This window comes from Necropsobacter massiliensis (genome assembly GCF_000827595.2).
GTDB classification, from domain to species: domain Bacteria; phylum Pseudomonadota; class Gammaproteobacteria; order Enterobacterales; family Pasteurellaceae; genus Necropsobacter; species Necropsobacter massiliensis.
Genome location: NZ_LN776192.1, coordinates 1 through 57204 on the forward strand (window position 1 = coordinate 1; position 57204 = coordinate 57204).

Annotated in this window: 46 protein-coding genes; 30 read left to right on the forward strand and 16 right to left on the reverse strand. The window is 47.1% G+C overall.

Annotated features, from left to right (window positions below):
* Positions 1-40: 40 nt before the first annotated feature.
* The 8 genes from BN3349_RS12075 to BN3349_RS10500 all read left to right on the forward strand — a co-directional run bounded on the left by BN3349_RS12075 (position 41) and on the right by BN3349_RS10500 (position 13926).
* The gene (locus BN3349_RS12075; protein WP_245853813.1) at positions 41-6628 is read left to right on the forward strand and encodes a YadA-like family protein; all 6588 of its coding nucleotides are present in this window, start codon (positions 41-43) and stop codon (positions 6626-6628) included.
* A gap of 163 nt (positions 6629-6791) precedes the next feature.
* Positions 6792-7583, forward strand: a complete 792-nt coding sequence (nudC, locus tag BN3349_RS10470) for an NAD(+) diphosphatase (RefSeq protein ID WP_040977327.1) — start codon at positions 6792-6794, stop codon at positions 7581-7583.
* 62 nt (positions 7584-7645) lie between these two features.
* Complete coding sequence (gene hemE / locus BN3349_RS10475) at positions 7646-8722, forward strand: uroporphyrinogen decarboxylase (protein ID WP_040977328.1); 1077 nt, start codon at positions 7646-7648, stop codon at positions 8720-8722.
* Positions 8723-8728: 6 nt separating this feature from the next.
* Positions 8729-9319: a YjaG family protein gene (locus tag BN3349_RS10480; RefSeq protein ID WP_040977329.1), complete on the forward strand. Its 591-nt coding sequence runs from the start codon at positions 8729-8731 to the stop codon at positions 9317-9319.
* A 157-nt stretch (positions 9320-9476) separates the two neighbouring features.
* Complete coding sequence (gene hbs, locus BN3349_RS10485) at positions 9477-9749, forward strand: non-specific DNA-binding protein Hbs (RefSeq protein WP_032108154.1); 273 nt, start codon at positions 9477-9479, stop codon at positions 9747-9749.
* A gap of 144 nt (positions 9750-9893) precedes the next feature.
* Complete coding sequence (locus BN3349_RS10490) at positions 9894-10676, forward strand: DeoR/GlpR family DNA-binding transcription regulator (protein ID WP_040977330.1); 783 nt, start codon at positions 9894-9896, stop codon at positions 10674-10676.
* Between the two features lie 34 nt (positions 10677-10710).
* On the forward strand, positions 10711-12543 hold the full coding sequence (gene glmS, locus BN3349_RS10495; RefSeq protein ID WP_040977331.1) for a glutamine--fructose-6-phosphate transaminase (isomerizing): 1833 nt from the start codon (positions 10711-10713) through the stop codon (positions 12541-12543).
* A 159-nt stretch (positions 12544-12702) separates the two neighbouring features.
* A complete protein-coding gene (locus BN3349_RS10500) occupies positions 12703-13926 on the forward strand; it encodes an MFS transporter (RefSeq protein WP_040977332.1) in 1224 nt (407 codons plus the stop codon).
* 98 nt (positions 13927-14024) lie between these two features.
* Here the strand turns inward: BN3349_RS10500 and BN3349_RS10505 are convergent, their stop codons facing one another.
* The 4 genes from BN3349_RS10505 to BN3349_RS10520 are packed head-to-tail and all read right to left on the reverse strand — an operon-like array spanning position 14025 to position 16952.
* On the reverse strand, positions 14025-14876 hold the full coding sequence (locus tag BN3349_RS10505) for a cysteine ABC transporter substrate-binding protein (protein WP_040977333.1): 852 nt from the start codon (positions 14874-14876) through the stop codon (positions 14025-14027).
* Positions 14860-15624, reverse strand: coding sequence for an amino acid ABC transporter ATP-binding protein (locus BN3349_RS10510; protein WP_040977335.1), 765 nt, complete (start codon positions 15622-15624; stop codon positions 14860-14862). Before BN3349_RS10510 ends, BN3349_RS10505 begins: the two co-directional genes overlap by 17 nt.
* Before the next feature lie 10 nt (positions 15625-15634).
* Positions 15635-16303, reverse strand: coding sequence for an amino acid ABC transporter permease (locus BN3349_RS10515; protein ID WP_040977336.1), 669 nt, complete (start codon positions 16301-16303; stop codon positions 15635-15637).
* Positions 16293-16952: an amino acid ABC transporter permease gene (locus BN3349_RS10520; protein ID WP_040977338.1), complete on the reverse strand. Its 660-nt coding sequence runs from the start codon at positions 16950-16952 to the stop codon at positions 16293-16295. Before BN3349_RS10520 ends, BN3349_RS10515 begins: the two co-directional genes overlap by 11 nt.
* 253 nt (positions 16953-17205) lie before the next feature.
* On the opposite strand from BN3349_RS10520, the gene rpsL reads away from it, so the two are divergent.
* The 5 genes from rpsL (at position 17206) to ltrA (ending at position 24373) form a co-directional block, all read left to right on the forward strand.
* Positions 17206-17580: a 30S ribosomal protein S12 gene (gene rpsL, locus BN3349_RS10525; RefSeq protein WP_013745731.1), complete on the forward strand. Its 375-nt coding sequence runs from the start codon at positions 17206-17208 to the stop codon at positions 17578-17580.
* 106 nt (positions 17581-17686) lie between these two features.
* Positions 17687-18157, forward strand: a complete 471-nt coding sequence (gene rpsG / locus BN3349_RS10530) for a 30S ribosomal protein S7 (protein ID WP_032093897.1) — start codon at positions 17687-17689, stop codon at positions 18155-18157.
* 106 nt (positions 18158-18263) lie between these two features.
* Positions 18264-20366: an elongation factor G gene (gene fusA / locus BN3349_RS10535; RefSeq protein WP_040977344.1), complete on the forward strand. Its 2103-nt coding sequence runs from the start codon at positions 18264-18266 to the stop codon at positions 20364-20366.
* A gap of 63 nt (positions 20367-20429) precedes the next feature.
* On the forward strand, positions 20430-21614 hold the full coding sequence (tuf, locus tag BN3349_RS10540) for an elongation factor Tu (protein ID WP_040976866.1): 1185 nt from the start codon (positions 20430-20432) through the stop codon (positions 21612-21614).
* A 1100-nt stretch (positions 21615-22714) separates the two neighbouring features.
* Positions 22715-24373: a group II intron reverse transcriptase/maturase gene (ltrA, locus tag BN3349_RS10545; protein WP_245853819.1), complete on the forward strand. Its 1659-nt coding sequence runs from the start codon at positions 22715-22717 to the stop codon at positions 24371-24373.
* 304 nt (positions 24374-24677) lie between these two features.
* Here ltrA and BN3349_RS10550 read toward each other — a convergent pair whose 3' ends face one another.
* Entirely contained in the window at positions 24678-25172 is a 495-nt protein-coding gene (locus BN3349_RS10550) for a YfbU family protein (RefSeq protein ID WP_040977345.1), read from the reverse strand.
* Positions 25173-25184: 12 nt separating this feature from the next.
* Complete coding sequence (locus BN3349_RS10555; protein WP_040977346.1) at positions 25185-25934, reverse strand: MlaA family lipoprotein; 750 nt, start codon at positions 25932-25934, stop codon at positions 25185-25187.
* Positions 25935-26269: 335 nt separating this feature from the next.
* Here BN3349_RS10555 and carA point away from each other — a divergent pair, with 335 nt between their 5' ends.
* Together carA and carB are read left to right on the forward strand one after the other, a co-directional pair.
* Positions 26270-27397: a glutamine-hydrolyzing carbamoyl-phosphate synthase small subunit gene (gene carA, locus BN3349_RS10560; protein WP_040977347.1), complete on the forward strand. Its 1128-nt coding sequence runs from the start codon at positions 26270-26272 to the stop codon at positions 27395-27397.
* A gap of 40 nt (positions 27398-27437) precedes the next feature.
* Positions 27438-30665, forward strand: a complete 3228-nt coding sequence (gene carB / locus BN3349_RS10565; RefSeq protein ID WP_040977348.1) for a carbamoyl-phosphate synthase large subunit — start codon at positions 27438-27440, stop codon at positions 30663-30665.
* Positions 30666-30876: 211 nt separating this feature from the next.
* Here the strand turns inward: carB and tkt are convergent, their stop codons facing one another.
* The 5 genes from tkt to ulaG form a co-directional block, all read right to left on the reverse strand.
* Positions 30877-32883 (reverse strand): transketolase, encoded by a 2007-nt coding sequence (gene tkt / locus BN3349_RS10570; RefSeq protein ID WP_040977350.1) that lies wholly within the window; start codon positions 32881-32883, stop codon positions 30877-30879.
* Between the two features lie 411 nt (positions 32884-33294).
* Positions 33295-33987, reverse strand: a complete 693-nt coding sequence (gene araD / locus BN3349_RS10575) for an L-ribulose-5-phosphate 4-epimerase (protein ID WP_040977352.1) — start codon at positions 33985-33987, stop codon at positions 33295-33297.
* Positions 33981-34841, reverse strand: a complete 861-nt coding sequence (locus BN3349_RS10580; RefSeq protein WP_040977353.1) for an L-ribulose-5-phosphate 3-epimerase — start codon at positions 34839-34841, stop codon at positions 33981-33983. Before BN3349_RS10580 ends, araD (BN3349_RS10575) begins: the two co-directional genes overlap by 7 nt.
* 17 nt (positions 34842-34858) lie before the next feature.
* On the reverse strand, positions 34859-35602 hold the full coding sequence (gene ulaR / locus BN3349_RS10585) for an HTH-type transcriptional regulator UlaR (protein WP_040977355.1): 744 nt from the start codon (positions 35600-35602) through the stop codon (positions 34859-34861).
* Positions 35603-35717: 115 nt separating this feature from the next.
* On the reverse strand, positions 35718-36809 hold the full coding sequence (gene ulaG, locus BN3349_RS10590; protein ID WP_040977357.1) for an L-ascorbate 6-phosphate lactonase: 1092 nt from the start codon (positions 36807-36809) through the stop codon (positions 35718-35720).
* A 331-nt stretch (positions 36810-37140) separates the two neighbouring features.
* Between ulaG and BN3349_RS10595 the strand changes: the two genes are divergently transcribed.
* From BN3349_RS10595 to BN3349_RS10605, 3 genes are read left to right on the forward strand one after another with little or no spacing between them, the layout of a single operon-like run.
* Positions 37141-38937: a PTS ascorbate-specific subunit IIBC gene (locus tag BN3349_RS10595; protein ID WP_040977359.1), complete on the forward strand. Its 1797-nt coding sequence runs from the start codon at positions 37141-37143 to the stop codon at positions 38935-38937.
* A 46-nt stretch (positions 38938-38983) separates the two neighbouring features.
* Complete coding sequence (locus BN3349_RS10600; RefSeq protein ID WP_040977360.1) at positions 38984-39451, forward strand: PTS sugar transporter subunit IIA; 468 nt, start codon at positions 38984-38986, stop codon at positions 39449-39451.
* Between the two features lie 44 nt (positions 39452-39495).
* Positions 39496-40170 carry a 3-keto-L-gulonate-6-phosphate decarboxylase UlaD gene (locus BN3349_RS10605; RefSeq protein ID WP_040977361.1) on the forward strand — a complete coding sequence of 225 codons (675 nt, stop codon included), beginning with the start codon at positions 39496-39498 and terminating at the stop codon, positions 40168-40170.
* Between the two features lie 64 nt (positions 40171-40234).
* On the opposite strand, the gene BN3349_RS10610 is transcribed toward BN3349_RS10605, so the two are convergent.
* Positions 40235-41035: an IclR family transcriptional regulator gene (locus BN3349_RS10610; RefSeq protein WP_040977362.1), complete on the reverse strand. Its 801-nt coding sequence runs from the start codon at positions 41033-41035 to the stop codon at positions 40235-40237.
* A 242-nt stretch (positions 41036-41277) separates the two neighbouring features.
* Here BN3349_RS10610 and yiaK point away from each other — a divergent pair, with 242 nt between their 5' ends.
* The 8 genes from yiaK to araD (BN3349_RS10650) all read left to right on the forward strand — a co-directional run bounded on the left by yiaK (position 41278) and on the right by araD (BN3349_RS10650) (position 48640).
* Positions 41278-42276 (forward strand): 3-dehydro-L-gulonate 2-dehydrogenase, encoded by a 999-nt coding sequence (gene yiaK / locus BN3349_RS10615; RefSeq protein ID WP_032108228.1) that lies wholly within the window; start codon positions 41278-41280, stop codon positions 42274-42276.
* A 12-nt stretch (positions 42277-42288) separates the two neighbouring features.
* On the forward strand, positions 42289-42765 hold the full coding sequence (locus BN3349_RS10620; protein WP_040977364.1) for a NanQ anomerase/TabA/YiaL family protein: 477 nt from the start codon (positions 42289-42291) through the stop codon (positions 42763-42765).
* Positions 42762-43244 (forward strand): TRAP transporter small permease, encoded by a 483-nt coding sequence (locus tag BN3349_RS10625; RefSeq protein WP_040977365.1) that lies wholly within the window; start codon positions 42762-42764, stop codon positions 43242-43244. The genes BN3349_RS10620 and BN3349_RS10625 overlap by 4 nt, the downstream gene beginning before the upstream one ends.
* The gene (locus BN3349_RS10630; RefSeq protein ID WP_040977366.1) at positions 43241-44521 is read left to right on the forward strand and encodes a TRAP transporter large permease subunit; all 1281 of its coding nucleotides are present in this window, start codon (positions 43241-43243) and stop codon (positions 44519-44521) included. Before BN3349_RS10625 ends, BN3349_RS10630 begins: the two co-directional genes overlap by 4 nt.
* A gap of 51 nt (positions 44522-44572) precedes the next feature.
* Positions 44573-45559, forward strand: a complete 987-nt coding sequence (locus tag BN3349_RS10635) for a TRAP transporter substrate-binding protein (RefSeq protein WP_040977367.1) — start codon at positions 44573-44575, stop codon at positions 45557-45559.
* Positions 45560-45623: 64 nt separating this feature from the next.
* The gene (locus BN3349_RS10640) at positions 45624-47072 is read left to right on the forward strand and encodes an FGGY-family carbohydrate kinase (RefSeq protein ID WP_040977368.1); all 1449 of its coding nucleotides are present in this window, start codon (positions 45624-45626) and stop codon (positions 47070-47072) included.
* A 21-nt stretch (positions 47073-47093) separates the two neighbouring features.
* Entirely contained in the window at positions 47094-47954 is an 861-nt protein-coding gene (locus tag BN3349_RS10645; RefSeq protein WP_040977369.1) for an L-ribulose-5-phosphate 3-epimerase, read from the forward strand.
* Positions 47948-48640 (forward strand): L-ribulose-5-phosphate 4-epimerase, encoded by a 693-nt coding sequence (gene araD / locus BN3349_RS10650; RefSeq protein WP_040977352.1) that lies wholly within the window; start codon positions 47948-47950, stop codon positions 48638-48640. The genes BN3349_RS10645 and araD (BN3349_RS10650) overlap by 7 nt, the downstream gene beginning before the upstream one ends.
* Positions 48641-48691: 51 nt before the next feature.
* On the opposite strand, the gene rpoH is transcribed toward araD (BN3349_RS10650), so the two are convergent.
* From rpoH to narQ, 4 genes are all read right to left on the reverse strand, one after another.
* On the reverse strand, positions 48692-49540 hold the full coding sequence (gene rpoH, locus BN3349_RS10655) for an RNA polymerase sigma factor RpoH (RefSeq protein ID WP_040977370.1): 849 nt from the start codon (positions 49538-49540) through the stop codon (positions 48692-48694).
* 143 nt (positions 49541-49683) lie between these two features.
* Positions 49684-49998, reverse strand: coding sequence for a DUF2322 family protein (locus tag BN3349_RS10660; RefSeq protein ID WP_040977371.1), 315 nt, complete (start codon positions 49996-49998; stop codon positions 49684-49686).
* A gap of 13 nt (positions 49999-50011) precedes the next feature.
* Entirely contained in the window at positions 50012-51037 is a 1026-nt protein-coding gene (murB, locus tag BN3349_RS10665; protein ID WP_040977372.1) for a UDP-N-acetylmuramate dehydrogenase, read from the reverse strand.
* Positions 51038-51040: 3 nt separating this feature from the next.
* Positions 51041-52753 carry a nitrate/nitrite two-component system sensor histidine kinase NarQ gene (gene narQ, locus BN3349_RS10670; RefSeq protein WP_040977373.1) on the reverse strand — a complete coding sequence of 571 codons (1713 nt, stop codon included), beginning with the start codon at positions 52751-52753 and terminating at the stop codon, positions 51041-51043.
* Positions 52754-52996: 243 nt separating this feature from the next.
* Between narQ and BN3349_RS10675 the strand changes: the two genes are divergently transcribed.
* From BN3349_RS10675 to napH, 4 genes are all read left to right on the forward strand, one after another.
* The gene (locus tag BN3349_RS10675; protein WP_032108239.1) at positions 52997-53281 is read left to right on the forward strand and encodes a chaperone NapD; all 285 of its coding nucleotides are present in this window, start codon (positions 52997-52999) and stop codon (positions 53279-53281) included.
* Positions 53282-53359: 78 nt separating this feature from the next.
* A complete protein-coding gene (napA, locus tag BN3349_RS10680; protein ID WP_040977374.1) occupies positions 53360-55837 on the forward strand; it encodes a nitrate reductase catalytic subunit NapA in 2478 nt (825 codons plus the stop codon).
* Positions 55838-55875: 38 nt separating this feature from the next.
* Positions 55876-56628 (forward strand): ferredoxin-type protein NapG, encoded by a 753-nt coding sequence (napG, locus tag BN3349_RS10685; protein WP_040977377.1) that lies wholly within the window; start codon positions 55876-55878, stop codon positions 56626-56628.
* Positions 56628-57204: quinol dehydrogenase ferredoxin subunit NapH (napH, locus tag BN3349_RS10690; RefSeq protein ID WP_040977375.1), on the forward strand; the 577-nt coding region annotated here is incomplete at its 3' end. The genes napG and napH, both read left to right, overlap by 1 nt.

Below are 57204 nucleotides of genomic sequence, written 5' to 3' on the forward strand. Positions count from 1 at the left end.
TGCGGTGAATCTCAGCCAGTTAAATGCCACTAATGCAAATGTGGCAAATAATGCACAGAATATCACCAATAATGCCAATGCGATTAATACTGTAAAAGATGGTTTAAACGCGACAAATGCAACCGTAGCAAACAATACGCAAAATATCACTAATAATACCAATGCGATTAATACCGTGAAAAACGATTTAAATGCGACTAATACAAATGTGAGCAATAATGCCCAGGATATTAGTAAAAATGCAGAAAATATCGCAAAAGGCATTCAGTTTGGTAACGGTACGAAAGCTAAACAGTATCAATTAGGCGATACATTAAATGTCACAGCAGGCAACAATAACCTTGTCAGTGAAACTGTTGATGGCGGGGTGAAACTGAGCTTGGCGGATAATATTACGGTTAGCAGCGTGACAGCGGGCGGTAATGTCTTGAATACAAGCGGTTTGACCGTTGGTGATGTGAAAGTTGCAGCAACAGGTATTGATGCGGGTCATCAAAAAATCACTAATGTAGCTAATGGCACAGAGTTGTATGATGCGGTAACCATGGCACAACTGACCGCTGCAACAGTTCTATTAAACGCAGGGAATAATACCAATATTACTTCTCAGCAGGCAGAAAATGGCGTGACAACTTACACCATTAATGCCAATGCGGCAACAGTGCTCAATGCCTCGGAGGCAATAACTGTTAAGTCGACGGAAAAAGCCAATAATGTGACCGAATATGCGGTTGATTTGTCTGATACGACAAAAGCCAATATTACTCAAGGTGTTGATGCGAAAAGTGCGGTCGATAAAGGGCTGAAATTTGGCAACGGCACCACTAATAATACTTATGCTTTAGGGGATGAATTAGCCGTTGCCGGTGATAGCAATATCATTAGTACCACAACAAAAAATGGTGTGGGCTTATCATTGGCGAAAAATATTACGGTAGAGAGCGTAACTGCGGGCGGTAATGTCTTTAATACAAGCGGTTTAACAATTGGTAACGTTCAAGTAAACACAGACGGTATTAGCGCGGGCAGCCAGAAGATCACCAATGTAGCTAACGGCACCTCAGATAATGATGCGGTGAATTTCAGCCAGCTGAATGCGACCAATCAAAATATCACAAATCTGAATACGAAAGTGAATGGTGGTTTTGGTTTGCAAGCTGAAGACGGACAAAATGTAACCAAACAATTAGGTGACAAAATTGAGATTGTGGGCGGTAACACGAATCTTAATACGATCGTGACTGACGGCAAGATTGCCGTGAACCTGAATAACACCTTGAATTTAGGCAATGCCGGTTCGGTTATTATCGGTGATGTAGTGATGAATAATCAGGGATTAACGATTTCAGGCGGTCCGCGTATAGTTAAATCCGGTATTGATGCTGGCGATAAGAAGATCACCAATGTTACTGCCGGTGAAGTATCGGCAAGTTCAACTGAGGCGGTGAACGGTAGCCAGTTATATCAAACTAACCAGAATGTGACCAATTTAAATACGGAAGTGGCTAAAGGCTGGACGCTCACCACATCGGGAAATACCACTGGTAAGTCCGAATCAAAAGTGGGTATGGGCGCTGTTGTGACGCTTGACGGCGGTAACAATATCAATCTTACCCAAACAGGTAATACGATCAGTATCGCTACTACGACAGCTCCGACCTTTACCACCGTTACAACCGGAGATACGACATTAAGCGATAAGGGATTAACCATTCAGAATGGACCGAATATCACTAAGTCAGGCATTGATGCTGGTGATCAAATTATTACGCGTGTTAAAGCGGGCGAGAACGGCACTGATGCGGTAAATAAAGATCAGCTGGATGCGATCAATGCAACTGCAACCGCTGGTTGGAACCTGACGGTGAACAGTACTGACAGTTCTAATGTTGCGCCGAATGCTACCGTGGATTTAGCGAATAAAGACGGCAATATTGTGATCACGAAAGCAAACAATAACGTGACTTTCGCTTTAAATGAAAATCTGACCATCGGCGGTAAAAACGGCAAGGACGGTAAGATCGGTCTGGATGGTACAAACGGAACTATCGGTTTAACCGGTCCGAAAGGGGCGGACGGTGCTGACGGCGCTTCGGCGAATATTACGGTACAAAACGGTCAATCGGGCATTAACGGTCAAGACGGTGACAGCCTGACCCGTATCGTTTATACCGATAAAGACGGTAAGCCGCATCAAGTTGCAACCTTAGAAGACGGTTTGAAGTTTGCCGGCAATCAGGGTGATACGATTGCGAAACAATTGGGCGAGACCTTAGACGTTGTCGGTGCTTTAGCTAACAACGCAACGGCTTCGGCTAACAATATCCGTATTGATAGTGAAAACGGTAAGTTGGTGGTTAAAATTGCTGAGAACCCAAGCTTTACAACCGTAACGACCGGTGATTCACGCTTAAGTGATAATGGGTTGACGATTACTGGCGGTCCAAGTATTACAAAAAGCGGTATTAACGGTGCGGCAAAACAAATTAACAATATTGGTAGCGGGTTACAAACAGCTGACGGCGATATTGTAAAATTGACTGAAGCGAGCGGTGATGTGTTGAAAAATGCAGTGAATGTCGGCGATCTGAAAAACTCGGTCAGCAATCTCACTTCGGCACAAAACGGCGGCGGCTTCGGTCTCACTGATGATAACGGCACCGCAGTCAAACAGGATCTGGGCAAAACTATTCAGATCAAGGGTAAAGACGGTGTAACGGTCACTGCCGATACCGTGAACAAAGCCCTAGAAGTGGCGTTAGCCGGTGAGGTGTCGGTAAACAGTAAAGACGGCAAAGATGGTGCTATCGGGGTGAAAGATGCCGACGGTAAAGACAGTGTGAGCCTGTCCGGTAACGGTACCGTGATTGCCGGTCGCAATGGTGCCGACGGCGTTGATGGGGTGATCGGCGCGCAAGGCAAAGACGGTGCAAGCGTGGTGTTGAACGGTAAGGACGGTTCAATCGGCTTAATCGGTCCGAAAGGTGAGGACGGCACTGACGGCGCTTCGGCAAGTATTCGCGTGGTAAATGGTGCAGCTGGTTTAGACGGCAATGACGGTGCGAACGGTGAAAGCAAAACCCGCATCCTGTATGAAAAACCGAACGGCGCTCAAGAAACCGTGGCGACTTTAAACGACGGTCTGAACTTTACAGGTAATAACGAGGTGGTTAATGCCCACAAACTGAACAGTAAAATAAATATTATCGGGGAAGGTGTGGATAAAACCGCATCAGAAAACTTTGCTAGTGCGGCGGGCAATATCAATGTAAAAGCCGACGGCTCAAGCACCTTAACGGTTCAGCTGGCGAAAGATCTTAACCTGACCGCAACAGGTTCAGTGACTCTCGGTGATTCTGTTATGACAAATAATGGGTTAACCATTACAAACGGTCCGAGTATCACAAAGAGCGGTGTCAATGCGGGAAATAAAGTGATTACTCACGTTGCACCAGGGGTAAACGGCACTGATGCGGTAAATAAAGATCAGCTGGATGCGATCAATGCAACCGCAACCGCTGGTTGGAACCTGACGGTGAACAGTACTGACAGTTCTAATGTTGCGCCGAATGCTACCGTGGATTTAGCGAATAAAGACGGCAATATTGTGATCACGAAAGCGAACAATAACGTGACTTTCGCTTTAAATGAAAATCTGACCATCGGCGGTAAAAACGGCAAGGACGGTAAGATCGGTCTGGATGGTACAAACGGAACTATCGGTTTAACCGGTCCGAAAGGGACGGACGGCACTGACGGCGCTTCGGCGAATATTACGGTACAAAACGGTCAATCGGGCATTAACGGTCAAGACGGTGACAGCCTGACCCGTATCGTTTATACCGATAAAGACGGTAACCCGTATCAGGTTGCGACCTTAGAAGACGGTTTGAAGTTTGCTGGCAATCAGGGTGAGGTCATCAAGAAACAGCTGGGACAAACGCTAAAAGTTGCCGGCTCGCTAGCAAATGAAGTTGTTGCTTCTTCAGCCAATGTACGCGTAGATAGCGAAAATGGTGAGCTTGTTGTTAAAATTGCCGAGAATCCGACATTTACCAGCGTGACTACCGGCGATGCGGTTTTAAGTGATAGCGGTTTAATCATTAATCATGGTCCGAGTATTACGAAAGACGGTATTAACGTTAATCATAAACAAATTACCAATTTAGATAGCGGTCTGAAAGATGGTAATAACAACAAAGTAGCATTAGCCAATGCCACTGGTGATATGCTGAATAACGGCGTGAACGTCGCGGATCTAAAAGAAGCAGTAAATAATATTACTTCTGCGGATAGCAACGGCGGTTTCGGTCTCACTGATGATAACGGCATCGCAGTCAAGCAGGATCTGGGCAAAACTATTCAGATCAAGGGCAAAGACGGCGTTACCGTGACTGCCAATAAGACCGATAGCGCATTGGAAGTCGGTTTGGCCGGTGAGGTCTCCGTCAACGGTAAAGACGGCAAAGACGGTGCTATCGGAGTGAAAGGTGCCGACGGTAAAGACGGTGTGAGCCTGTCCGGTAACGGTACCGTGATTGCCGGTCGCGACGGTGCCGACGGCGTCGATGGGGCGATCGGCGCGCAAGGTAAAGACGGTGCAAGCGTGGTGTTGAACGGTAAGGACGGTTCAATCGGCTTAACTGGTCCGAAAGGTGAGGACGGCACTGACGGCGCTTCGGCAAGTATTCGCGTGGTAAACGGTGCAGCTGGTTTAGACGGCAATGACGGTGCGAACGGTGAAAGCAAAACCCGCATCCTGTATGAAAAACCGAACGGCGCTCAAGAAACCGTGGCGACTTTAAACGACGGCTTGAATTTCACCGGTAATAATGAGGTGGTTAATGTCCACAAACTGAATAGTAAAGTAAATATTATCGGGGAAGGTGTGGATAAAACCGCATCAGAAAACTTTGCTAGTGCGGCGGGCAATATCAATGTAAAAGCCGATGGTTCAAGCACCTTAACGGTTCAGTTGGCGAAAGATCTTAATCTGACTCAAGACGGTTCGGTGACAGTAGGCGATACCACCTTGAATAACAACGGATTGACTATCGCAGGTGGGCCGAGTGTAACGAAGAGCGGTATTAATGTCGGCAATAAACAGATTACCAACCTCGATAGCGGTCTGAAAGACAGCAACGGTAATCAGATAAAATTACGCGATGCCACAGGCAGCATGCTCGGTAACGGCGTTAACGTGAGTGATCTGAAAGAGGTAGTGAATACACTTTCTTCCGCAGACGGTAACGGTGGTTTTGGGCTGAAGGATGACAACGGTACCGAAGTGAAACAGGATCTGGGCAAAACTATTCAGATCAAGGGTAAAGACGGCGTTACCGTAACTGCCAATAAGACCGATAGTGCACTGGAAGTTGGCTTGGCCGGTGAAGTGTCGGTAAACGGTAAAGACGGTCAGGCAGGTACAATCGGGGTGAAAGGCACCGATGGCAAAGACGGCGTGCATGTTTCCGGTAATGGCACTGTGATTGCAGGTCGTAACGGTGCTGACGGCGTTGATGGGGTGATCGGCGCGCAAGGCAAAGACGGCGCAAGCGTGGTATTGAACGGTAAGGACGGTTCAATCGGTTTAACCGGTGCGAAAGGTGCTGATGGCAGACAGGGTGCGGCAGCGACGATTCAGGTCAAAGACGGTCAGCCTGTTGCGGACGGTTCGGCGGCAACGCGTATCGTTTATACCGACGGCAGTAGTGTTACTCGTGAAATCGCAACGATGGATGACGGCTTGAAGTTTGCCGGCAATAACGGCGTGACGAATACGCATAAATTGAATACGCAGGTGAATATTGTCGGCGAAGGTGTGGATAAAGCCGCGGCCGATAAATTTACCAGCGCATCCGGTAATATCAATGTGAAAGCGAACGGTTCCGATACTTTAACGGTTCAGTTGGCGAAAGACGTTAACCTGACTAAAGACGGTTCCGTTACTGTTGGTGAGACGAAGATCAGCAATGACGGGTTAACCGTTCAGGGCGGTCCGAGCGTCACCAAATCGGGCATCAATGCGGCGAATACGACGATTTCAAATATACGAGACGGCGTGAAAGATAATGATGCCGCGACTGTCAAACAGTTGAACGCTAGCAAAACCAGCGTAACGGCGGGTAACAATGTGAAAGTTACCACCACAAGCAGCGCCAAGGGAACGGCTTATCAGGTGAGTGTCGAAGGCGATCTGAGTGGTATCAGCTCAATTTCTCACGGTAACACCAAAGTCAGTCTGGAGACAGACGCCCGTGGCGGTGCAAACGTTAATGTTAACAATGCGACAATTACTCACGTCGCGCCGGGTGTGAACCCGACCGATGCGGTAAATAAAGGTCAGCTTGACAGCGCAGTGAACAATATCGGCAACCACATCAATAAGGTGGACAAAGACCTGCGCGGCGGTATTGCCGGTGCGTTGGCGAGCGCCGGTCTGTATCATGCCACTTTGCCGGGACGTTCCATGGTTTCCGCCGGTGCAGGAGCTTATCGCGGTGAAAGTGCCGTTGCCATTGGTTATTCGCGCTTATCGGATAACGGCAAAATGGGCGTTAAATTCAGCATTAACACCAATACCCGTGGCGATACCGGCGCAGCGGCAAGTATCGGCTATCAGTGGTAATCGGCATCCAAAACAACAGAGGGACGGCGTTTCTCTCTGTTTTTCTGGTCTAATCCGTGCGTAGCGTTTTATTTATTCGCTAAAATGCAGGAATCACTTTATAATAACCGCACTTTTTTGCATAAAGTGCGGTTATTTTTTACTGATTTTTTAAGGTGAGGCAATGAAACCGATACAACCTGACGACAGCGGATTTTGGTTACTAACCCGAGGTTCAACCCTTCATTTAATTGAAAATACCTTACCTTACGGCAAAGCCGCCGCATTCGGTTTGCAGGGATTGAATGCGATGGTGATCGGCGCGCTGGAGCAGCAGCCCTTGTGGCTGGTGGAAGAAAGCGCAACGGAAGATGATTCGCGCGCTTATTTTTCTTTGCGCGATCAGCTTTATTTGCCCGAGCGGACTTTTAATTTATTGGGGCGTGGCGTCGAGTTAAATCATTTTTTCCGCACTCACCGATTCTGTGGCAAGTGTGGAGCCAAAACCCGCATTACTGAAGACGAATGGGCGGTTCAGTGCGTAAATGAACGATGCGGATATCGTACTTATCCGGTGATTTGTCCGTCCATTATTGTGGCGGTGCGGCGCGGAACGGAAATTCTGCTGGCCAATCATCAGCGTCACCGCGACGGCATGTACACGACTTTGGCAGGCTTTGTGGAAGTTGGTGAAACCTTTGAACAAACCGTGCAGCGCGAAGTTTTTGAAGAAACTGGCATTAAAGTGAAAAATATCCGCTATTTCGGCAGCCAACCGTGGGCGTTTCCCAATTCGCAAATGGTCGGTTTTTTAGCCGATTTTGACAGCGGCGATATTCGCGTACAGGAAACCGAATTGTGTGACGCGCAATGGTTCCGTTATGATCAGCCGTTGCCGCAATTACCACCGGAAGGCACCATTGCATTAAAGTTGATTCGTGCCACGCTGGAAATCTGTAAACGGGCAGCGGAGTAAGGCGTTTATCGGCGAAGTGCGGCCTGTGTGCGTTTATGATTAATTTATGTGACTAAAATACCATGACAATACTCAAAAATGATCGTTATTTAAAAGCGCTGTTGCGCGAACCGGTGGATATGACGCCGGTCTGGATGATGCGTCAGGCAGGGCGTTATCTGCCGGAATACCGCGCAACGCGGGGGCAAGCGGGGGATTTTATGGCGCTTTGCCGCGATGCCGATTTAGCTTGTGAAGTTACGCTGCAACCTTTACGCCGCTATGCGCTGGATGCGGCGATTTTATTCTCCGATATTTTGACTGTGCCTGACGCCATGGGGCTGGGCTTGAGTTTCGGCGCCGGTGAAGGGCCGAAATTCGCCCGCCCGATTGATTCCCGGCGAGCGGTGGAGCATTTGCCAATTCCCGATCCGGAGCAGGAATTGCAGTATGTGATGAATGCCGTGCGTACCATTCGGCGCGAACTGAACGGTGCGGTGCCGTTGATCGGTTTTTCCGGCAGTCCTTGGACGTTGGCCACTTATATGGTGGAGGGCGGAAGCAGCAAAACGTTCGGCATAATCAAAAAAATGTTGTATTGCGAACCGCACTTATTGCATCAATTATTGGATAAACTGGCGCACGCTGTCAGCCTTTATCTGAATGCGCAAATTAAAGCTGGCGCGCAGGCAGTCATGATTTTCGATACTTGGGGCGGTGTTTTGGCTGCGCGCGAATACCGAGAGTTTTCTCTGCAATATATGCACCGCATTGTGGATAATCTGATTCGCGAGCATGACGGGCGGAAAGTGCCGGTAACCTTGTTCACCAAAGGCGGCGGGTTGTGGCTGGAGGCGATTGCGGAAACCGGCTGTGATGCGGTCGGGCTGGACTGGACGGTAAATCTGACCGAAGCCAGAGCGCGTATTGGGCATAAAGTGGCATTGCAAGGTAATATGGACCCTTGTGTGTTATATGCGCCGGCGGAGCGGATTGAAGAGGAAGTGCAACGCATTTTGGCGGATTTCGGTGAAGGCGCCGGTCATGTCTTTAATCTGGGACATGGCATTCATCAGGATGTGCCAAGTGAGAGCCCGAAAATATTGGTCGATGCCGTGCATCGCTATTCTCAACCTTATCATCAAAATAAAGTGCGGTAGAAATTTATGCGAAATCCAATCCATAAGCGATTAGAAAAATTCGAAAGCTGGCAGCATATTACGTTTATGGCTTGCCTGTGCGAACGTATGTACCCGAATTTTCAGCTGTTTTGTCAGATGACGCAACAGCCGCAACATGCCGGACTCTACCGCAATATTTTAAATCTGGTTTGGGAATATCTGACGGTGAAAGGGGCGAACATTAACTTTGAAAATCAGCTGGAAAAGCTGGAACCGATTATTCCCGATGTCAATGATTATGCGTTTTACGGCGTGGTTCCCGCACTGGATGCCTGCGAAGGATTGGCCGAACTGCTGCATGCCATTATTGCCGGAACGACCGCTGAGCAGGCGGTCAAACTCAGTCGGCTTTCGTTACAAACCTTAATCGGTGTGCTGGAAACGCAGGCGGAACGGGAATTTTCCGCACAGGAACTGAAGGAAAATCAGCAAATCGAAGAAGAGCTGGACGTGCAATGGCAGATTTATCGTAGCCTGAACGAGTGTGAAGAACGTGATGTTGCGCTGATTTTGGCATTAAAAAATGAGTTAAGAGCGGTGGGAATCTCTAATATCGGTATAGAAATTGAGCGATAATGTGATTTGTATTACAATTTTTAGATATATTGCTTTGCTTTAAACAAAACTTAGATTATGCTTTACTCCACTGTGATTACAGTGGTTCTGGCGTCAGGAGATTAGGAGTTTAACCTGACGCTATTGAAAATTGAATAGAAATAGAAGGTACTAATTTATGAACAAAACGGATTTAATTGATGCTATTGCAAATGCAGCAGAATTAAACAAAAAACAAGCTAAAGCGGCATTAGAAGCGACATTAGACGCTATTGCTGGTAGCTTAAAAGCAGGTGATCCTGTACAATTAATCGGCTTTGGTACATTTAAAGTCAATGAGCGTAAAGCGCGTACAGGTCGCAATCCGCAGACCGGTGCCGAAATCCAAATCGCTGCCTCCAAAGTACCGGCCTTTGTTGCTGGTAAAGCATTAAAAGATTCTGTTAAATAATCGTATTTACGTTTTCTTCCTAAAACCCTGCGCTGATGCAGGGTTTTTTATTGGCATGAATTTATTCGCCGTAGCAAAAAGAGGTTTACAGTGGGTAAAAATTTCTGTAGTATTTCGAACCGAAACTTATTCTGAGGATTTTTAATGAAACGAAACTTCCAGCAACGCAACTCGCAGCAGCGCCGACATATGATTATGCAGTTGTTGCAGGAACAGGGCGAAGTCAGTGTTGAACGCCTGGTACAGTTGTTTGAAACCTCTGAAGTGACTATTCGCAAAGATCTGACCGCACTTGAAAATAACGGGTTTCTATTGCGCCGTTACGGTGGCGCGATTTTAATGCCGAACGAATTGATTGAAGAACCGCAGGAAGAAGTGCTTTCGAAACGAAAGTTGTCTATTGCCAAAGCGGCGGCGGAACGTATTTGCGATCATAACCGAATTATTGTGGATAGCGGCAGCACCACGGCGGCGCTGATTAAGCAACTGAATAAGAAACAGGGATTAGTGGTGATGACCAATTCCTTGTCGGTGGCAACCGAGTTGCGCGCCTTGGAAAACGAACCGACCTTGTTGATGACTGGTGGCACTTGGGATACTCGCTCCGAGTCTTTTCAGGGCAAGGTGGCAGAACAGGTGCTGCGTTCTTATAACTTTGATCAGCTGTTTATCGGCGCGGACGGTATTGATCTGGAAAGAGGCACGACAACGTTCAATGAACTGGTCGGATTAAGTCAGGTGATGGCGGAGGTGTCACGTGAAGTCATCGTGATGGTGGAATCCCATAAAATCGGCAGAAAAATGCCGAATCTGGAATTAACTTGGCAGCAGATCGACATTTTGATTACAGACGATCTGCTGAGCAACGAAAACAAACAGGCGATCGCAATGCACGGCACGGAAGTTATCTGTGTAAGTGCGGTCTGAAATTAAGTATTTTTTGATCAATAAAGGAAAAGTTATGTGTGGTATTGTCGGTGCGGTGGCACAGCGTGATGTGGCTGAAATTTTAATTAACGGGTTACATCGATTGGAATATCGTGGCTATGATTCGGCGGGTGTCGCGGTTGTTAACCAACAACATGAATTGCAACGGGTGCGTTGTTTAGGCAAAGTAAAAGCATTGGACGAGGCGGTTGAGAAAAATTCTTTAATCGGCGGCACGGGAATTGCACATACTCGCTGGGCGACACACGGCGAGCCGTCGGAAGCCAATGCGCACCCGCATGTATCTGGCACTTTTGCGGTGGTACATAACGGTATTATTGAAAATCATGAGGAATTACGCAGTGCATTGGTGGCGCGCGGTTATGAATTTTTATCGCAGACCGATACGGAAGTGATTGCCCACTTGGTGAACTGGGAAATGCGGACTGCGGGCAGTTTGTTGGAAGCGGTGCAGAAAGTGGTCGCCCAGCTAAGCGGTGCTTACGGCATGGTGGTGATGAACAGTGAAGACCCAAGCCGTTTGGTTGCGGCGCGTTCTGGCAGCCCGTTGGTGATCGGTTTCGGTATTGGTGAAAATTTCCTTGCCTCCGATCAGCTGGCGCTGTTAAGCGTTACCCGTCGTTTTATTTTCTTGGAAGAGGGCGATATTGCAGAAATTACCCGTCGTTCCGTTGAGGTGTATGACGCCGACGGACATAAAGTCGAACGCGAAGTGCATGAGTCCAATCTGGAAAATGACGCCGCCGAAAAAGGCAAATTCCGTCATTTTATGCAAAAAGAAATTTTTGAACAGCCGACCGCACTAATTAATACCATGGAAGGGCGTATCAGCCATGATAATGTGATTGTGGAAAGTATCGGCAACGGCGCAAAAACCATTTTGGAAAATGTGCAGCATGTGCAAATCGTTGCTTGCGGAACCTCCTATAACTCGGGCATGGTGGCGCGTTATTGGTTTGAAGCGTTAGCTGGCGTGAGTTGTGATGTAGAAATCGCCTCAGAATTTCGTTACCGCAACTTCGTCACCCGTCCGAATAGCCTACTGATAACGCTGTCGCAGTCGGGGGAAACGGCGGATACGCTGGCGGCACTGCGTTTGGCCAAACAAAAAGGCTATATGGCGGCGCTGACGATTTGTAATGTTGCCGGTTCTTCTCTGGTACGCGAATCGGATCTGGCCTTTATGACCCGTGCCGGGGTGGAAATCGGCGTGGCTTCCACCAAAGCGTTCACTACCCAGTTAGCGGCGATGTTAATGTTAGTGACCGCAATCGGGAAATTAAACGGTCATATTTCCAGCGAGAAAGAACGTGAAATCGTTAAGGCGCTGCAATCCATACCGGCTGAAATTGAAAAAGCATTGGTCTTCGATCAGGATATTGAAAAGCTGGCGGAAGATTTCGCTGAGAAAAGCCACGCGCTATTTTTAGGACGCGGCGAATATTATCCGATTGCCATGGAAGCGGCACTGAAGTTAAAAGAAATTTCTTATATTCATGCAGAAGCCTATGCTGCCGGTGAATTGAAACATGGTCCGTTGGCGTTGATTGATGCGGATATGCCGGTTATCGTGGTGGCGCCGACCAATGAGTTATTGGAAAAAGTGAAATCCAATATTGAAGAAGTGCGCGCTCGAGGCGGTCAGCTGTATGTATTTGCCGACCGTGAAGCGGGGTTCAGCGAAGCGCCGGGCATGAAAATTATCACCATGCCGACAGTAAATGAAATTATCGCGCCAATTTTCTATACCGTGCCGATGCAGTTACTGGCCTACCATGTGGCGTTAATCAAAGGTACCGATGTGGATCAGCCGCGTAATTTGGCTAAAGCAGTAACGGTAGAATAATCCACTGTTATATTCAATGCCGATACAACCCCGTCTAAACCGCGGGGTTGTTTTTTATTTGCAAGAAAGGCATAAATCCCCTAAACTACGCCACGGTTTTTTAACCCTCCTTTCAAATTTAACTTTAAACGCTACCTGTGAGTAGCAAAAGGGTTCTCTATGACAGACAACGTAAATAATTATGGCTGGAAAGCCTTAATCGGTTCTGCCGTCGGCTATGCGATGGACGGCTTTGATCTTCTGATTCTCGGCTTTATGCTGACGGCGATTTCCGCCGATTTGGCGCTGTCTCCGGCACAGGCGGGCTCACTGGTGAGCTGGACGCTAATCGGAGCGGTTGCCGGCGGAATTATTTTCGGCGCATTAAGTGATCGCTACGGACGTGTACGAGTGTTGACTTGGACAATCGTTTTGTTTGCGCTGTTCACTGGGTTATGTGCTTTCGCGCAGGGGTATTGGGATCTGCTGATTTACCGCACGATCGCCGGTATCGGTTTGGGCGGCGAATTCGGTATCGGCATGGCGCTGGCGGCAGAGGCTTGGCCGGCGCGTCACCGTGCCAAAGCGGCATCTTATGTTGCGCTCGGCTGGCAGCTGGGCGTGTTGGCGGCTGCCTTGCTCACCCCGCTATTGCTGCCTTATATCGGTTGGCGCGGCATGTTTTTACTCGGTATTTTCCCGGCGTTTGTGGCGTGGTTTTTGCGGGCCAGATTGCATGAACCGGCGGTTTTTGTGAAAAAACAGACCGCACTTCGGCAGGCGGAACATAAGCCGTCGAGACTGGAAGCCTTTAAATTGCTAGTGAAAGATAAAGCCACGACTAAAATCAGTGCGGGGATTGTGGTGCTGACATCGGTACAGAATTTTGGTTATTACGGCATTATGATCTGGATGCCGAATTTTCTGTCCAAGCAGCTCGGATTCAGTTTAACCAAATCCGGCATCTGGACAGCAGTAACCGTGTGCGGCATGATGGCGGGAATCTGGATTTTCGGGCGTTTGGCGGACAGATTCGGGCGCAAACCGAGTTTTATTTTATTTCAGCTGGGCGCGGTCATTAGCATTATGACATATTCGCAGCTCACAGATCCGAGCGCGATGCTCATCGCGGGGGCGTTTCTAGGGATGTTTGTGAACGGAATGATGGGCGGCTACGGCGCCTTAATGGCGGAAGCCTATCCGACTCAAGCACGGGCAACGGCACAAAATGTGCTGTTTAATTTAGGTCGTGCCGTCGGCGGATTCGGTCCGGTGGTTGTCGGTGCGATTGTCTCGGCGTATTCTTTTTCTATCGCCATTGCATTTTTAGCACTGATTTATGTGATTGATATGCTCGCAACAATGGTCCTGATTCCAGAATTAAAAGGCAAAGTATTGGATTAGCGTAAAAATCCCCGCATCAAGGTTTAAGCCGTTTTGCGGGGATGTGGCATGATAAAAGTGCGGTCGTTTTTTAATGTGTTTTAGGCATAGTTACAAGGTTAGTGATAGTCCACCAATACTTCTTTTTCACTGATTGTATCACCGTAAACCGGCAGTAGGGTTTTGTCATACGCCTGTTTTAATACCCCGTTTTTGCCCAGTTTTTCGATTTCGGCATTGAGCCATTCCAGCAGTGCGCTGTCGCCTTTTTTCACTGCCGGGGCGATAAAGTCTTGATCACCGAGGTTTTTAATACCGACGCTAAAGCCCGGATTTTCTTTTGCCCATGCGAACAGCAGCGTGTTGTCGTGTGCCAGTGCATCACCGCGACCGTCGCGCAGCGCTTCAAAGGTTTCGGTGTTTTGTTCAAATTTGAGCAGTTTGATATTGGGATAATTTTTACTGAAATACGCATCTGCAGTGGTGCCTTTGTTGACCAGCAGGGTTTTGCCTTCAAGTTGGGCGAGATCGGTAACGGCACCGTCTTTGGAGACGACCCCTAATGCCACCTGCATGTAAGGTTTAGCAAAATCGACCACTTCCTGACGCGCAGGGGTTACGGTAAAGTTGGCAAGAATAATATCCACTTTGTTTGCCTGTAAATATTCTACTCGGTTTGCCGCCTCAACCAGTACGTATTCCACTTTGTTTTCATCACCGAGCAAATCCTTGCCGATCGCCTTGGCGATTTCTACATCAAAGCCTTGGCTTTTGCCCGCGCTGTCCACATAGCCGAAAGGCGGCTTATCGCTGAATACGCCGATCCGTACTTTACCTGCCTGTTGCAACTGTGCAACGCTGGATGCCGATTGGCTGTTTTGAGTGTTTTCTTTATCGCCGCAGGCGGTTAAACCCGCTGCAAGCAGTACGGCAGCGAAAAGTGCGGTCAGTTTTTTAGATGTTTTGTTCATAGTTGGTACCTCTTGGTTCGTAATTTAAGATATTGAGAAAGGCTTTTGCCCGATCCGTACCCGGATTGGTGAAAAACAATGCCGGGGATTCCTGTTCGATAATTTGCCCGGCGTCCATAAAGACGATGCGATCGGCAACCTGACGGGCAAAAGACATTTCATGCGTGACGATAAGCATGGTCATGCCGTCTTTGGCAAGCCCCAGAATGACATCCAGCACTTCGCGCACCATTTCCGGATCGAGCGCGGCGGTCACTTCGTCAAACAGCATAATATCCGGATTCATGCATAGCGCACGCACGATGGCGATGCGCTGTTTCTGCCCGCCGGACAGTTCGCGCGGGTAAGCGTTTTTGCGCTCAAACAGCCCGACCCGTCGTAGCAGTTCATCTGCCTGCGCTTCCGCCTCCGCTCGCTGGCGTTTTTGTACTTTCAGTGGACCGAGCAGAATGTTGTCGATAACCGACATATGCGCAAACAATTCATAACTCTGAAACACCATGCCGATCCGCTGTCGGGTCTTGACCCAAGAAATATCTTTGCCCAGTTCTCCGCTGCCTTGTAAGATCAGCTGACCGCTGCGAATCTCTTCTAAGCCATTGATACAGCGCAGCAACGTGCTTTTCCCGCAGCCTGACGGACCGAGAATCACGACCACTTCGCCTTTTTGCACCGATAGATTAATGCCTTTCAGTGCGGTAACCTCGCCGTAATTTTTAACCAGATTTTTAATTTCTAATAATGCCATGTTTTAACCTTTATTTTTCCCAACGGTTTTCCAGATATTGCGAGAATAACGATAAAGGATAACAAATCATGAAATACAGGGCGAAAATTACGCCGTAAATCCATAACGCTGCCGACGGTTCGGTAAACAGCGAGGTTTCAATGATTTGTTGCCCCACTTTGATCACCTCCAACACGCCGATTAACATTGCCAGCGAACTGGTTTTTACCATTCGGGTGAATAAGTTAATCGCACTTGGCGTAACGCGTTTGAGGCTTTGCGGCAGTAAAATATAGATAAATGTCTGTATCGGCGTTAAACCCAGTGCGTAAGCGGATTCCAGTTGATGTTTTTCAATGGACGTCAGCGCACCGCGGACGAGATCGCCCATTTCCGCGGTACCCCAGAAAATAAATACCGCAATACAGACGGTAACGCCGTTTAAATGCGTGTTAAACCATGTTGCCACGCCGAAATAGGTGATAAATAACAGCACCAACAGCGGCATAATGCGCACAAATTCCAGATAAAAACGGCACAGCGCTCTGAGCAGGCGCGATTTCAATGTCATCAACACTCCGCAAATCACGCCGAAAATGCAGGCGAAGAATACCGATACAAAGGCGATTTCAGCGGTTACCCATAGACCGCCGAGCAAACGCGCCGGGTTATTGCCCTCAAATAAGATATTAAGCCCCATATTTTGCTCTCCGCGTGCGACGTTCCAAATAGCCGATAAAGACTGATACCGGTAGTAAAATAATCAGATAGCTCACCACGAGCAAAAACAATGCTTCGTTGGTTTTGTAATCCATACCGATAATTTCTTTCGCCATAAACATCAGTTCCGCAATGGCAATTGCACTGACTACCGAAGTTTCTTTGATTAAAAACAGGCAATTGGCGCCAATTGCCGGGCTGGCGATGGCAAAAGCCTGCGGGAAAATCACATAGCGAAAGGCTTGCAACGGCGTTAAACCGATGCTGAGGGCAGATTCTACCTGCCCTTTAGAAACGGCTTCCAAACCGCCGCGTACCGATTCCGCCATGTAGCTGCCGCCCAGAAATGCCAGCCCGATCACCGCGCAGGTAAAACCGTCGAGCTTGATGCCGATTTTCGATAACCCGAAATACAGGAAAAAGACTTGAATCAGTAACGGTGTATTGCGCGATAATTCAATATAAACTTTAATCAGCGGATTAATATAACGCACTTTATATGTTGTGATCACTGCGCAGATAATACCGATGCTGACGGACAGCAAAATCCCCCAGACGGAAAGTTGTAGCGTAATTAATGCGGCGTCGAAAAAACGCGGTAATGCACTCCATACATATTGCCAGTTCATTGCGAGGCTCTTTTAATACTGATTTGAAATATTTGAATTATAAGACGCAAACGATTGCGGCAAAAGAAATAAAAATGAATTGTTTAGATGTTTTGGTTATAAAAATGAAAGTGCGGTCATTTTTCTCTGTGTTTTGTGTAATTCTTGACATCAGCGGTTTTCAAGATTAAAATTCTGCGTCTATCTATCCGTGGATAGATGAGAAAATATACATTCTTTTATGAATAACTATGAATAAACTGGAGCTTTTTTAATGGCAACAATCAACCAGCTAGTACGCAAACCGCGTGTTAAAAAGGTTGTAAAAAGCAACGTTCCTGCATTAGAGGCTTGCCCGCAGAAACGTGGCGTGTGTACTCGCGTGTACACAACTACACCTAAAAAACCGAACTCCGCATTACGTAAAGTATGCCGTATTCGTTTAACCAACGGTTACGAAGTAACCTCTTATATCGGCGGTGAGGGGCATAACCTTCAGGAGCACAGCGTTGTGCTTATCCGTGGCGGTCGTGTGAAAGACTTGCCGGGTGTGCGTTATCACACTGTACGCGGTGCATTGGACTGCGCAGGCGTTAAAGATCGTAAACAAGGTCGTTCTAAATACGGCGTTAAACGTCCAAAAGCTTAATGGTTCTCCGTTAAGTAAGGCCAAACGTCAATTAAATTATTAATTAACCATAAACTCCAGTCAGAGTTTTGGATAATCCTGAAGATTAAAAAACGGAGAAATTACAATGCCACGTCGTCGTAGTATTGAACCTCGCAAAATTCTTCCAGATCCGAAGTTCGGTTCAGAATTGCTTGCGAAATTTATTAATGTGTTAATGATAGACGGTAAAAAATCTATCGCAGAGTCTATCGTTTACGGTGCGCTGGAAACATTGTCCCAACGTACTGGCAAAGAAGCGTTGGAAGCATTTGAAATCGCACTGGAAAACGTGCGTCCGACGGTTGAGGTTAAATCCCGTCGCGTAGGCGGTTCCACTTATCAGGTACCGGTTGAAGTGCGTCCGGCCCGCCGTAACGCACTAGGCATGCGCTGGATTGTTGAAGCCGCACGTAAACGTGGTGACAAATCCATGGCGTTGCGTTTAGCCAACGAATTATCCGATGCATCTGAAAACAAAGGTGCGGCGGTGAAAAAACGTGAAGACGTGCACCGTATGGCTGAAGCTAACAAAGCCTTCGCGCATTACCGTTGGTAATCGGTTAGCAGACCGGCTTTTCAGGCTTCATCTCATGATTCGTGCGATGAAGCCTTATCCATATTTAAAATTTTATATTTACTGAATTCCAAAAAAGGAAATATTAATGGCTCGTACAACCCCTATTTCACTTTACCGTAATATCGGTATCAGTGCGCATATCGATGCGGGTAAAACAACCACTACTGAGCGTATCCTTTTCTATACCGGCGTAAGTCACAAAATCGGCGAAGTTCACGATGGTGCAGCGACAATGGACTGGATGGAACAAGAACAAGAGCGCGGTATTACTATTACCTCTGCGGCAACTACGGCGTTCTGGTCGGGTATGTCACAACAGTATCCGCAGCACCGCATTAACGTTATCGACACTCCGGGACACGTTGACTTTACCATTGAAGTGGAACGTTCCATGCGTGTGCTTGACGGCGCGGTAATGGTATATTGTGCGGTGGGTGGCGTTCAACCGCAATCCGAAACCGTATGGCGTCAGGCGAACAAATATAAAGTGCCTCGTATCGCGTTTGTTAATAAAATGGACCGTACCGGCGCAAACTTCCTGCGTGTTGTTGAACAGATCAAAACTCGCTTAGGCGGTAATGCGGTGCCTTTACAGCTACCAATTGGCGCAGAAGAAAACTTCAAAGGCGTGGTTGACCTGATCAAAATGAAAGCGATCAACTGGAATGAAGCGGATCAGGGTATGACCTTCACCTATGATGACATTCCGGCAGATATGGTTGAAGCTTGTGAAGAATGGCGTCAAAATCTTGTTGAAGCGGCGGCGGAATCTTCAGAAGAACTCATGGAAAAATACCTCGGCGGTGAAGAGTTAACCGAAGAAGAAATCAAAGTCGGTTTACGTCAGCGCGTGTTAGCAACAGAAATCATTTTGGTGACCTGTGGTTCGGCATTCAAAAATAAAGGCGTTCAGGCGATGCTTGATGCAGTAATCGATTACTTGCCTGCACCAACGGATATTGAATCAATCAAAGGAATTAACCCGGATGAGACCGAAGGTGAACGTCATGCCAGCGATGACGAACCGTTTGCGGCACTGGCATTCAAAATCGCAACAGACCCGTTTGTCGGAAACCTAACTTTCTTCCGTGTTTATTCCGGTGTGGTTGAGTCCGGTGCGACTGTGCTGAACTCTGTCAAAGAAAAACGCGAACGTTTTGGTCGTATCGTACAGATGCACGCGAACAAACGTGAAGAAATTAAAGAAGTTCGCGCCGGTGATATTGCTGCCGCCATCGGCTTGAAAGATGTCGGTACCGGTGATACGTTATGTGCGTTAGACGCGCCGATCATTCTTGAACGCATGGAATTCCCAGAACCGGTTATTTCTGTTGCGGTGGAACCAAAAACTAAAGCCGACCAAGAAAAAATGGGTCTTGCTTTAGGTCGTCTTGCCCAGGAAGACCCTTCATTCCGTGTTCATACTGATGAAGAATCCGGTGAAACCATTATTTCCGGTATGGGTGAGTTACACTTGGATATTATCGTTGACCGTATGAAACGTGAATTTAAAGTTGAAGCGAATATCGGTAAACCGCAGGTATCTTACCGTGAAACGATTCGTACCCGTGTTAACGATGTTGAAGGTAAACATGCAAAACAATCCGGTGGTCGCGGTCAGTATGGTCATGTGGTAATCGACTTATATCCGTTGGATCCGGAAGGTCCGGGATACGAGTTTGTTAACGAAATCAAAGGCGGTGTCATTCCGGGCGAATACATTCCTGCCGTTGACAAAGGTATTCAGGAACAGCTTAAATCCGGACCGTTGGCCGGTTATCCGGTTGTGGATATTGGTGTTCGTTTACACTTCGGTTCATACCATGATGTGGACTCTTCCGAACTGGCATTTAAATTGGCTGCGTCCATTGCATTTAAAGCGGCGTTTAACAAAGCCAATCCGGTATTGCTTGAGCCAATCATGAAAGTGGAAGTGGAAACTCCGCCGGAATACGTGGGTGATGTGATCGGTGACTTAAGCCGTCGTCGTGCAATGGTAAACGGTCAGGAAAGCAATGAATTTGTGACCAAGATCAACGCTGAAGTACCGCTTTCAGAAATGTTCGGTTATGCGACGGATCTGCGTTCGCAAACTCAGGGGCGCGCTTCATATTCAATGGAACCGTTGAAATATGCCGAAGCGCCGAAAAACGTGGCAGATGCTATCATCGAAGCACGTAGAAAATAATCTTTTATCAAAACTCCGTGGCGCGCTGAGCGCTGCGGAATTTCAATTAAGGAAACATTAGCAATGTCTAAAGAAAAATTTGAACGTACAAAACCGCACGTTAACGTGGGTACAATCGGTCACGTTGACCATGGTAAAACAACTTTAACCGCAGCAATCACAACCGTATTATCCAAACATTACGGCGGTGCGGCACGTGCATTTGACCAGATTGATAACGCGCCGGAAGAAAAAGCACGCGGTATCACCATCAACACTTCTCACGTTGAATACGACACACCGACACGTCACTATGCACACGTTGACTGCCCGGGACACGCGGACTATGTGAAAAACATGATTACCGGTGCGGCACAGATGGACGGTGCGATTCTTGTCGTTGCGGCGACTGACGGTCCGATGCCACAAACTCGCGAACACATCTTATTAGGTCGTCAGGTAGGCGTACCGTACATCATCGTATTCTTAAACAAATGCGACATGGTGGACGATGAAGAGTTATTAGAATTGGTTGAAATGGAAGTGCGTGAGCTGCTGTCTCAATATGACTTCCCGGGAGATGACACACCAATCGTACGTGGTTCAGCGTTAAAAGCGTTGGAAGGCGATGCGGCATGGGAAGAAAAAATCCTGGAATTAGCCAACCACTTAGATACTTACATTCCTGAACCGGAACGTGCTATCGACCAACCATTCTTGTTGCCAATTGAAGACGTATTCTCAATCTCTGGTCGTGGTACGGTAGTCACTGGTCGTGTTGAACGCGGTATTATCCGTACTGGTGATGAAGTAGAAATCGTGGGTATCAAACCGACAGCGAAAACAACCGTAACCGGTGTTGAAATGTTCCGTAAACTGTTAGACGAAGGTCGTGCAGGTGAAAACATCGGTGCATTATTACGTGGTACCAAACGTGAAGAAATCGAACGTGGTCAGGTGTTGGCGAAACCGGGTTCAATTACTCCGCATACTGATTTTGAATCTGAAGTATACGTATTGTCCAAAGAAGAAGGCGGTCGTCATACTCCATTCTTCAAAGGCTACCGTCCACAGTTCTACTTCCGTACTACGGACGTAACTGGTACTATCGAGTTACCGGAAGGCGTGGAAATGGTAATGCCAGGCGATAATATCAAAATGACAGTAAGCTTAATTCACCCAATCGCGATGGACCAAGGTTTACGTTTTGCGATTCGTGAAGGCGGTCGTACCGTTGGTGCGGGCGTGGTAGCGAAGATTATCAAATAGTGTGACAAGCTGTCGTACTTATGGCAGTAACTGATTATATATCAAGTAGTTACTGTTAAGGGTAAGTGGTCTTTGGGCCACTTACTCTCGACTATTCTGATAGCTCTTGGAGCTTGAAAGGGTAGGCAGACCAAGAAAGGGGCGTTGCTCAAAACTTGGTTCTAAGTTGGGGAAGATAATTTCCAACTTTATGCGGTAATAAGGTATGATCTTCACTCTGATGTACTTAATTTCTCTGATTAGGAATTAAGAAGAGTAAGAAAGCAAGATCCGTTATCGAAAGATATTACTACCGTTAGTCGCCTATATTATTATGTAGAGTGGCTTGGGTCAGAGCCAAAACGTCATATCGTTCATAAAGACTAGTTATCCAACCTACTATAAATAAAGTCCCAAAGGTTTTCAGCATTCTGAGAAAAACCGAACATAAGAAAGTGGAATTTCTTATGATTGAATGTATCCTTTACTACTTATCTTTACTTAGGGATGTTCCAAATAGGAAGCACCCATTGTGGTTTGGAAATAATAACCACCCGTGAACGGCTTGCGGTAACAGCACGGTTTTTTCTCGGTCTTAATTTACCTCAGCTTACATATAAATAATCTTACTTTTCCTTATTAACATATAATAAATAGACTGATCATCTATGTATTATTTGCAACGGGTGGGTTCGATCTATTTGATGATAAGTGGCCAATTAACAATGTAATTTTGAAATTAAAATTACAAAGGTAAGTTTTAAAGCAACAGCAAGGGCTTATTTATTATCACTTAGTAAGTATGCGTAAGCTGTTATTACCATTGTTACAATCAATAATGTTGAAGATATATGCAGTGCAACAATATTGATAAGCGTAACCTGCTATGTAACTAGCAGTAACCTAGGGATAGTGCATTACTGGCAACGGTAATGTATGGAGCTTCCTGACAATGTACGCCCTGTAAAGGTTATTGAACTCGTGAGGGAACAATAAGAAAACATTAAACTACATAATGTTGAGCGGCTAGGTTGAATGAAAAGATAAACGTAAGTGAACCATTGATAAACTTCGTTAGATCTGATGAGCCTACGGTAGTTATTGGCTCTAACCAAAATGGTATGCAGCAGGTTATTCCTTTTATTTGTGGGAATACGTTACCAAAATGCTGTCGGAGAACAGATGGTATCTTCCTCATTCGTGTGGTAATAACGGAACTTGGTAAGCCTGTATTTTCGAAAATAAGTATGAAAGAGCGAACTCATCATACTAAGAAATTAGTAGACAGTCCAGCTCCAACGACCTCACACATAACTCAATGGCATTATATTGATTGGTATAAAGTTAATCGATATGTGAAAGGAATGCAGGTGCGGATTGCGAAGGCGACACAGGAAAGCGATTGGCGTAGAGTTAAAAATCTACAACGAATGCTGACCAACTCGTTTTATGCAAAAGCGTTAGCTGTAAGGCGAGTGACTAAAAATCAAGGCAAACGAACCGCAGGTGTAGATAAAACGATTTGGGATAAACCCGAATTGAAGTGGCAAGCGATTAGTGAGCTTTCAAGCAAAAAGTATAAACCAAGCCCATTGAAGCGCGTGTTTATACCCAAAGCGAATGGAAAAAAACGCCCATTGGGTATTCCAACAATGAAAGATAGAGCTATGCAAGCCTTACACTTATTGGGATTACAACCTGTTGCAGAAACCCTAGCAGATGCCAGTTCTTATGGATTTCGGATAAGCCGCTCAACGGCAGATGCGATAAACCATATACACAGCATTTTCTCTTTAAGAGGAGATAAGAAATCAGCGGAATGGGTACTTGACGCAGATATACAAGGTTGTTTTGACCATATCAGCCACGATTGGCTTATTCAACATATTCCGAGGAATAAACGGATTTTGCGGAAATGGCTAAAATCGGGTGTGGTTGAATTTGGGCAGCTAAAAGCAACGAAAGAAGGCGCGCCGCAAGGTGGCATAATTTCGCCAACATTAGCGAATATGGCACTAGACGGAATGGACACTTTGCTTGCTGAACATTTTGGTAAAAAGCAAAGCAGACAGATAATCCGTAACAAGACCTATATGGTACGGTACGCAGATGACTTTATTATTTCAGGAAGTTCGAAAGAAATACTGAAAGAAAAAGTTATCCCATCAGTTAAAAATTTTCTGGCAGAGCGTGGTTTAACATTGTCAGAAACCAAAACTAAAATCGTACATATTGATCAAGGATTTGATTTTCTGGGTTGGACAGTCAGACGGTTCAAGCGGAAAGTACTCATAAAGCCGAGTAAGAAGAATGCAGAAGCATTTTACCGAAAAGTGAAGAAAGCACTAACTGATATGCGAACCGCCAAACAATCCGATGTCATTAAGGTATTAAATCCAATGATCAGAGGGTGGGCGAACTATCATAGACATATTGTGGCGAAAGCGACCTATAATCGAATGGATATGCTAATATGGCAAGCACTATGGAAATGGTGTCATCGCCGACATCCAAATAAAGGAAAGCGTTGGATAAAAGCGAAATACTTTTGCACCACCGCAACCCGAAACTGGATATTCGGTACAACGGATACCAAGAGTAAAGGCGAGCAATATCTATTAGACTTACGCTATTGTAGTGATACCAAGATAAAACGACACAAGAAAATAAAGACAGATTACAATCCGTTTTTACCTGAATGGGAATTATATAAAGAAGTATTACACCAACGCAGACTTTATGAAGAGCAATCTCATAGACAGCAATGGCGAGCTATTTAAAAGTCGTGAAGCCGACTGTCTAGTAGCCAATAGAAAGGCTTGAGCTATATGCAGAGAAATTTGCTTGTACAGTTCTTAGGGGCTAGATTGCAGTAATGCAATCTGGCTACCCGATGTCAAGCGAACATGCTGAATAAAGAGGGTATCGAAAGATACCCTTTTTTGTCGCCTATTGTCAATGCAGGATAGAAACGCGAAATACAGCAAAAAATGACCGCACTTTAAACCGCCTCAATCAATCGGTTGGATGTTCCGACTTTCGGGGCAGTTTAAAGTGCGGTCTATATTTTTATCGTTTTTCGGATTAGGCGTTTAAAATGCGCTGAATTTCCGCCATACTTAAATGGTATTCATGCGGACAAGCGCGCCAAACTTCGAGCATTCTGATATATTTATCCCACATTGGGGTTTGTGAATCGCAGCCGTGTTCACAATGCATAAATTCTTGATACTTACCCTCGGTACCGGTGATAAAACGCAGATAATTCAAATATTTTTTCTCACGTTGAGCGCAATAGCCAGCAAATTGCAGGCGGTGCGGCGTAATCGTCGATTGATCGCCGAGATTGTTATAGGAAACTTGCAACGCATGGTACATTTCCAGGGTTGCCAATACAGTACGGCATTCCTGTTCCGAAATATCGGAAAATTCTTTGTCCAGCTCTTGCAGCTCCAAGCCGAAACCACCTTTTACAATGGCTTCCAGACGCTGATATTTTTTCACATTATTCGGTTCTAAAAGTCCCATTAATTTATATTGATTCGCTAAAATGAGACGTTGTGTTGATGTCATTTGCATAATAAATTCCTGTTAATCGACTTCGTTAAGTTCTTCTTGTGAAAGGGATTCCTGGGTGGCTTTGACTTTGCCGTCGCTGACGCGGTATTCCAGATTCTGATAATAGGCTTCACGGAATGTGACATAAGGATCTTGCGCCTGATCAAGCAGCGCCTGTTTATCCAGCGCTTTGGCTCGCTTGTCAATTGCCTGAATGCCGGATTTTACCAGCGCCCAAGGACCGCCGACCCAATGCCAGAACGGATACATCGCACCGATGTCCGCCGCCGTCCCGGTGGCTTGACGCGGTGTGGTCGGACCGTATGCTGGCAGCATCACGTAAGCGCCGGGCTCGACCCCGTAGCTGCCCATGGTATCGGCAAAATCGCGCGAATTTTCAATTTTCAGCGGTTCGCTGTAACTTGCCCAGTCAATTAAACCGCCGAGACCGAAGACCGTATTAATCCAGAACCGGTTGAAGTGTACCATGGCCTTTTTCCCTTCGCCTTCCAGCAATCGGCTGACGAAACTAACGGGTTCATCCAAGTTATTGACAACGTTCGTTAGCCCCGTGCGCAGCGGAGAAGGCACATAATTTTTCCAGCCGGTAGCGACCGGTTTCAGCACGTAGGGATCGACAACCTTATAGTTAAAATCCCACATGGTGCGGTTAAAACCTTCCAGCGGATCTTGGCGTTCTCCCGTTTGCGGATCAATGGATGTGCAGCCGACAACGAATGCGCTGCATAATAAAACGGTGGTCATGGAGGTGATTTTTTTCATCTGCGTTCTCTCGGATTAAAACGATGCCCCATTGTAAACAACTTATGCGGCAACTACAAAATAATTCACGAGAATTTACAAACACCTTGTAATTTTGTCATTATTTATGCAAAATATTTGCATAAATAATCATTTAAACGTTTGCGATTTTACTTGAATAGCCGGGCATTGTCCTTTAGAATTAGCAGGTTTAGCCTACATTGGCTATATCATCAGACACAGTTTAGTTTTTAAACCTCCGAAAATACAAAAGTGCGGTTCGTTTTGGGATTAAATTGTGGTTAATGAGCATTCGTAAGTGTTCAACCGAAACAGATTACAAACAGGAGTAATTTATGTCTGAACCCGCAATGTTAGTATTGGCTGACGGCAGTATCTTTCACGGCAATGCTATCGGTGCCTTGGGGCACACTGTCGGCGAAGTGGTGTTCAATACCGCAATGACCGGCTATCAGGAAATTCTGACCGACCCTTCTTATTTTCAACAAATCGTCACGCTGACTTATCCTCATATCGGCAATACCGGTGCCAATCGCGAAGACTTGGAAAGTAACGGTGTGTATGCCGCCGGTCTGATTATCCGCGATTTACCGTTATTGCACAGCAACTTCCGTGCGGAGCAGAGTTTAACCGAGTATTTGAAAGACAACAATGTGGTTGCTATTGCGGGCATTGATACCCGCCGTCTCACCCGTATTCTGCGTGATAAAGGTGCGCAAGCGGGTTGCATTATGGCGGGCGAAATCGACGAGAAAAAAGCGCTTGAACTGGCACGCGGTTTCGGTTCGATGGCGGGTAAAGATTTGGCGCAGGAAGTTTCGACCAAGCAGGCTTATCAGTGGACGCAGGGCGAATGGCAGCTCGGCAAAGGCTATGCGGAAGCGAAAAATCCTGAATTCAATATCGTCGCCTATGATTTCGGCGTAAAACACAACATTCTTAGAATGCTCGCCGAACGCGGTTGCCACATTCAGGTTGTACCGGCAAAAACCAGTGCGCAGGAGGTGCTGGCGTTAAATCCGGACGGTATTTTTCTTTCCAACGGTCCGGGCGATCCAGAACCCTGTGATTATGCAATCCGCGCCGTTCGGCAATTATTAGCCAGTAAAAAGCCGATGTTCGGTATTTGTTTAGGACATCAATTGCTCGGGCTGGCGGTGGGCGGTAGAACCAAAAAAATGGCTTTCGGACATCATGGCGCCAATCATCCGGTGCAAGATTTGATCTCACAGAAAGTTTTTATCACCAGCCAGAACCACGGCTTTGAAGTGGATGAACAGAGCCTGCCGCAAAACGTGCGTATAACTCACCGCTCTTTATTTGATCACTCGGTGCAGGGCATTGAATTGACCGATCAAGCGGCATTTTCCTTTCAAGGACATCCGGAAGCCAGTCCGGGGCCGCATGATGTAGCGTACCTGTTCGACAGATTTATTGATGAAATGAGAAAGGCGAAAGCCTAAAGTGCGGTCAGTTTTTTACCAGTTTTAAGAGAAAGAGAAGATGCCAAAACGTACAGACATAAACACAATTCTAATTATCGGCGCCGGTCCGATTGTGATCGGTCAGGCCTGCGAGTTTGACTATTCGGGCGCGCAGGCGTGCAAAGCCTTGCGTGAGGAAGGCTACAAAGTGGTGCTGGTCAATTCTAACCCCGCCACGATTATGACCGATCCGAACATGGCGGATGTGACTTATATCGAACCGATTCACTGGCAGACGGTGGAAAAAATTATCGAAAAAGAACGTCCTGACGCCATTTTGCCGACGATGGGTGGACAGACCGCGTTAAATTGCGCACTGGATTTATCCAAACACGGCGTATTGACAAAATACGGCGTGGAGCTGATCGGGGCGACTGAAGATGCAATCGACAAAGCAGAGGACCGCGGACGTTTTAAACAAGCGATGGCGAAAATCGGCTTAAATACGCCGAAATCCTTTGTTTGTCACAGCTTTGAAGAGGCTTGGAGCGCACAGGCGGAAGTGGGCTTTCCGACGTTAATCCGCCCGTCTTTTACCATGGGAGGCTCCGGCGGCGGAATTGCGTATAACAAAGATGAATTCTACGCTATTTGTGAGCGCGGTTTTGATGCCTCGCCGACGCACGAACTGTTGATCGAACAATCAGTGCTCGGCTGGAAAGAATACGAAATGGAAGTGGTGCGCGATAAAGCGGATAACTGCATTATCGTTTGCTCCATTGAAAACTTTGACCCTATGGGCGTACACACCGGCGATTCCATTACCGTGGCGCCGGCGCAGACATTAACCGATAAAGAATATCAGATTATGCGCAACGCCTCGCTGGCAGTGTTGCGTGAAATCGGCGTGGATACTGGTGGTTCGAATGTGCAGTTTGCAGTCAATCCAGAAAACGGTGAGATGATCGTCATCGAAATGAACCCGCGTGTCAGCCGTTCGTCCGCACTGGCCTCTAAAGCCACTGGCTTTCCGATTGCCAAAGTGGCAGCGAAACTGGCGGTGGGCTATACCTTAAATGAACTGCGCAATGACATTACCGGCGGCTTGATCCCGGCGTCTTTCGAGCCGTCTATCGACTATGTGGTCACCAAAGTGCCGCGCTTTGCCTTTGAAAAATTCCCGCAGGCGGATGACCGGCTCACCACTCAAATGAAATCCGTCGGCGAAGTCATGGCAATGGGACGCACTTTCCAAGAGAGTTTGCAAAAAGCCCTGCGCGGTTTGGAAACCGGTATTTGCGGCTTTAATTTGTTATCCGAAGAGCCTGAGAAAATCCGTACTGAGTTGGGTAATCCGGGACCGAACCGCATTCTTTATGTGGCAGACGCCTTCGGTGCCGGCTTCAGTTTGGAAGAAGTGCATCATTATTCTAAAATTGATCCGTGGTTTTTGATTCAGGTACAGGATTTGGTGCAGGAAGAGTTGGCGCTGGAAAAACGCACGCTGGACGAGCTGGATTATGCCGAATTGCGCCGCTTGAAACGCAAAGGTTTCTCCGACAAACGTATTGGACAGCTGACCAATGCGGGCGAAAGTGCGGTAAGAAATAAGCGTAATTTATTGAATTTGCATCCGGTGTATAAACGAGTGGATACCTGCGCCGGCGAATTTAAATCTGATACCGCGTATTTGTATTCCACTTATGAAGAAGAGTGCGAAAGCCGTCCGTCTGAAAATAAGAAAATTATGATTTTAGGCGGCGGACCGAACCGTATCGGACAAGGGATTGAGTTCGACTATTGCTGCGTACATGCGGCATTAGCATTGCGCGAAAGCGGGTTTGAAACCATTATGGTGAACTGTAATCCGGAAACGGTGTCCACGGATTTCGATACCTCCGACCGTTTATATTTTGAACCGCTAACGCTGGAAGATGTGTTGGAAATCATCCATGTGGAAAAACCTTGGGGGGTTATCGTACATTACGGCGGACAAACACCGTTGAAACTGGCTAACGCGCTGCATGCCAACGGCGTGAAGATTATCGGCACCTCGGCGGACAGCATTGACGCCGCAGAAGATCGCGAACGTTTCCAGCAGATTCTGCGGGATTTAGCCTTGAAACAGCCTAACAACCGTACAGCCCATAATGCTGCTGAAGCGGTTAATTTAGCACAAGAAGTGGGCTATCCGCTGGTGGTACGTCCGTCTTATGTGCTGGGCGGTCGAGCAATGCAGATTGTCTATAATGTGGACGAACTGAACAAATACATGCGTGAAGCGGTGCAAGTTTCGGAAGACAGCCCGATTCTGCTGGATCATTTCCTGAATAACGCCATTGAAGTGGATGTAGATTGTATCTGCGACGGCGAACAGGTGATTATCGGCGGCATTATGCAACATATTGAACAAGCGGGGATTCACAGCGGTGATTCCGCCTGCTCGCTGCCGCCGTATTCTTTAAGCCGTGCCGTTCAGGATGAAATCCGTCGGCAAACCGCCGCCATGGCGCGCGCATTAAACGTGGTGGGCTTAATGAATGTGCAGTTTGCGGTGCAGGATAATGTTATTTATGTGTTGGAAGTCAACCCGCGCGCCAGCCGTACCGTGCCTTTTGTGAGCAAAGCTACCGGTCGCCCGCTGGCGAAAATCGCCGCACGCGTGATGGCGGGAATCAGCTTGCAAGAACAAGGTATTCAGGGCGAAATCCGACCGCACTTTTATGCCGTGAAAGAAGCGGTATTCCCGTTTATTAAATTCCCGGGCGTGGATACCATTCTCGGACCGGAAATGCGTTCCACCGGTGAAGTGATGGGCGTCGGCAGAACCTTCTCGGAAGCGTTCCTGAAAGCCCAGATTGGCGCCAACGAACGCATCCCGAAAACCGGCAAAGTGTTCCTGTCCGTTGACGACGGCGATAAAGCCCGCTTACTGCCAATCGCCCAGCGCTTGCAGGAAGAAGGCTACGGCTTGTGTGCGACCATGGGGACCGCGAAATTCCTGCGCGATAACGGCGTATTCGCTCAAATTATCAATAAAGTGCGCGAAGGTCGCCCACATATTGTAGATGCGATTAAAAACGGCGAAATCGCCATGGTCATCAACACCGTCGGCAGCCTACCAGAAAGCATTACCGACAGCCATTCCATCCGCCGCAGCGCACTGCAACAAAAGGTGTTTATCCAAACTACCTTAGCCGCCGCCGAAGCGCTGGTGGAAGGGGTAAAAAGCATCGACGGCTGCGATGTGTATTCGGTACAGGAATTACACGCAGGATTAAACAAATCGTTCCCGACAATTGATTGATGTTTAATAAAAGTGCGGTCAAAAATATAAAATTTTATGGCCGTATTTTTTCTATGTGATTACATGTACCTTAAAATCAATTTAATTATTTGTATTTAATAAAAATTTCTGAAGTTTGATTTAAGCCCGGTACGTTGCCGGGCTTAATGTTGAACTTAGGTCTGTTTATTTACCTCAAGTGTTGAGGGGCAGGGCAAAGTGCGGTCAAAATTTATAAAATTTCTTTTGCCTTTGCGACTACGTTTTCTACCGTAAAGCCGAACAGTTTGAATAGCTGGTCGGCTGGGGCGGATTCGCCGAAGCGGTGCATGCCGACAATACGACCGTCAATGCCGACGTATTTATACCAGAAATCCGCAATGCCAGCTTCAATAGCCACGCGTTTGGTTACGTTATGTGGCAGGACGCTTTCGCGATATGCTGCATCCTGTTTGTCGAAGACATTGGTGCTTGGCATGGAGACCACCCGCACTTTGACACCTTTGGCTGTCAGCACTTCTGCTGCTTGCATCGCTAGCGCCACTTCTGAACCTGTGGCGATTAAAATTAAATCCGGGCAGCCACCTTTGTCGCAACATTCTTTTAAGATGTAACCGCCGCGTGCTACGTTGGCAAGCTGTGCTGAAGTGCGGTTCATTTGTGCGAGATTTTGGCGCGTGAAGATTAGGGCACTTGGACCGTCTTGACGTTCTACTGCCGCTTTCCACGCAATAGCGGATTCCACTTGGTCGCACGGACGCCATGTTTCAAGATTCGGAATTAACCGTAAACTTGCGGTTTGTTCTACCGGTTGGTGAGTCGGACCGTCTTCGCCCAAGCCGATGGAATCGTGGGTATAAACGAACAGGCTGCGTTGTTTCATTAATGCCGCCATACGCACCGCATTGTGGGCGTATTCGTAGAACATTAGGAACGTCGCGCCATAAGGAATGAAACCGCCATGCAGCGCGATACCGTTCATAATCGCCGACATACCGAATTCACGCACGCCGTAGTTAATATAGTTGCCGTCTTGGTTGGTGTTGGCACGGATTGGTTTTGAGCCACTCCATAGCGTTAAGTTGGAACTGGCTAAGTCAGCAGAACCGCCCAGAAACTCCGGTAGAAGATGGGCATAGGCTTCAATGGCGTTTTGTGACGCTTTGCGGCTGGCGATGGTTGCCGGATTGGCCTGCAATTTTTCAATAAACGCTTGGCTTTCCTGTGCCCAGTTTGCTGGTAATTTGCCTTGAATGCGGCGACTGAATTCCGCAGCCAACTCTGGGTGAGCTTTGGCGTAAGCGGCAAATTTTTCATTCCATGCGCTTTCTGCTCGGTTACCTTTGTCTTTGGCGTTCCATTCGGCATAAATCTCTGCCGGAATGTCAAATGGCACATAATCCCAATGTAAAGCTTTACGTGTTAAGGCAATTTCTTCATCGCCTAACGGTGCGCCGTGGCAATCATGGGAATTGGATTTATTCGGTGAACCGTAACCGATGATGGTTTTGCAGATAATCAATGTCGGTTTGTCGGTTTCCGCCTGTGCCTGCTTAATAGCGTCAATGATTTGTGCTGGATCGTGCCCGTCGATGGCGGGGATCACCTGCCAGCCATAGGCTTCAAAACGCTGTTGGGTATTATCTGTAAACCAACCGTCCACATGACCGTCGATGGAAATATTATTGTCGTCATAAAAGGCGATTAATTTGCCTAACCCCAATGTTCCCGCCAAGGAACAAGCCTCATGAGAAATTCCCTCCATTAAACAGCCGTCACCTAAGAACACATAAGTATAGTGGTCAACGATGTCGTGACCGGGGCGATTAAATTGTGCAGCTAAGGTTTTTTCCGCAATCGCCATACCGACGGCGTTAGTAATGCCTTGCCCCAGCGGCCCGGTGGTGGTTTCTACGCCCGGTGCGTAACCGTATTCCGGATGTCCCGGGGTTTTAGAATGCAATTGACGGAACTGTTTTAAATCTTCAATGGATAAATCGTAGCCGGTTAAGTGCAGCAGGCTGTAGATCAGCATTGAACCGTGTCCGTTGGATAATACGAAGCGGTCGCGGTCGGCCCATTTGGGGTTATTCGGATTATGTTTTAAAAAATCACGCCATAACACTTCGGCAATATCCGCCATGCCCATCGGTGCACCGGGGTGACCAGATTTGGCTTTTTGCACGGCATCCATGCTTAAAAAACGAATGGCGTTAGCAAGTTGTTTTCGGGCTGTCATGTTATTCTCCTATGATACATTAATAATAAATTTGCAAAATAACGATAAAAGTGCGGTCATATTTTACCTTATTTTCGTTAGAAAAGAGGAATTAATTTAATCGGCAATATAAACCGAAAAATAAAACAACTCCTTCTCGGTATAGATCGATAGGAGCGTTTAAGGTTAAAAAACGGTCGTGGAACCGGCATAAAGATAGGCGTCGGATTTAATATTGCGCCCGTATTTCTCACTTCCCGCGCGCATAGCTTATGCAGTTTGTTTGCCGTTGGCAGCCATTAGGGCGCGGGCGGCGATAAAAGCTTTTGTGTTCATTTCAACCTGACTTTCCGTTTGGCGTCGGCGCTTTTTCGAGTGTTACGGAATCAAGAGCGATTTGTCGTAATGGTTTTGGCATAGAGATTCCTGTTTTTACTGCCCATAATACGCATTTTTACCGTGTTTGCGCAGGTAATGTTTATCCAGCAGAGCCTGTTGCATCGGCGCTAGGTTCGGGTTTAACTGGCGGGCGAACAGGTTCATATACGCGATTTCTTCCAACACCACCGCATTATGTACCGCATTATCGCCGTCCGTTCCCCAAGCAAACGGACCGTGTGAATGCACCAGCACTGCCGGGATGTCCAGGGGGGCGATGCCCCGCTGTTGGAAGGTCTCAATAATCACATTTCCCGTTTCTAGCTCATAATCGCCCTTGATTTCCGCTTCCGTCATTTTCCGCGTACAAGGAATTTCACCGTAAAAATAATCCGCATGCGTGGTGCCGGCAGCTATCAAACCTTCGCCTGCTTGCGCCCAAACGGTAGCATGGCGTGAATGGGTATGGACGATACCGCCGATTTCCTCAAACTGACGATACAACGCTAAATGCGTTGCGGTGTCCGACGACGGCTTTTTCTCGCCCCACACTTTGTTGCCGGCTAAATCCACAAGCACGATATCGTCCGCCGTCATGCTCTCATAGTCCACTCCTGACGGTTTAATCGCCACCAAGCCCGATTCCCGGTCAATTTCACTCACATTGCCCCAGGTAAAGGTCACCAAATGATGTGCCGGCAACGCCAAGTTTGCCTTTAACACGCGTTCACGTAATGCCGCTAACATGCCAATCCCCCTTCTTTCATCTTCTCTTCTATCCAGCGACGGGCGTTGATAATCTCCACCAACGGCTCCGACGCTTTTTCTGTCCACATTTCGATTAAAAACGCACCGCGGTAATTTAACTGCGATAGCACCTTAAAACAGTCGGCAAAATCCACGCAACCCTCGCCGAACGGTACATCGCGGAATTGACCGGCACTGCTTTCCGTCACCTTATAAGTGTCTTTTAAATGAATCGCCGAGATTTTATCAATGCCCAGTTTCAGCTCTTCTGCCACATTATCATTCCAGGCTGATAAATTGCCGACATCCGGGTACACCGTAAACCACGGCGAGGCAATCAGTTTATCCCACTGCTTCCAGCGTGAAATCGAGCTCATAAACCGTGTGTCCATTATCTCCACCGCCAAGCTCACCTGATGGTTCGCCGCCAGTTCAACCGCCCATTCCAGCCCTTGCTGAAAACGGGCGATAGTGCCCTCGTCTTGTTCTTCGTAATAGACATCATAGCCCGCCAGCTGAATGGTACGTATCCCCACATCCACCGCCAGTCGAACGGCTTTGTCCATGATGTCATAAGCCTGCCGGTGAGTGGCTTCATCATGACTGCCGAATGGAAAACGTCGGTGTCCAGACAGGCACATGGACGGCACCGTGATGCCAGAATCCAACACCGCACGCACGAAATCCAGCCGCTGCGCCTTACTCCAGTTTAACCGCGCCAGCCGCTCGTCGGTTTCATCGATTGACATTTCCACGAAATCAAAGCCGCAGGCTTTGGCAACCGCCAAACGTGCCGACCAATCGATATCTTTCGGCAACGCTTTTTCGTAAATCCCCAGTTTATGTTTTCTCACAAGGTTCTCCTGTATGATTATGCGGTAATCACTTGTAAGCCTTTTTCCCGCAGCGCTTTGATTATATTGGGATCGGCCTCTTTGCCGGTGATTAACGTATTGATATTTTTTAGTTCCGTGAACAGCATACCGACCGCGCTACCGAGTTTGGAACTGTCCAGTAACACGACAAGTTTTGTATTTTTTGACAGGATCCGCTGTTCCGAATTAGCGATCAGCATATCGGTTTTGTACAGTCCGTCGGTGGTTAATCCTTTGCCGCTGGTAAACACAATATTGGCGGCGAAGGTTTCGTCCGTTGCATGTAAAGACAGCATAATCGCCTGACTTTTATTGTACTGCCCGCCCATAATAACGACTTGTTCGTGATCATGTTCAATCAGATAATTGGCAAGTGGTAAGAAATTGGTAATAATTTGAATACGGCGATTACATAACACTTCACCGAGCATCATCATGGTCGAGCCGCAGGTCAGAATCACGCTTTCGCCGTCTTGGCATAATGCGGAGGCGGCCTGGGCAATGCGTTGTTTTTCATCAAAATGATTGATATGTGTTAGGCGACCGGTCGGTTGCGCTTGCGGCAGGGATTCCACACCGTTTCTGATTTTTATCAAGCGTCCCTGTTGGTTTAATTTTGTAATGTCTCGTCGTGCGGTTGCAGGAGAAATATTAAGATATTCAATGATTTCCGGCACAGATAACATCTGTTTTTGCGCTAATAGCGCCAATAACTTTTTATGTCTGATTTGTTCATTCACGTTGTCGCCCTCCTTAAACCTCACGGCAAGCACATTACAATATCCATTTGCTCAATTCAATATAAACGGGCAAAAAATACACCGCACTTTTGTTGAAAAAGTGCGGTCAAATTTGTTATAGAATTGATTTGAACGGTACGTTCGGTTCCTGCTCAAAGCAATCATCAAATCCTCTCGGATGATGATATTCAATCAGATTTTTATCACGCGGATACACATATTTACCGCCGACTTCCCAAATGAACGGGTGGAATTGATATTGCAGACGATCTTTACGCATACGATAAAGTTCGAGAATTTCGTTGGTACTTGCGGTAAAGTTAGTCCAAATATCATGGTGAACCGGAATTACGACTTTCGCGCGCAAACACTCAGCCATACGCAAAATGTCCACGGAAGTCATTTTATCGGCGATACCGACCGGATTCTCACCGTAGCTGCCCAATGCCACGTCAATATCGTAATCTTTACCGTGTTTGGCATAGTAAATGGAATAATGAGAGTCACCGGAATGATAAATATTGCCGCCCGGCGTTTTGATCAGATAATTCACCGCTTTTAAGCCCATTTCCTCATCACTCGGGCAAATACCGTGCAATTCGCCGCCGTTTTCTTCCGCCCCGCGCGCCGGCAGAGTCACCAAACAGGTACGATCGAAAGAATCTAATGCGACTAATTCCAGATCTTTAATTTTTACCGTATCGCCCGGTTTGACGACAACGCAACGTTCCGCTGGCACACCCCATTTTGTCCACATGTCAACGCAATACTGCGGACCGATAAATTTGACATGAGCCAATGCCGGGTTCTGAATGACCGCCGCGGCAACATTAACATCAATATGGTCGTTGTGATAATGGGTGGCAACAATGGCGTCAACATTGTTAATGGCAAACGGATCCAGTACACCAACGGAATTACGCAAGTTCGGCTGTAATTTGCGTACGCCAGCCATATTCGCCATTTGGTGACCGCGTACCATGTCTTTGACTTTTTTCGTTGCTTTACCGCGCCCACACCATAAATCAATGCACAGGTTTGCATCTCCCGGTGTTTTTACCCACAAACCGACGCAGCCTAACCACCACATAGCAACATTGTTTTCCGGTACTTGTTCCAACTCAATTTCTTCATTTAACCAAGTTCCCCACTCCGGAAAAGTAGACAGAATCCAACTTTCTCTGGTGATTTCATTCACTTTGCTCATAGCATCTCCTCATATACCCAACTAACGAAATAATCACAACAAATCATAAACAATCATTATGTTTTTGTAAATAGATTTAAACCAGAAATTCCAGAATTATATTTAATATATTGTTTTATATATAAATAAACAAAAGTAAAGTTGAATCCTTATTTAATAAGGAATACTAAAAAGTGTGACAATAATCACATATTGTCAAAAATAATCTTTTCAATCATATTTGAAATGCTATGATTAGTCCCGCTTGATTGTCGTTTGAAAGCGGTAAGCCGTCATATGCTTATGCAAATCATCATAAAATTTTATATAAACGATTAAAAAGAGGTTGATTATGGAAACGCTCTATAACCTATTTCTGGGCTTTAATGCTCAGGTTCTGTCTAAAGCACCTTTTTTATTGGGGATTGTTGCCTGCCTCGGCTACATTCTTCTGAAAAAAGATACCACCACAATCATTAAAGGCACAATCAAAACGATTGTGGGTTTTATGATGGTGCAGGTCGGTTCCGGCGTACTGACATCAAGTTTTAAACCTATTATTGAGAAACTGTCCGAATTCCATGGATTAACCGGTGCGGTGATCGACCCTTACACCAGTATGCAATCCACCATCGAAACCATGGGAGAAAATTACGGTTGGGTCGGCTATGCCGTCCTGCTGGCACTGGCGCTAAACATTTTATTGGTGGTGTTCAGACGCATCACCGGTATCCGCACCATTATGCTTACCGGGCATATCATGTTCCAGCAAGCAGGATTAGTTGCGGTGTTTTATATGATCATTGGCGCATCTATGTGGGAGACGGTGATTTATACCGCAGTGCTGATGGCGCTCTATTGGGGCATTTCGTCGAATATTATGTATAAACCGACTCAGGCGGTAACCGGCGGGGCGGGATTTTCTATCGGACATCAGCAGCAAATCGCCTCTTGGGTTGCCACTAAATTAGCGCCTAAACTAGGTGATAAAAATGACAGTGTAGATAATATGAAACTGCCTAAATGGCTGCATATTTTCCATGACAGCATTTCTGCAACGGCATTGGTGATGACAGTCTTTTTCGGCATTATTTTGCTTTCTTTTGGTCTGAATAATTTACAAACTATGGCAGGAAAAACGCACTGGTTTATGTATATTCTTGAGACTGGGCTGAAATTCGCGGTGGCGATTCAGGTGATCGTAACCGGGGTACGTATGTTCGTGGCCGAATTGTCGGAAGCCTTCAAGGGGATTTCCGAACGGGTGATTCCAAATTCCGTACTGGCTATCGACTGTGCCGCCATTTATGCGTTCTCACCAAATGCCATGGTGTTCGGTTTTATGTGGGGGGCAATCGGTCAGTTTGTTGCGGTTGGTATTTTACTGGCTGTCGGCGCACCAGTGCTTATTATTCCAGGCTTTATTCCGATGTTTTTCTCCAACGCCACTATCGGTGTATTTGCCAATCAGTTCGGCGGTTGGAAAGCCGTATTGAAAATCTGTTTTGTGATGGGCATTATTGAAGTGCTCGGTTCCGCTTGGGTTATTCATTTATTAGCGACACAGGGCACGGAATTTAATGGCTGGATGGGAATGGCCGACTGGGCGTTATTCTTCCCGCCGGTATTACAAGGGATTGTCAGTATTCCGGGATTCTTCTTTGTAATTTTGGCGTTATCTATGGTTTATATGTTCTTTGCTTCACGTCGTCTGCGTGCGGATGAAGCAGCGGCGGCGCTTGCCGGAAAAACGCTGGAGCAAATGGACGGCTATGATTTAGATAATGAACCTGAGGCGGCGGCCAACCAACAGCCTGTGCAACAAAGCACAACGGCGACCTCCGATAAGGCGATACGTATTCTTGCGGTATGTGGTTCCGGACAAGGTTCGTCCATGATGATGAAAATGAAGATTAAAGGATATCTGGATAAAAAAGGTATTCCGAATGTCATGGACTCATGTGCGGTAACAGATTATAAAAGCAGACTGGACAGTGTGGATATTATCGTTTGTTCCAGACATTTACAGGACGAAATCGTCGTAAATAATGATAATATTTCGGTACTCGGTGTACAGAATATGCTAAATCCAAATTCATTCGGTGATGAATTACAGGCATTGATCAATAAACGTAACACACGCGCCTGATAACCTTTACCTCTGAATTAACGGTAAAACTCACTAAGGAGAAAAAATGTTAAAACAATCTCTTATTGACAATAACTCGATTAAATTGCATCAATCCGCTGCGAGCTGGCAGGAAGCGATTAAAATCGCTATAGATATGCTGATTGCATCCGGTGCGGTAGAACCGCGTTACTATGATCGTATTATTGAAGGTATCACAAATATCGGTCCTTATATTATTCTAGCCCCCGGTCTGGCAATGCCTCATGCTCGACCAGAGGACGGCGTGCTCAAGACTGCATTTTCGTTGGTAACATTTGATACACCGATACATTTTGACGGTGAAAGCGATCCCGTATATATGATGATCGCACTGGCTGGCAGCGACAGCGATAAACATATGGAAGGGTTAATGGAGATCACTCAGGTACTGGACGATCCGGACAGTGAAACTGGGGTGAATATCGACAAATTCCTGCGTTGCAACAGTGCGGACGAAATTTTAGCGGTTATTGACACCGCACTTGAAGGATAACACTTAAGCATATCGGATAATTTAAATTCAGGAGAGATTTAATCATGACTAAACCATTACTGCAAATTGCCCTTGATTCCCTCACCCTCGAAAAAGCGGTTGCTGACGCCAAACAGGCGGAAAGTCAGGTTGAGGTAATTGAAGTGGGCACCATTCTCGCTTGCGCCGAAGGTATGAAAGCGGTTTCTACGCTGCGTGCTTTGCATCCGAATCATATTATCGTATGCGATTTAAAAACCACCGACGGTGGAGCGATTCTGGCTAAAATGGCTTTTGACGCGGGTGCCGATTGGCTGACCGTTTCCGCTGCCGCCCATCCGGCGACGAAAGCTGCCTGTAAAAAAGTCGCGGATGAATTTAATGCCGCTCATCCCGAATTAAAAGTGAAAAAAGAAATTCAAATCGAAATTTATGGCAACTGGACGTTGGAAGATGCCAAAGACTGGGTTGAGTTAGGGGTAAAACAGGCGATTTATCACCGCTCCCGTGATGCGGAACTGGCCGGCAAAGGTTGGACGGTACAAGATGTGGAATTAATGCAACAGCTTGCCGAGTTAGGTCTTGAGCTTTCCATTACCGGTGGTATTGTGCCGGAAGACATTCACCTATTTCAACAGATCAAAAACGCTAAAGCCTTTATCGCCGGTCGTGCCTTAGTGGGTGCCAAAGGCAAGGAAACCGCACAGGCTATTCGCGCCGAAATTGAGAAATACTGGTAATGATACTGCCGAGTAAAATGAATATAGCCTCTGCAATCGGAGGCTATTTTTTCGCACTGTTCATTTAATGGGCATGATCATCGGCAGAATAGCCCAGCTCAAGAGAAATATCACGGGCAGTCTGGGCGATTTCTCGGAAGAAAAACTGTATGCCTAATTGCTGTAATTTATAAATTGACATCGATACCGACACCGAATAATCTACATTGCCGAAAAAATCAAATATCGGACAGGCAAGACATACCACACCTAATTCATTTTCTTCCTTATCCATGGCAAACTGTTTTTTACGAATATCGGTCAATTCTTTACGCATTTCTTCCAGTTCGGTTACCGTATTATGGGTGAGCTTGCAAATAATATCCTGATGAGACGCCCAATAATCTTCCAGATAACCGCTATTTTTATCGTAGGCAAGATAAATTTTCCCCATTGCGGAGCAATATAATTGGAGATGTTGCCCGATATATGCCCGTGTTCTGAGCATACCTACCGTCGGTTCCAGCTTATAAATCATTATCGCCCGTTCGCCTTCCCGTTTGGAAAAGTTTACGGTTTCGCCGAGTACCAGATTAAGCTTTTCTAAATGAGGCGCGGCAATATGAATAATATTCATTGAAGAAAGCACCTTCTGACCAAGGCTCAGGCATTTCGTGGTTAAACGATAACTACCGACCGAACCGGCGGCCTGCACATAATCTTCACTTTGCAATCCCTGCAATAAACGGTGTACGGTACTTTTATTCAACTCCGCCATTTCGGCTAGTTTCGCCAGCGGACAGCCATTAGGAAAATTACTTAAAATATCAAGAATGCGTAATCCGCGAATTAAACTTTGATTACCGCCCTGCTTTTCATCCGCCATAGTAAACCTCTCTTAAAGCGAATTTTTCATCAATGCCGGAATTATAATATCAAAATATCATTTTACATATTGAAATCCAATATACACAAAATGCGATCAAGATCACAAATCCGGAAAATAATATATAACTATATGATTTTAATGTATTTATTATTCTCTTATTTCGTTGACATTATAAAGGTTGAGTCTTAAATTATAAAATGTAATTCCACTATATGAAATTTAAAATCAAAGAGGTCTCTATGAAAGTGTCTTACGATGAATTAAAAGCCGAATTTAAACGTGTTTTGCTTGCACGTCATGTGCGTGAAGATATCGCCGAAGATTGTGCAAGCTTGTTTGCCGATACCACTCAGGCGGGCGCTTACTCACACGGTGTAAATCGCTTCCCGCGCTTTATTCAACAACTGGAAAAAGGCGATGTTATTCCTGAAGCCGAACCGACCAAAGTACTTTCATTAGGCGCCATTGAACAATGGGACGCTCATCAGGCTATCGGTAATCTAACTGCCCGGAAGATGATGGACAGAGCAATGGAAATCGCCGATCAGTTCGGTATCGGTGTGGTGGCGCTGAAAAATGCTAATCACTGGATGCGTGGCGGTGGTTACGGCTGGCAGGCGGCAGAAAAAGGTTATATCGGTATTTGCTGGACAAACGCACTGGCGGTGATGCCGCCTTGGGGGGCAAAAGAATGCCGTATCGGCACCAACCCTTTAATTATCGCCGTGCCGAGCAACCCGATTACCATGGTTGATATGTCTTGTTCCATGTATTCTTACGGTATGCTGGAAGTCAATCGTTTAGCTGGCAGACAAACCTTTGTTGATGCGGGTTTTGATGATGACGGTAATCTGACGAAAGATCCGGCAACCGTAGAAAAAAACCGCCGGCTATTGCCGATGGGTTTCTGGAAAGGTTCCGGTCTTTCTATCGTACTGGATATGATTGCGACATTGCTGTCTAACGGTTTATCCACAGCGGAAGTTACGGAAGAAAAAGATGATGAATATTGCGTATCGCAGGTATTTATCGCCATTGAAGTGGATCGCTTGATCGACGGCAAAACCAAAGATGAAAAACTGCAACGCATTATGGATTACGTTAAAACCGCAGAAAGAGCGGATCCGAATGTTGAAGTTCGTCTGCCGGGACATGAGTTCACGGCTATTCTGGCGGATAACAAAGCAAACGGTATTCCGGTGGATGATACCGTATGGGCTAAACTCAAATCATTATAGACAGGTGATGCGATGTTTTTCGGACATATCTCAAAAATTAATCTGAATGAGTATCCTAAGGCGATTCAAGTTGCACTTGAATACCTGAAAAATACTGACTTCGATAAATTAGAAACCGGACGTTATACACTTAAAGGCGATTTGATTTATGTGCAGGTGCTGGATTTGGAAACCAAACCGAAAGCGGAAAACTTGCCGGAAATCCACCGCACTTTTTTAGATGTGCAATATTTGCATGCCGGTAAAGAACGAATCGGGGTCGCCCCCGATTTAGGGACCAATGAAATTGCAATACCGTACAATGCCGAACGCGATATTCTTTTCTATAAAAATGTGCAAGGCGAAAGCGAGTTAATTATGCGGCCGGGCAGCTTCGCCGTATTTTTCCCGGAAGATATACACCGCCCGGCATGTATAGACGGAGAAAGCAGTAACATTCGTAAAGTCGTTGTCAAGATTGCAATCAGTGAAATTCGAGGTGACTTATGAAATCAGTTGCGATGTTTATCGGGAAAACGTTGGAGATATTGGTTGTCGTGATTCTGGCGGTGATGTCAACGTTGGTATTTTTGAATGTTGTTTTGCGTTATGGCTTTAACAGCAGTATTAATGTCACGGAGGAAGTCTCCCGTTATATGTTCGTTTGGCTGGTATTTCTGGCGGCGATTCTTGCCTTTAACGACAACCAACATGTTAATGTCACCATTCTGACCGACAAACTCTCTCCGCTAAAACAAAAAGTGCTGCGATTATTTACCGATACGGCGATGCTTTTTTGCTGTTATCTCATTATTGACGGCAGCTGGATTCAATTCCAACTTAATCTTAACAATTTAGCGCCTATTTCAGGCTTACCGCAGGGACTGACTTATCTTGCCAGTGTGATCGCCGGTCTTGGCATCGGTATTTTAATCCTTATCCGAATTGTTACATCCATCGGCGAGTTTATTAAAGGAGCGAAACAATGACGGTTATCATCTTCCTTTCCGTATTATTAGGCGCAATCATTTTAGGCATTCCCGTTGCATTTTCGCTGTTAGTCTGCGGCATTGCATTAATGATACATCTGGATTTGTTTGACTCGCAGATTCTGGCTCAGCATATTGTTAGCGGCGCGGACAGTTTTTCATTGATGGCGATTCCGTTTTTCATTCTTGCCGGTGAAATTATGAATGAAGGCGGCTTATCCAAACGTATTATTGATTTACCCATGAAATTAGTTGGGCATAAACGGGGCGGCTTAGGTTTTGTTGCGATTTTGGCCGCCATGATTATGGCCAGTCTTTCCGGTTCCGCCGTTGCCGATACTGCCGCCGTCGCCGCAATGTTATTGCCGATGATGAAAACCACCGGCTATCCGTTAAACAGCTCTGCGGGGTTGATCGGTACCGCTGGCATTATTGCACCGATTATTCCGCCGTCAATTCCGTTCATCGTATTCGGTGTCGCAAGCGGTGTGTCCATTACCAAACTCTTTCTGGCCGGAATCTTTCCGGGGATTTTAATGGGTGTTTGTCTGGCGTTACTCTGGTGGTGGCAGGCCAAACACCTGAATTTAATGACATTCTCGAAAGCGACAAAAGCGGAACTGTGTATTTCGTTCAAAAACAGTATCTGGGCATTGTTACTACCGGTGATCATTATCGGTGGTTTCCGCACTGGAATGTTCACTCCGACCGAAGCCGGGGCAGTTGCAGCGTTTTATGCGCTGATCATTTCTCTGTTCGTCTATCGCGAATTAAAAATTAAAGATCTGTATAACGTACTGCTGAATGCGGGAAAAACCACGGCGGTGGTGATGTTGCTGGTCGCGGCGGCAAACGTGACCGGTTGGTTAATTACGATTGCCGAATTACCACAAACAATGACCGAATTGCTTGAACCGCTTATTGATTCACCGACTTTATTACTGATTGTCATCATGTTTGCCGTATTTATTATCGGCATGGTGATGGATTTAACACCGACCGTATTGATTCTGACACCGGTACTGATGCCGCTGGTGGAAGAGGCGGGAATCGATCCCGTGTACTTTGGGGTGTTATTTATCCTGAACACGTCTATCGGTTTGATCACACCGCCGGTCGGTAATGTACTGAACGTAATTACTGGCGTATCAAAATTACCGTTTGATCAGGCAGTAAGAGGCATTCTGCCATATATGTTAATGATGATTGTATTATTGTTCGCTTTCATCTTTATGCCGTCATTAATTTTAACCCCACTTTCGTGGATGCAACCTTAACGTATGAACACAATTTCATACACAATATACCGACTCAATTAGGAGACCTCTATGAAACTTTTTAATCTCAAAACTCTGGCGATGATAGTGGCAAGTGTTGCGGTTTTCAGCGGTAGTGCCAACGCACAGACTACATTGCGTTTCGGTTATGAAGCGCCGCGTAGCGATACCCAGCATATTGCGGCGAAAAAATTTAACGATTTATTAAAAGAAAAAACCGGCGGCGAATTAAAATTAAGCCTGTTTCCGGACAGTACGCTGGGTAATTCGCAGACGATGATCAGCGCTGTACGCGGCGGTACCATTGATATTGAAATGTCCGGTTCACCAAATTTTTCAGGACTGGAACCCAAATTAAATGTGATTGATATTCCGTTTATTTTCAAAAATCGCGAGCATGCTTATGCGGTGCTGGACGGTGACATCGGTCAATCATTGTTGAAAGATCTGGAAGCACAAGGATTAAAAGGATTGGCGTTCTGGGAAGTCGGTTTCCGTTCTTTTACCAATTCCAAACATCCGGTTAATGCGCCGGCTGATATTAAAGGCTTAAAAGTCAGAACCAATCAAAATCCAATGTATATTCAGGCATTTACATTATTAGGCGCCAATCCAGTACCGATGCCGTTGTCGGAACTTTATACCGCACTGGAAACTAAAGCTGTCGATGCGCAGGAACATCCGATCGGCATTCTCTGGTCGGCAAAACTGTATGAAGTACAAAAATATTTATCACTAACCAATCACGGCTACACGCCATTAATCGTGGTGATGAATAAAGCCAAATTCGACGGTTTAAGCCCGGAATTGCAGAAAGCGATTCTTGAAGCGGCACAGGAAGCGGGCAAATATCAACGTCAGCTGAACTTAGATAACGAAAAAGAGATTATCGGCAAACTGCAAAAAGCGGGCGTCGAAGTGGTGGAACAAGTGGATACCAAACCATTCAAAGACATCATTGAGGCAGATGTGCGCAAAGCATTTATTGAGAAAAACGGTGACGGACTAGTTAAACAAATTGACGCATTAGCCAAATAATTTTAGCGCGCTCGGATTATACCTGACCGGGTATAATCCGGCATGATTATCAGGCGGAGACAATATGGATTATTATTTAGGCATCGATTGCGGCGGCACCTTTATTAAAGCGGCGCTTTTTGATCAGCAGGGCAACATGCACTTTTCCGTGCGGGAAAGTTTGGCGGTGATCAGCGAACAAGCCGGTTATGCCGAACGGGACATGCGACAGTTGTGGTCAGTGTGCGCTTCAGTTATTCAACGAACAATTGCGGCAAGCAGGCTTGATCCTCAAACTATTAAGGGAGTCGGTATTTCCGCCCAAGGGAAAGGCGCATTCTTGCTGGATCAGCACAAACAGCCTTTAGGACGCGCGATTCTGTCTTCCGATCAACGCGCGTTAGATATTGTCAAACAATGGCAAAAACAGGGAATACCGGAAAAACTCTATCCGCTCACCAGACAAACGCTGTGGACGGGTCATCCGGTATCAATTTTACAGTGGATCAAACAACATGAACCGGCGCGTTACGCCAAGATCGGCTATGTATTAATGTCGCATGATTATCTGCGTTTTTGCCTGACCGGTGAGTTGCATTGTGAAGAAACCAATATTTCTGAGTCCAATTTGTATAATATGCAGCAAGGGAAATATGATCCTGAGTTGGCGCGCTTGTTGGATTTGAGCGAGATAATCGAAAAACTTCCACCGCTAATTAAACCTGCTCAGATTGCCGGCTACATTACGCCACAGGCGGCGCAAGCCAGCGGTCTAGCGGTCGGCACGCCGGTGGTAGGTGGATTATTTGATGTAATTTCCACCGCACTTTGCGCCGGATTGAATGATGAGAAAAAGCTAAATGTGGTTTTGGGGACTTGGTCGGTGGTCAGCGGGCTGACCGATCATATTGATCAGACACAAAGCATTCCTTTTGTTTACGGGCGTTATGCGCAACGAGACAAATTTCTGGTGCATGAGGCCAGCCCCACCTCCGCTGGCAATCTGGAATGGTTCATCAAGCAGTGGAATTTAGATTATAACCAAATTAATCATGGCATTGCACAGCTGCCAGCGGCGGCAAGTTCGGTCTTATTTGTACCTTTTCTGTATGGTTCTAACGCCGGATTGGGCATGCAAGCAGGTTTTTACGGTATACAATCTTATCATACCCAAATGCATATGCTGCAAGCCATTTACGAAGGCGTGCTGTTCAGCCTAATGCACCATTTAAATCGAATGTTGCAACGCTTTCCGGAGACTAAAATACTGAGAGTTACCGGTGGACCGGCCAAATCCGCCGTGTGGCTGCAAATGTTGGCGGATCTGACCGGAATTACGCTGGAGATTCCGTCGGTAGAAGAAACGGGATGCCTAGGTGCCGCCCTGATGGCAATGCAAAGTGCGGGTGAAAATTCCGTTAAATTGACTGGTAATATGCAGAAAATTCACCCAAATCCCGATAATTTCGCAGCGTATCAAAGAAAATACGATAAATATGTTCAATTGGTCGAGGCGTTGAAAACCTTGCACTAGCCCTATATACAGGAGAACCTTGTGAGAAAACATAAACTGGGGATTTACGAAAAAGCGTTGCCGAAAGATATCGACTGGGCGGCGCGTTTGGCGGTTGCTAAAGCCTGCGGCTTTGATTTCGTGGAAATGTCAATCGATGAAACCGACGAGCGGCTGGCGCGGTTAAACTGGAGTAAGGCGCAGCGGTTGGATTTCGTGCGTGCGGTGTTGGATTCTGGCATCACGGTGCCGTCCATGTGCCTGTCCGGACACCGGCGTTTTCCGTTCGGCAGTCATGATGAAGCCACTCGCCGGCAAGCCTATGAAATCATGGACAAAGCCATTCAACTGGCGGTAGATATCGGCATTCGCACCATTCAGCTGGCGGGTTATGATGTCTATTACGAAGAACAAGACGCCGGCACTATCGCCCGTTTTCAGCAAGGGCTGGAATGGGCGGTTGAACTGGCGGCGAACCATCAGGTGACCTTGGCGGTGGAGATAATGGACACGCGGTTTATGAGCTCGATTTCACGCTGGAAGCAGTGGGATAAACTGATTGCCTCGCCGTGGTTTACGGTGTACCCGGATGTCGGCAATTTATCAGCCTGGAATGATAATGTGGCAGAAGAGCTGAAACTGGGCATTGATAAAATCTCGGCGATTCATTTAAAAGACACTTATAAGGTGACGGAAAGCTGTGCCGGTCAATTCCGTGATGTACCGTTCGGCGAGGGTTGCGTGGATTTTTCCGACTGTTTTAAGGTGCTATCGCAGTTAAATTACCGCGGTGCGTTTTTAATCGAAATGTGGACGGAAAAGGCGTCGGAGCCGTTGGTGGAGATTATCAACGCCCGTCGTTGGATAGAAGAGAAGATGAAAGAAGGGGGATTGGCATGTTAGCGGCATTACGCGAACGCGTGTTAAAGGCAAACTTGGCGTTGCCGGCACATCATTTGGTGACCTTTACCTGGGGCAATGTGAGTGAAATTGACCGGGAATCGGGCTTGGTGGCGATTAAACCGTCAGGAGTGGACTATGAGAGCATGACGGCGGACGATATCGTGCTTGTGGATTTAGCCGGCAACAAAGTGTGGGGCGAGAAAAAGCCGTCGTCGGACACCGCAACGCATTTAGCGTTGTATCGTCAGTTTGAGGAAATCGGCGGTATCGTCCATACCCATTCACGCCATGCTACCGTTTGGGCGCAAGCAGGCGAAGGTTTGATAGCTGCCGGCACCACGCATGCGGATTATTTTTACGGTGAAATTCCTTGTACGCGGAAAATGACGGAAGCGGAAATCAAGGGCGATTATGAGCTAGAAACGGGAAATGTGATTATTGAGACCTTCCAACAGCGGGGCATCGCCCCCCTGGACATCCCGGCAGTGCTGGTGCATTCACACGGTCCGTTTGCTTGGGGAACGGACGGCGATAATGCGGTACATAATGCGGTGGTGTTGGAAGAAATCGCGTATATGAACCTGTTCGCCCGCCAGTTAAACCCGAACCTAGCGCCGATGCAACAGGCTCTGCTAGATAAACATTACCTGCGCAAACACGGTAAAAATGCTTATTATGGGCAGTAATCTGTCGCATAAGAAAACCTGCCGTCGGGCAGGTTTTTTCGTCTAGACGGCTTAAAAATTCACCGCACTTTTTAGTTTTTTCAGTGCATTGCTTTCCAGCTGGCGCACCCGTTCGGCGGAGATATTATATTTAGCGGCGAGTTCTTGCAAGGTCGCTTTGTTTTCATCCAGCCAGCGGGTTTTGATAATATCCTGACTGCGTTGGTCAAGACTTTCCAGCGCTGCCGAGACTTGGTCTGCCGCCTGTGTTTCATAGTTTTCGCTTTCAAGTTCTGCGGCGAAGTCGGAGTTTTTATCTTCCAGATATAATGCCGGCGCATAGGTTTCTTCGCTACTGTCGTCATTTGGCAAATCGAAACCGACATCGGCGCCGGTCATGCGACTTTCCATTTCAACCACGTCTTCTTTCGATACGCCCAGTTCGGTAGCGACCATATCGACTTCATTTTCGTTGAACCAGCCCAGACGCTGTTTGGTTTTGCGCAGATTAAAGAAAAGTTTACGCTGCGCTTTGGTGGTCGCCACTTTTACGATACGCCAGTTGCGCAGAACATATTCGTGGATTTCCGCTTTAATCCAGTGTACGGCGAAAGACACCAGCCGCACGCCCACTTCCGGGTTAAAGCGTTTTACCGCTTTCATTAAGCCGATATTGCCTTCTTGAATTAAATCCGCCTGCGGAAGACCGTAACCGGAATAGCCGCGCGCAACGTGAATCACAAAGCGAAGATGAGATAGGATCAACGTTTTTGCCGCCTCAAGATCTTCTTTATAATACAAACGTTCCGCCAATTCCTTTTCCTCCTCCGCGCTGAGCATCGGATATTCGTTGGCGGCTCGGATATAGCCTTCCAAGCTGCCTTGAGGAACCAACATCATTGTTTGTGCGTCTTTGTTCATTTTATTCCTTCTTGCCGTTACAACCTTTGTCGGGTTGTAGTTATAACATAACTGAAAATAAGATCAATTGATTTTGACAATTAATCTTTCCGATTTTCGATAAAATTAGACCGCACTTTAATCCGAAAGTTCGTGCCGATTGGTTATTTGTTTACGGGCAGCAAGCGGTAGCATAAATCCTGTGCTAGCACCTTTAACAATAAATCGATATTCGGGTGTTTGCCCGGATGTTGGCGGGCATCCGCGGTGTGTTCGGCAAATAATACCAGACCTTTTTGCGCACAAGTGCGGTCTAATTTTCCGTTAAATTCCTGTGCCAGCGCATTGTAAACCCGTAGCGCCCCCAATTTCCCTGCAACGGCGGGGATATGGGCAATCACATCGCTGCCGGCGAGAATATTCAGTCCGCTTAATCTATCAATAGGCGGTAATGTATCTAAAATATGGCTAAATTCCATGGCTGCTCCCAAATCACATAATGGCCTGTTCGCTGTCGATTTCGCCGTCGGCGCCGATAAACCGGACTTCGGGCTGCAAGTAAACATTGAATTTAATCGCAACGCACTGGCGGATGTGGTGTGCCAGTTCAATCACATCCGACGCCGTTGCGTTAGCTTTGTTGATTAATACCAGCGCCTGCTGTTGGTGCACTGCGGCACCGCCGATTTGATAACCTTTCAGACCGCATTGATCAATTAGCCAGCCGGCGGCAAGCTTAACTTTGCCGTCCGGTTGCGGAAAGTGCGGTATGTTTGGATAGTCTTGCTGCAACGCCTCGAAATCTGCCTGGGAAACCAGCGGGTTTTTAAAGAAGCTGCCAGCGTTGCCGAATTCTGTCGGTGCGGGTAATTTGCTGTTGCGTACGGCGCAGACTTCGGTAAAAATATCGCGCGCGCTGACTGTATCTGCATCCAGCTTGGTCAGATTGCCGTATTTTAATACTGGGCGCCAGTTTTTGCTTAATTTCAGTCCCACCGCCGTAATAATGTAACCGTCCCGATATTGGTGCTTAAAGACGCTTTCACGGTAGCCGAAACCGCATTGCGCGTTAGTCAGGCGAAATTGCTCGCCGCTATGGAGCGCCAGTACGTCCACATAATCACACACATCTTTAAATTCCACTCCATATGCGCCGATATTTTGAATCGGTGCGGAACCTGCGCAACCGGGAATTAACGCCATATTTTCCAGCCCGCCGATCTGATGGTCCAGCGTCCAACACACTAACTCATGCCAGTTTTCTCCGCCACCGACATGCAGGTAGTGAAAGGCATCGCCGCTGCGGTGCTTGATTCCTTGCAGCCGATTAAGCAGCACCACGCCGTTAAAATCGCAGGTAAACAACACATTGCTGCCCTGACCTAAAAATAATACGGGAATAGCGGCTTGTTGACATTGCTGCCATATCGGCATCAGCTGTTCAAGTGCGGTGATTTTTTCGATTTTTTTTGCCTTTGCCGCAATACCGAAAGTGTGAAAAGGGGCTAAATTTTCCATAGTTTATCCTTGTTTTTGTAGCGTATCGGGTAAGGTGATTCTAACTTCCGTCCCGCCGCTTGGGCGATTGCGGATGTCGAGCGAGGCGTTAAGCTGTAGGCTGCGTTCCTGCATGATATTCAGTCCGTAATGTCCCATCGGTTCTTCCAGACTCGGTATGCCGACACCGTCGTCAAGCACTAGCAGTTCGTATCCGCCGTTTGCAGCAGTACGCGCGATAACCTCAATTTTGCTGCCTTGCGAATGTTTTATTGCGTTCAACGCTGCCTCGCGTACGATTTGCAGCACATGCACCAATTGTTGAGCGTTGAAAGTTTGTGCCGGCAACGTGCAGTTTACGCTGAGCTGCATGCTGGTTTGGTTACGCAATGAGTCGATTACCTGCTCCAGCGCCAATTGTAAATCGGCTTCTTGAATCGTCAAGCGGAATGTGGCGAGCAATTCGCGCAGTTGAATATATCCGTCGTTCAACGCCCGCTCAAAGTCTTTAATAATCATCAGGCTTTTGGCATCGGCGTCCGCGCCTTTTTGCTTTAAATTATGTTTCAGCAAGGTCAGTTGAATTTGCAGGTAAGACAGCACTTGCGCCAGTGAATCATGCAGCTCGCGCGCAATGATGGAACGTTCTTCCATCAGTAAAAATTGCTGTTGCTGGCGTTGCATTTGGTGAAAGTAAAGCGAACGGCTTAACATTTGCGCCACATTGCGCAGCGAGCGCAAATCCGGACAAGGCAAGCCCGCCTGCCAGTAAAAGACGCCGAATTTATCGCCTTCTATATTCAGTTCCGTTTCCTGGCAGGGCTGATCGGGTTTTTCGCCAAGGCTGATATTCCAATGCTCGGCGCCGTACACCCGCAATTCAATATAACGTAGATGTTCGTTGCGCATAATCTGTTTCAGCACTTGGCGCAGAATATCCGGATTAATATTGTTGGTGGTAACCAGCTGCGAACATTGATACAGCATGGTCAGCGAGCGGTTTGCCTGACTGAGTTTCTGGGTTTTTTCGTTGACTTTGTCTTCCAGCCGAGCATACAGTTTTTGCAAATCGCTCGCCATTTGGGTAAAGACGGCCGCCAGACGACCGATTTCATCATTTTTGTGGATATCCAACGGAGTATGGTTAAATTGTCCGATTTGTACCTGCGCGCTGGCGAGCGCCAGTTTCTCCAGCGGATTAACCACTCGTTTGTTGGTAAACCAGATCACATAAGACACCATGCCGACAATTAACAGCATAGCGGATAAGATACAAAGTTCGGCGGTATACAGCTTCTTTTCGGCAAAATGCTGTAATGTGGCAACGAACCGGTCAACCTGATCCACATAATTTTCCACTTGTTGCCGGTAAGCCTGATAATTTTGTTGGCGTGCATAGGTTTCCATTTGTTCCCAGCGTTTTATCAGGTTCTTGTACGCCAATTTCACTTCCGCAGGCACAAAGAACTGGTGGTTAATGGTGGTTAATGCGGAGGAATGCAGGCTTAAGCGGTACAAACGCAGATTATGTTCGACCCTTGCCGGCTCATGTTCGATTTCATACAGCAGGCGATAGCTTTGCATGCGCAGCGAACCGGATACGTTGATTAGCTCTGCATCGGATTTGTTGCTCAACATTATACCGAGGCTTAGTGCGCTGATTGCAGCGACAAAGATGATGATCAGCAGCAGATAGTTAGCGATCTTGGTTGACACCGAATGTTTTTTGTAGTGCACGGCAGTATCCTGAAAGTGAATGCGGAAACGACTGTATTTTAACAAAAATTATCGAGAGTTTTGTTCCCGTGAAATTTGATTTATAACAATAAAGCTTCATCTTTTCACTGAAATACTCAATTTGGGTAATTAAAAAGCGCGGTTCGGTTCAGGACAATGGCAAGCCTGAAAAAAGATGTCGCCTAATGTTGTGCTACGTTCGGCAAAACGGTGCTCAAGGCGCATGACTTACAGGAACGGAGAATGTCGGAACAAAGCATTATTTCAATGAACGAAGCGGAAAACTGGCATGTGTGCGGGCTTGTGGTGCAATGTAATCCGCACAAAATCGAGCAAATTAAGACCGCACTTTTAGCGATTGCACATACCGAAATTCCGGCGTTAGATGCGGAAAAAGGCAAAATTGTGGCGGTAATGCAATCTCATGATCAGCGTATTTTGCTGGACAACATGGAGAAGGCGCGCAATATCGACGGGGTGATTACGGTGTCGCTGGTGTATCACCAGCAGGATGAACAGGTCGCATAAGTGTGGCTGCACCTTCGGGGCGTGCCTGTCGGAAAACAGATTACTCAAACAGATACGAATAAATAGTGGGGGGACACTATGGATTTAAGTCGTCGAGACTTTATGAAAGCCAATGCGGCAATGGCCGCGGCAACAGTCGCCGGGCTGATGATTCCGGTAAAAAACGTCGCAGCGGCGGACACCGAAATTAAATGGGACAAAGCCGTGTGCCGTTTCTGCGGAACCGGCTGCGGCGTTTTGGTTGGTACTCAGAACGGACGCGTAGTGGCTTCGCAGGGCGATCCTGATGCGGAGGTCAACCGCGGATTAAACTGTATCAAAGGGTATTTCTTACCGAAAATCATGTACGGTAAAGACCGCCTAACCCAGCCGATGCTGCGCATGAAGGATGGTAAATACGATAAAAACGGTGAGTTTACGCCAGTCAGCTGGGAAGTCGCCTTTACCACCATGGCGGACAAATTCAAAAGTGCAATGAAAGAGTTGGGACCGAACGGCGTTGGCATGTTCAGTTCTGGTCAGACGACGATTTTTGAAGGCTATGCCAAATCGAAATTATGGAAAGCCGGTTTCCGTTCCAATAATATCGACCCGAATGCCCGTCATTGTATGGCATCCGCTGCGGTCGCTTTTATGCGTACATTCGGTATGGACGAACCGATGGGCTGCTATAACGACATTGAAGAAGCCGAAGCGTTTGTGCTGTGGGGTTCTAATATGGCGGAAATGCACCCGATTCTGTGGTCGCGTATTTCCGACCGCCGTCTATCAAACCCTGAGATCAAAGTGGCGGTACTGTCCACTTTTGAGCACCGTAGTTTCGAACTGGCGGATTACGGTCTGATTTTCAAACCGCACAGCGATCTGGTGATCTTAAATTACATTATCAACTATTTGATTCAAAACGATGCCGTCAACTGGGATTTCGTCAATAAACATACCAAATTTAAACGCGGCGAAACCGATATCGGTTATGGTCTGCGCGATGATCATCCATTACAAAAAGCCGCCAAAAATCCGAATAGCGGCAAAATGTATGACAGCAATTTCGACGAGCTGAAAGCCTTGGTGGCTGAATATACGCTGGATAAAGCTCATGAAATGTCCGGCGTACCGAAAGATGTGCTGGAAAATCTGGCGAAATTGTATGCGGATCCGAAGAAGAAAGTGGTGTCTTTCTGGACCATGGGATTCAATCAGCATACCCGCGGCGTGTGGGCGAACCACTTGATTTATAATATTCATTTGCTGACCGGTAAGATCTCTATGCCGGGTTGCGGACCGTTCTCGTTGACCGGTCAGCCGTCTGCTTGCGGTACCGCACGTGAAGTGGGAACCTTTATTCACCGTCTGCCGGCGGATCTGGTGGTAACGAACCCGGAACATCGCGCCAAGGCTGAGAAAATTTGGAAACTGCCAGCAGGGGTGATTTCCGATGTCCTCGGTTTTCATGCCGTGGCGCAAAGCCGTGCGTTGAAAGACGGCAAAATGCGCGTATTGTGGCAAATGTGTACTAACAATATGCAGGGCGGACCGAATATTAACGAAGAAACCTTCCCCGGCTGGCGTAATCCGGATAATTTTATCGTTGTCTCCGATCCTTATCCGACAGTTTCGGCGTTGGCGGCTGATTTGATGTTGCCGACGGCGATGTGGGTGGAAAAAGAGGGTGCCTACGGTAATGCCGAGCGTCGCACACAATTCTGGCGTCAACAGGTTAAAGCACCGGGCGAGGCGAAATCTGATGTGTGGCAGCTGGTCGAGTTTTCCAAATACTTTACCACGGACGAAGTGTGGCCGGCGGACATTTTAGCCGCCAATCCAGAATACAAAGGCAAAACCTTATATGAAGTGTTATACCGCAACGGACAAGTGAATAAATTCTCCACCGACGAGCTGAAAGGTCGTTTGAACGATGAATCTTACGATTTCGGTTTTTACCTGCATAAAGGATTGTTTGAAGAATATGCCAGTTTCGGGCGCGGACACGGTCATGATTTAGCCGCCTTTGACAGTTACCACAAAGCACGCGGTTTGCGCTGGCCGGTGGTGGATGGTAAAGAAACCTTATGGCGTTACCGCGAAGGCTTCGACCCTTATGTAAAAGCGGGCGAAGAAGTAGCGTTTTACGGTTATCCAGATAAAAAAGCGATTATTCTGGCGGTACCGTATGAGCCGCCAGCAGAAGCGCCGGATGAAGAATACGATTTATGGTTCTGCACCGGTCGTGTGTTGGAGCACTGGCATACCGGCACGATGACTCGCCGCGTACCTGAACTGCACCGTTCGTTCCCGAACAATCTGGTGTGGATGCATCCGAACGATGCGAAAAAACGCGGATTGCGTCATGGCGATAAGATCAAAATTTCATCCCGTCGCGGCGAAATGATTTCGTTTTTGGATACCCGCGGGCGCAATAAATGTCCAGAAGGCTTAGTGTTTACCACTTTCTTTGATGCGGCGCAGTTGACTAATAAATTGACCTTAGATGCCACCGATCCGATTTCCAAAGAAACCGACTTCAAAAAATGTGCGGTGAAAGTGGAAAAAGCGTAAAAAAATGACCGCACTTTTGAACGTGCGGTGAGGGAATGATGAAAACACCGATTGTAACGCCGGAACGCCGTAAATTCTTTAAACAAGCAGCCCGTACCGCCGCCGGTCTGGCGGGGGTCGGCATATTGCTCGGTTTACAGCAGAAACAAAGCCTTGCCCGTCAGGGGGTGGCGTTGCGTCCGCCGTTTGCGCTGGAGGACGAGGCGCATTTCGCTGCCGCCTGTATCCGCTGCGGGCAATGCGTACAAGCCTGTCCTTACGAGATGCTGCATTTGGCGTCGTTGCTGTCGCCGTTGGAAGCGGGAACGCCGTATTTCATTGCGCGCGATAAGCCCTGCGAAATGTGCGAGGATATTCCTTGTGCGAAAGCCTGCCCGAGCGGTGCGTTGGATTCGACGCCGGACGATATCAATGATGCGCGCATGGGATTGGCGGTCTTGCTGGATCACGAAACCTGCCTGAACTGGCAGGGGCTGCGTTGTGACGTATGTTATCGTGTATGCCCGCTGATCGATAAAGCGATCACGCTGGACATGCACCGCAACGAGCGTACCGGCAAGCATGCGGTATTTATTCCGACGGTGCATTCCGATGCCTGTACCGGCTGTGGCAAATGTGAAGAAAGCTGTGTGCTAGAAGAGGCGGCGATTAAAGTGCTGCCGATAGGGCTGGCAAAAGGCATGCTGGGCAAACATTATCGCTTGGGCTGGGAAGAAAAACAGAAAGCCGGGCATTCCCTTGCGCCGGATGACATCATTACATTACCGATACGCAAACCGGAGGGGTACTGATGGCGAATTCACCGCAACACGCCGGCAAAGAGGCGCGCGAGAAACTCGGCTGGTGGCACGCCAATCGCTTTTTATTCTGGCGCCGGTTAAGTCAGTGTATGATTCTGGCGATGTTTTTAAGCGGTCCTTGGCTGGGTGTATGGATTTTAAGAGGTAATTATAGCGGCAGCTTGTTTTTGGGGCTGATTCCGATGAGTGATCCGTTGATTACGGCGGAAAGCCTTGCTGCCGGGCATTTACCGAATATGACAACGTTACTGGGCGCGCTTATTGTGGTTGTGCTGTATGCGCTGCTCGGCAGTCGAGTGTTCTGCGGCTGGGTTTGCCCGCTAAACGTCGTCACCGATGCCGCGGCTTGGCTGCGACGTAAACTGGGCATTCGCCAGAATATGCAAATACCGCGCGGCTTGCGTTACGGTCTGTTGCTGACCGTGCTTGTCGGCAGCGCCGTCAGCGGCATGCTGTTATGGGAGTGGATCAACCCGGTGGCAGCGTTTGGGCGTGCGCTGATTTACGGTTTCGGCGCGACATTGTGGTTGATTGCGGCGGTATTTTTGTTTGATTTACTGATTGCGG

Excerpts from the sequence above, each read along its gene's own strand:
- nudC (WP_040977327.1), top strand. The coding sequence starts at position 6,792 with ATGAAACCGATACAACCTGACGACAGCGGATTTTGGTTACTAACCCGA.
- hemE (WP_040977328.1), top strand. The coding sequence starts at position 7,646 with ATGACAATACTCAAAAATGATCGTTATTTAAAAGCGCTGTTGCGCGAA.
- BN3349_RS10480 (WP_040977329.1), top strand. The coding sequence starts at position 8,729 with ATGCGAAATCCAATCCATAAGCGATTAGAAAAATTCGAAAGCTGGCAG.
- hbs (WP_032108154.1), top strand. The coding sequence starts at position 9,477 with ATGAACAAAACGGATTTAATTGATGCTATTGCAAATGCAGCAGAATTA.
- BN3349_RS10490 (WP_040977330.1), top strand. The coding sequence starts at position 9,894 with ATGAAACGAAACTTCCAGCAACGCAACTCGCAGCAGCGCCGACATATG.
- glmS (WP_040977331.1), top strand. The coding sequence starts at position 10,711 with ATGTGTGGTATTGTCGGTGCGGTGGCACAGCGTGATGTGGCTGAAATT.
- BN3349_RS10500 (WP_040977332.1), top strand. The coding sequence starts at position 12,703 with ATGACAGACAACGTAAATAATTATGGCTGGAAAGCCTTAATCGGTTCT.
- BN3349_RS10505 (WP_040977333.1), bottom strand. The coding sequence starts at position 14,876 with ATGAACAAAACATCTAAAAAACTGACCGCACTTTTCGCTGCCGTACTG.
- BN3349_RS10510 (WP_040977335.1), bottom strand. The coding sequence starts at position 15,624 with ATGGCATTATTAGAAATTAAAAATCTGGTTAAAAATTACGGCGAGGTT.
- BN3349_RS10515 (WP_040977336.1), bottom strand. The coding sequence starts at position 16,303 with ATGGGGCTTAATATCTTATTTGAGGGCAATAACCCGGCGCGTTTGCTC.
- BN3349_RS10520 (WP_040977338.1), bottom strand. The coding sequence starts at position 16,952 with ATGAACTGGCAATATGTATGGAGTGCATTACCGCGTTTTTTCGACGCC.
- rpsL (WP_013745731.1), top strand. The coding sequence starts at position 17,206 with ATGGCAACAATCAACCAGCTAGTACGCAAACCGCGTGTTAAAAAGGTT.
- rpsG (WP_032093897.1), top strand. The coding sequence starts at position 17,687 with ATGCCACGTCGTCGTAGTATTGAACCTCGCAAAATTCTTCCAGATCCG.
- fusA (WP_040977344.1), top strand. The coding sequence starts at position 18,264 with ATGGCTCGTACAACCCCTATTTCACTTTACCGTAATATCGGTATCAGT.
- tuf (WP_040976866.1), top strand. The coding sequence starts at position 20,430 with ATGTCTAAAGAAAAATTTGAACGTACAAAACCGCACGTTAACGTGGGT.
- ltrA (WP_245853819.1), top strand. The coding sequence starts at position 22,715 with ATGCAGCAGGTTATTCCTTTTATTTGTGGGAATACGTTACCAAAATGC.
- BN3349_RS10550 (WP_040977345.1), bottom strand. The coding sequence starts at position 25,172 with ATGCAAATGACATCAACACAACGTCTCATTTTAGCGAATCAATATAAA.
- BN3349_RS10555 (WP_040977346.1), bottom strand. The coding sequence starts at position 25,934 with ATGAAAAAAATCACCTCCATGACCACCGTTTTATTATGCAGCGCATTC.
- carA (WP_040977347.1), top strand. The coding sequence starts at position 26,270 with ATGTCTGAACCCGCAATGTTAGTATTGGCTGACGGCAGTATCTTTCAC.
- carB (WP_040977348.1), top strand. The coding sequence starts at position 27,438 with ATGCCAAAACGTACAGACATAAACACAATTCTAATTATCGGCGCCGGT.
- tkt (WP_040977350.1), bottom strand. The coding sequence starts at position 32,883 with ATGACAGCCCGAAAACAACTTGCTAACGCCATTCGTTTTTTAAGCATG.
- araD (WP_040977352.1), bottom strand. The coding sequence starts at position 33,987 with ATGTTAGCGGCATTACGTGAACGCGTGTTAAAGGCAAACTTGGCGTTG.
- ulaG (WP_040977357.1), bottom strand. The coding sequence starts at position 36,809 with ATGAGCAAAGTGAATGAAATCACCAGAGAAAGTTGGATTCTGTCTACT.
- BN3349_RS10595 (WP_040977359.1), top strand. The coding sequence starts at position 37,141 with ATGGAAACGCTCTATAACCTATTTCTGGGCTTTAATGCTCAGGTTCTG.
- BN3349_RS10600 (WP_040977360.1), top strand. The coding sequence starts at position 38,984 with ATGTTAAAACAATCTCTTATTGACAATAACTCGATTAAATTGCATCAA.
- BN3349_RS10605 (WP_040977361.1), top strand. The coding sequence starts at position 39,496 with ATGACTAAACCATTACTGCAAATTGCCCTTGATTCCCTCACCCTCGAA.
- BN3349_RS10610 (WP_040977362.1), bottom strand. The coding sequence starts at position 41,035 with ATGGCGGATGAAAAGCAGGGCGGTAATCAAAGTTTAATTCGCGGATTA.
- yiaK (WP_032108228.1), top strand. The coding sequence starts at position 41,278 with ATGAAAGTGTCTTACGATGAATTAAAAGCCGAATTTAAACGTGTTTTG.
- BN3349_RS10620 (WP_040977364.1), top strand. The coding sequence starts at position 42,289 with ATGTTTTTCGGACATATCTCAAAAATTAATCTGAATGAGTATCCTAAG.
- BN3349_RS10625 (WP_040977365.1), top strand. The coding sequence starts at position 42,762 with ATGAAATCAGTTGCGATGTTTATCGGGAAAACGTTGGAGATATTGGTT.
- BN3349_RS10630 (WP_040977366.1), top strand. The coding sequence starts at position 43,241 with ATGACGGTTATCATCTTCCTTTCCGTATTATTAGGCGCAATCATTTTA.
- BN3349_RS10635 (WP_040977367.1), top strand. The coding sequence starts at position 44,573 with ATGAAACTTTTTAATCTCAAAACTCTGGCGATGATAGTGGCAAGTGTT.
- BN3349_RS10640 (WP_040977368.1), top strand. The coding sequence starts at position 45,624 with ATGGATTATTATTTAGGCATCGATTGCGGCGGCACCTTTATTAAAGCG.
- araD (WP_040977352.1), top strand. The coding sequence starts at position 47,948 with ATGTTAGCGGCATTACGCGAACGCGTGTTAAAGGCAAACTTGGCGTTG.
- rpoH (WP_040977370.1), bottom strand. The coding sequence starts at position 49,540 with ATGAACAAAGACGCACAAACAATGATGTTGGTTCCTCAAGGCAGCTTG.
- BN3349_RS10660 (WP_040977371.1), bottom strand. The coding sequence starts at position 49,998 with ATGGAATTTAGCCATATTTTAGATACATTACCGCCTATTGATAGATTA.
- murB (WP_040977372.1), bottom strand. The coding sequence starts at position 51,037 with ATGGAAAATTTAGCCCCTTTTCACACTTTCGGTATTGCGGCAAAGGCA.
- BN3349_RS10675 (WP_032108239.1), top strand. The coding sequence starts at position 52,997 with ATGTCGGAACAAAGCATTATTTCAATGAACGAAGCGGAAAACTGGCAT.
- napA (WP_040977374.1), top strand. The coding sequence starts at position 53,360 with ATGGATTTAAGTCGTCGAGACTTTATGAAAGCCAATGCGGCAATGGCC.
- napG (WP_040977377.1), top strand. The coding sequence starts at position 55,876 with ATGAAAACACCGATTGTAACGCCGGAACGCCGTAAATTCTTTAAACAA.